56 protein-coding genes (2 of these 56 running past the window's edge) are annotated in these 57671 nt (G+C 42.3%); 28 read left to right on the plus strand and 28 right to left on the minus strand.

The features are described 5' to 3' along the window. Nucleotides 1–14, plus strand: partial view of a gamma-glutamylcyclotransferase family protein gene (locus DC094_RS14930; protein ID WP_116687925.1) — the 3' portion only. Its footprint begins 475 nt before the window's first position; only the last 14 of its 489 coding nucleotides appear in the window; the start codon falls outside the window, past its left edge; the stop codon is at nt 12–14. Nucleotides 15–27: 13 nt separating this feature from the next. Here DC094_RS14930 and DC094_RS14935 read toward each other — a convergent pair whose 3' ends face one another. Next, entirely contained in the window at nt 28–729 is a 702-nt protein-coding gene (locus tag DC094_RS14935) for a hypothetical protein (RefSeq protein WP_116687926.1), read from the minus strand. Between the two features lie 62 nt (nt 730–791). On the opposite strand from DC094_RS14935, the gene DC094_RS14940 reads away from it, so the two are divergent. Further along, entirely contained in the window at nt 792–1037 is a 246-nt protein-coding gene (locus DC094_RS14940; protein ID WP_116687927.1) for a hypothetical protein, read from the plus strand. A gap of 93 nt (nt 1038–1130) precedes the next feature. On the opposite strand, the gene DC094_RS14945 is transcribed toward DC094_RS14940, so the two are convergent. The 4 genes from DC094_RS14945 to DC094_RS14960 all read right to left on the minus strand — a co-directional run bounded on the left by DC094_RS14945 (nt 1131) and on the right by DC094_RS14960 (nt 6498). Continuing rightward, nucleotides 1131–2825, minus strand: a complete 1695-nt coding sequence (locus tag DC094_RS14945; RefSeq protein WP_116687928.1) for an NAD-dependent malic enzyme — start codon at nt 2823–2825, stop codon at nt 1131–1133. Between the two features lie 217 nt (nt 2826–3042). Further along, nucleotides 3043–4269, minus strand: coding sequence for a multifunctional CCA addition/repair protein (locus tag DC094_RS14950; protein ID WP_116687929.1), 1227 nt, complete (start codon nt 4267–4269; stop codon nt 3043–3045). A 102-nt stretch (nt 4270–4371) separates the two neighbouring features. Next, nucleotides 4372–5664, minus strand: a complete 1293-nt coding sequence (gene argA / locus DC094_RS14955) for an amino-acid N-acetyltransferase (protein ID WP_116687930.1) — start codon at nt 5662–5664, stop codon at nt 4372–4374. Between the two features lie 171 nt (nt 5665–5835). Beyond that, nucleotides 5836–6498: a TIGR04211 family SH3 domain-containing protein gene (locus tag DC094_RS14960; RefSeq protein ID WP_158527346.1), complete on the minus strand. Its 663-nt coding sequence runs from the start codon at nt 6496–6498 to the stop codon at nt 5836–5838. Between the two features lie 205 nt (nt 6499–6703). On the opposite strand from DC094_RS14960, the gene DC094_RS14965 reads away from it, so the two are divergent. Both DC094_RS14965 and DC094_RS14970 read left to right on the plus strand, forming a co-directional pair. Next, the gene (locus DC094_RS14965) at nt 6704–8317 is read left to right on the plus strand and encodes a CYTH domain-containing protein (RefSeq protein ID WP_116687932.1); all 1614 of its coding nucleotides are present in this window, start codon (nt 6704–6706) and stop codon (nt 8315–8317) included. Between the two features lie 256 nt (nt 8318–8573). Further along, entirely contained in the window at nt 8574–10115 is a 1542-nt protein-coding gene (locus tag DC094_RS14970; RefSeq protein ID WP_116687933.1) for an FMN-binding glutamate synthase family protein, read from the plus strand. A 79-nt stretch (nt 10116–10194) separates the two neighbouring features. Here DC094_RS14970 and DC094_RS14975 read toward each other — a convergent pair whose 3' ends face one another. The 8 genes from DC094_RS14975 to DC094_RS15010 form a co-directional block, all read right to left on the minus strand. Next, nucleotides 10195–11514, minus strand: coding sequence for a thioredoxin domain-containing protein (locus tag DC094_RS14975; RefSeq protein WP_116687934.1), 1320 nt, complete (start codon nt 11512–11514; stop codon nt 10195–10197). A gap of 132 nt (nt 11515–11646) precedes the next feature. Further along, nucleotides 11647–12468, minus strand: coding sequence for a YhjD/YihY/BrkB family envelope integrity protein (locus DC094_RS14980; RefSeq protein WP_158527347.1), 822 nt, complete (start codon nt 12466–12468; stop codon nt 11647–11649). Nucleotides 12469–12846: 378 nt separating this feature from the next. Then, complete coding sequence (locus DC094_RS14985; protein WP_116687936.1) at nt 12847–13686, minus strand: symmetrical bis(5'-nucleosyl)-tetraphosphatase; 840 nt, start codon at nt 13684–13686, stop codon at nt 12847–12849. Nucleotides 13687–13717: 31 nt separating this feature from the next. Next, a complete protein-coding gene (gene apaG / locus DC094_RS14990) occupies nt 13718–14095 on the minus strand; it encodes a Co2+/Mg2+ efflux facilitator ApaG/CorD (RefSeq protein WP_116687937.1) in 378 nt (125 codons plus the stop codon). A 132-nt stretch (nt 14096–14227) separates the two neighbouring features. Continuing rightward, on the minus strand, nt 14228–15043 hold the full coding sequence (rsmA, locus tag DC094_RS14995) for a 16S rRNA (adenine(1518)-N(6)/adenine(1519)-N(6))-dimethyltransferase RsmA (protein ID WP_116687938.1): 816 nt from the start codon (nt 15041–15043) through the stop codon (nt 14228–14230). Then, on the minus strand, nt 15036–16019 hold the full coding sequence (gene pdxA, locus DC094_RS15000; RefSeq protein WP_116687939.1) for a 4-hydroxythreonine-4-phosphate dehydrogenase PdxA: 984 nt from the start codon (nt 16017–16019) through the stop codon (nt 15036–15038). The genes rsmA and pdxA overlap by 8 nt, the downstream gene beginning before the upstream one ends. Nucleotides 16020–16042: 23 nt before the next feature. Then, nucleotides 16043–17350: a peptidylprolyl isomerase SurA gene (gene surA, locus DC094_RS15005; protein ID WP_116687940.1), complete on the minus strand. Its 1308-nt coding sequence runs from the start codon at nt 17348–17350 to the stop codon at nt 16043–16045. Next, a complete protein-coding gene (locus DC094_RS15010) occupies nt 17347–19566 on the minus strand; it encodes an LPS-assembly protein LptD (protein ID WP_116687941.1) in 2220 nt (739 codons plus the stop codon). The genes surA and DC094_RS15010 overlap by 4 nt, the downstream gene beginning before the upstream one ends. 229 nt (nt 19567–19795) lie before the next feature. On the opposite strand from DC094_RS15010, the gene DC094_RS15015 reads away from it, so the two are divergent. Beyond that, complete coding sequence (locus DC094_RS15015; protein WP_116687942.1) at nt 19796–20788, plus strand: aminoglycoside phosphotransferase family protein; 993 nt, start codon at nt 19796–19798, stop codon at nt 20786–20788. 7 nt (nt 20789–20795) lie between these two features. Continuing rightward, nucleotides 20796–21518: an N-acetylmuramate alpha-1-phosphate uridylyltransferase MurU gene (gene murU / locus DC094_RS15020; RefSeq protein WP_116687943.1), complete on the plus strand. Its 723-nt coding sequence runs from the start codon at nt 20796–20798 to the stop codon at nt 21516–21518. A 591-nt stretch (nt 21519–22109) separates the two neighbouring features. On the opposite strand, the gene DC094_RS15025 is transcribed toward murU, so the two are convergent. The 3 genes from DC094_RS15025 to crp all read right to left on the minus strand — a co-directional run bounded on the left by DC094_RS15025 (nt 22110) and on the right by crp (nt 25680). Beyond that, nucleotides 22110–22580: a pilin gene (locus DC094_RS15025; RefSeq protein ID WP_116687944.1), complete on the minus strand. Its 471-nt coding sequence runs from the start codon at nt 22578–22580 to the stop codon at nt 22110–22112. A 420-nt stretch (nt 22581–23000) separates the two neighbouring features. Further along, entirely contained in the window at nt 23001–24755 is a 1755-nt protein-coding gene (locus DC094_RS15030) for an OmpP1/FadL family transporter (protein WP_116687945.1), read from the minus strand. A 292-nt stretch (nt 24756–25047) separates the two neighbouring features. After that, on the minus strand, nt 25048–25680 hold the full coding sequence (gene crp / locus DC094_RS15035) for a cAMP-activated global transcriptional regulator CRP (protein ID WP_116687946.1): 633 nt from the start codon (nt 25678–25680) through the stop codon (nt 25048–25050). Between the two features lie 491 nt (nt 25681–26171). Between crp and DC094_RS15040 the strand changes: the two genes are divergently transcribed. Together DC094_RS15040 and speD are read left to right on the plus strand one after the other, a co-directional pair. Next, nucleotides 26172–26600, plus strand: a complete 429-nt coding sequence (locus DC094_RS15040; protein ID WP_116687947.1) for an OsmC family protein — start codon at nt 26172–26174, stop codon at nt 26598–26600. A 185-nt stretch (nt 26601–26785) separates the two neighbouring features. Then, the gene (speD, locus tag DC094_RS15045) at nt 26786–27595 is read left to right on the plus strand and encodes an adenosylmethionine decarboxylase (RefSeq protein WP_116687948.1); all 810 of its coding nucleotides are present in this window, start codon (nt 26786–26788) and stop codon (nt 27593–27595) included. A 45-nt stretch (nt 27596–27640) separates the two neighbouring features. Here speD and DC094_RS15050 read toward each other — a convergent pair whose 3' ends face one another. The 3 genes from DC094_RS15050 to DC094_RS15060 form a co-directional block, all read right to left on the minus strand. Next, nucleotides 27641–28036, minus strand: a complete 396-nt coding sequence (locus DC094_RS15050; RefSeq protein WP_116687949.1) for a hypothetical protein — start codon at nt 28034–28036, stop codon at nt 27641–27643. Nucleotides 28037–28186: 150 nt separating this feature from the next. Further along, nucleotides 28187–28585, minus strand: a complete 399-nt coding sequence (locus tag DC094_RS15055; protein ID WP_116687950.1) for a hypothetical protein — start codon at nt 28583–28585, stop codon at nt 28187–28189. Between the two features lie 43 nt (nt 28586–28628). Further along, on the minus strand, nt 28629–29297 hold the full coding sequence (locus tag DC094_RS15060) for a class I SAM-dependent methyltransferase (protein ID WP_116687951.1): 669 nt from the start codon (nt 29295–29297) through the stop codon (nt 28629–28631). Between the two features lie 124 nt (nt 29298–29421). On the opposite strand from DC094_RS15060, the gene DC094_RS15065 reads away from it, so the two are divergent. The 5 genes from DC094_RS15065 (at nt 29422) to yiaY (ending at nt 34484) form a co-directional block, all read left to right on the plus strand. Next, nucleotides 29422–30093 carry a DUF3047 domain-containing protein gene (locus tag DC094_RS15065; protein ID WP_116687952.1) on the plus strand — a complete coding sequence of 224 codons (672 nt, stop codon included), beginning with the start codon at nt 29422–29424 and terminating at the stop codon, nt 30091–30093. After that, nucleotides 30090–30476: a nucleotide pyrophosphohydrolase gene (locus tag DC094_RS15070; RefSeq protein ID WP_116687953.1), complete on the plus strand. Its 387-nt coding sequence runs from the start codon at nt 30090–30092 to the stop codon at nt 30474–30476. Before DC094_RS15065 ends, DC094_RS15070 begins: the two co-directional genes overlap by 4 nt. A 187-nt stretch (nt 30477–30663) precedes the next feature. Then, nucleotides 30664–32004: a 4Fe-4S dicluster domain-containing protein gene (locus DC094_RS15075; protein WP_116687954.1), complete on the plus strand. Its 1341-nt coding sequence runs from the start codon at nt 30664–30666 to the stop codon at nt 32002–32004. Between the two features lie 8 nt (nt 32005–32012). Beyond that, the gene (locus tag DC094_RS15080; protein ID WP_116687955.1) at nt 32013–32558 is read left to right on the plus strand and encodes a BMC domain-containing protein; all 546 of its coding nucleotides are present in this window, start codon (nt 32013–32015) and stop codon (nt 32556–32558) included. A 774-nt stretch (nt 32559–33332) separates the two neighbouring features. Next, nucleotides 33333–34484, plus strand: a complete 1152-nt coding sequence (gene yiaY / locus DC094_RS15085; RefSeq protein ID WP_116687956.1) for an L-threonine dehydrogenase — start codon at nt 33333–33335, stop codon at nt 34482–34484. Nucleotides 34485–34905: 421 nt separating this feature from the next. Here the strand turns inward: yiaY and DC094_RS15090 are convergent, their stop codons facing one another. The 3 genes from DC094_RS15090 to cbiB form a co-directional block, all read right to left on the minus strand. Then, nucleotides 34906–36279, minus strand: coding sequence for an iron-containing alcohol dehydrogenase (locus DC094_RS15090; RefSeq protein WP_241504064.1), 1374 nt, complete (start codon nt 36277–36279; stop codon nt 34906–34908). Between the two features lie 235 nt (nt 36280–36514). After that, the gene (gene cobD / locus DC094_RS15095; RefSeq protein ID WP_116687957.1) at nt 36515–37573 is read right to left on the minus strand and encodes a threonine-phosphate decarboxylase CobD; all 1059 of its coding nucleotides are present in this window, start codon (nt 37571–37573) and stop codon (nt 36515–36517) included. 50 nt (nt 37574–37623) lie between these two features. Beyond that, complete coding sequence (gene cbiB / locus DC094_RS15100) at nt 37624–38559, minus strand: adenosylcobinamide-phosphate synthase CbiB (RefSeq protein ID WP_116687958.1); 936 nt, start codon at nt 38557–38559, stop codon at nt 37624–37626. A gap of 371 nt (nt 38560–38930) precedes the next feature. On the opposite strand from cbiB, the gene DC094_RS15105 reads away from it, so the two are divergent. The 5 genes from DC094_RS15105 to DC094_RS15125 all read left to right on the plus strand — a co-directional run bounded on the left by DC094_RS15105 (nt 38931) and on the right by DC094_RS15125 (nt 41154). Beyond that, entirely contained in the window at nt 38931–39197 is a 267-nt protein-coding gene (locus tag DC094_RS15105; RefSeq protein WP_116687959.1) for a EutN/CcmL family microcompartment protein, read from the plus strand. Nucleotides 39198–39235: 38 nt separating this feature from the next. Then, nucleotides 39236–39574 (plus strand): hypothetical protein, encoded by a 339-nt coding sequence (locus DC094_RS15110; protein WP_116687960.1) that lies wholly within the window; start codon nt 39236–39238, stop codon nt 39572–39574. 186 nt (nt 39575–39760) lie between these two features. Then, nucleotides 39761–40228 (plus strand): EutQ-related cupin domain-containing protein, encoded by a 468-nt coding sequence (locus DC094_RS15115; RefSeq protein ID WP_206605668.1) that lies wholly within the window; start codon nt 39761–39763, stop codon nt 40226–40228. Between the two features lie 28 nt (nt 40229–40256). After that, nucleotides 40257–40601, plus strand: a complete 345-nt coding sequence (locus DC094_RS15120; RefSeq protein ID WP_116687961.1) for a BMC domain-containing protein — start codon at nt 40257–40259, stop codon at nt 40599–40601. 127 nt (nt 40602–40728) lie between these two features. Further along, a complete protein-coding gene (locus tag DC094_RS15125; protein ID WP_116687962.1) occupies nt 40729–41154 on the plus strand; it encodes a EutP/PduV family microcompartment system protein in 426 nt (141 codons plus the stop codon). Nucleotides 41155–41189: 35 nt separating this feature from the next. On the opposite strand, the gene DC094_RS15130 is transcribed toward DC094_RS15125, so the two are convergent. Continuing rightward, nucleotides 41190–41942, minus strand: coding sequence for a YopT-type cysteine protease domain-containing protein (locus DC094_RS15130; RefSeq protein WP_116687963.1), 753 nt, complete (start codon nt 41940–41942; stop codon nt 41190–41192). A gap of 127 nt (nt 41943–42069) precedes the next feature. Between DC094_RS15130 and DC094_RS15135 the strand changes: the two genes are divergently transcribed. After that, nucleotides 42070–42477, plus strand: a complete 408-nt coding sequence (locus tag DC094_RS15135; protein ID WP_116687964.1) for a EutP/PduV family microcompartment system protein — start codon at nt 42070–42072, stop codon at nt 42475–42477. A gap of 212 nt (nt 42478–42689) precedes the next feature. On the opposite strand, the gene DC094_RS15140 is transcribed toward DC094_RS15135, so the two are convergent. Beyond that, nucleotides 42690–43424 carry a restriction endonuclease subunit S domain-containing protein gene (locus tag DC094_RS15140; protein ID WP_116687965.1) on the minus strand — a complete coding sequence of 245 codons (735 nt, stop codon included), beginning with the start codon at nt 43422–43424 and terminating at the stop codon, nt 42690–42692. Nucleotides 43425–43603: 179 nt separating this feature from the next. On the opposite strand from DC094_RS15140, the gene DC094_RS15145 reads away from it, so the two are divergent. From DC094_RS15145 to DC094_RS15170, 6 genes are all read left to right on the plus strand, one after another. Then, nucleotides 43604–45091 carry a hypothetical protein gene (locus DC094_RS15145; RefSeq protein ID WP_116687966.1) on the plus strand — a complete coding sequence of 496 codons (1488 nt, stop codon included), beginning with the start codon at nt 43604–43606 and terminating at the stop codon, nt 45089–45091. 199 nt (nt 45092–45290) lie between these two features. After that, complete coding sequence (locus tag DC094_RS15150) at nt 45291–45980, plus strand: hypothetical protein (RefSeq protein ID WP_116687967.1); 690 nt, start codon at nt 45291–45293, stop codon at nt 45978–45980. 209 nt (nt 45981–46189) lie between these two features. After that, on the plus strand, nt 46190–47740 hold the full coding sequence (locus tag DC094_RS15155) for a hypothetical protein (RefSeq protein WP_116687968.1): 1551 nt from the start codon (nt 46190–46192) through the stop codon (nt 47738–47740). Nucleotides 47741–48046: 306 nt separating this feature from the next. Then, entirely contained in the window at nt 48047–48490 is a 444-nt protein-coding gene (locus DC094_RS15160) for a hypothetical protein (protein WP_116687969.1), read from the plus strand. A 275-nt stretch (nt 48491–48765) separates the two neighbouring features. After that, a complete protein-coding gene (locus DC094_RS15165; protein ID WP_116687970.1) occupies nt 48766–49179 on the plus strand; it encodes a hypothetical protein in 414 nt (137 codons plus the stop codon). A 117-nt stretch (nt 49180–49296) separates the two neighbouring features. Further along, nucleotides 49297–49782 (plus strand): hypothetical protein, encoded by a 486-nt coding sequence (locus DC094_RS15170; protein WP_116687971.1) that lies wholly within the window; start codon nt 49297–49299, stop codon nt 49780–49782. Here the strand turns inward: DC094_RS15170 and DC094_RS15175 are convergent. From DC094_RS15175 to DC094_RS15190, 4 genes are all read right to left on the minus strand, one after another. Then, on the minus strand, nt 49772–50767 hold the full coding sequence (locus DC094_RS15175) for an IS30 family transposase (protein WP_116687972.1): 996 nt from the start codon (nt 50765–50767) through the stop codon (nt 49772–49774). The two genes, DC094_RS15170 and DC094_RS15175, sit on opposite strands and share 11 nt — an antisense overlap. Before the next feature lie 412 nt (nt 50768–51179). Further along, complete coding sequence (locus tag DC094_RS15180; RefSeq protein ID WP_116687973.1) at nt 51180–52079, minus strand: PI-PLC domain-containing protein; 900 nt, start codon at nt 52077–52079, stop codon at nt 51180–51182. 462 nt (nt 52080–52541) lie between these two features. After that, the gene (tnpC, locus tag DC094_RS15185; RefSeq protein ID WP_206605669.1) at nt 52542–53849 is read right to left on the minus strand and encodes an IS66 family transposase; all 1308 of its coding nucleotides are present in this window, start codon (nt 53847–53849) and stop codon (nt 52542–52544) included. 357 nt (nt 53850–54206) lie between these two features. Beyond that, nucleotides 54207–54719: a GNAT family N-acetyltransferase gene (locus tag DC094_RS15190; RefSeq protein WP_116687975.1), complete on the minus strand. Its 513-nt coding sequence runs from the start codon at nt 54717–54719 to the stop codon at nt 54207–54209. Between the two features lie 208 nt (nt 54720–54927). Here DC094_RS15190 and DC094_RS15195 point away from each other — a divergent pair, with 208 nt between their 5' ends. The 3 genes from DC094_RS15195 to DC094_RS15205 form a co-directional block, all read left to right on the plus strand. Then, on the plus strand, nt 54928–56478 hold the full coding sequence (locus DC094_RS15195; RefSeq protein ID WP_116687976.1) for a hypothetical protein: 1551 nt from the start codon (nt 54928–54930) through the stop codon (nt 56476–56478). Nucleotides 56479–56918: 440 nt separating this feature from the next. After that, nucleotides 56919–57278, plus strand: coding sequence for a hypothetical protein (locus tag DC094_RS15200; protein WP_116687977.1), 360 nt, complete (start codon nt 56919–56921; stop codon nt 57276–57278). 117 nt (nt 57279–57395) lie between these two features. Beyond that, a protein-coding gene (locus tag DC094_RS15205; RefSeq protein WP_116687978.1) for a hypothetical protein crosses the window boundary here: on the plus strand, nt 57396–57671 show its beginning. The gene runs 336 nt beyond the window's last position; the window shows 276 of its 612 coding nt (coding positions 1–276); its start codon is at nt 57396–57398; its stop codon lies off the right edge, out of view.

A 57671-nucleotide genomic window follows, 5' to 3' on the forward strand; every position in this document is an offset into this window, starting at 1 on the left:
CATTATATTATTAATTTAATGGCTTTATTATTTATGTTTTTTGTGTGCGTATTTGTTCCAAATACCCACGTTTTTCAATTGAGGCGTGACTAAATTAGCAGCTGGGTCAATTAATGATTTATCTATATCTTTCCCGTCATTTTGCCTGTCTATCGCAATCCAATATTGTTCAAAGTTAGCATTTCTAGCTTTTTTTATGTCAAAGGGCACTGCAATTTCTTGCTCCGTATTCTTGCTCTTTACAAATCGATAGCCAAATGCCACAAGGCCTATTAACTCCCTTCCTGTAACAGTTAAAAATGAACCACTTGGATTGATGATGTTATCTCTATGGCGTGGTGAGGCTAAATGGAATTGTATTTGGGCGTGGATGCCACCTAGCAGCCAAGCATCGTTCAATAAAAAATGCCAACTGGTGTTGTAGTGTAAAACGCTGCCACATCCTGAAAAAGAAGCTCTAGGATCTCTAATTTCACAGCTGTGGTTGGTTGTACCAAGATTAGACAGCTCAATTTCTTCTATAGAACTGCCTCGAAACCTGTCACGACTAGTGTTTATTCTGGTTCTACCACAGACTAAAAAACCTAATTTAGATCTGCTAGCATTTTTATAGAGTTGGTAAGCGTCTTCTTCGTTATATTTTTCTAGCCATGAAAATTTATTTTCAAGATTTTTATATTTATCTGATACAATATTTAATTCTTTATTGAATAGATGTTGGTCAAACATTTACTGTTATCTTCTTTAGTTTGATTTGACGTATGGATCCAGTATTCTTGTTGGAATGCTGAATGCTATTTGTTTCTTTAAATAATGTTTTTTTTAAAGGATCACTATCTTTCACATATTGGATAATATTAACAGGCATATTTTCTGAAATAAATTTACCTTTGATATATCAAAGTACTGAAGGAGTGGCGCTGGTGAAAGCAAATGCTGAGTTGGCGAGTAGTGCAGCAACAAATGTTTTCATAGAAAAATCCTTTTTGCATCTAATGTTGCTACAGATTAGTTGCCAATTTTTGAATGGATTGTGATCTGACGGCCATTTCAAAAAAAAGCCGATGCTGAAAAATTCAGCATCGGCTTTTTTGTCCAGAAAATTTCTGGCATCGCATTGTTTACATGAACTAACTAGCGAGTGTTTTCTGGTATTTCGGGCGCCAGTAAATTGCTTCAATCGCTTGTTCAATTGCGGCATCTGAAGATTCTAATTTACTGTAACCATCCGCGATCGCTTGCTTAGCAACCGCTACAGCAATTTTGTGACTGACTACAGCGAGATCTTCCAGCGGTGGCAACAATGAATCGCCAGGAGAGAAATCGCCGTTACTAATTTGTGATAATTCCAAAGCCGCAGCTTGCAGCATATTCTCACTGATCCGCGAGGCTTTTGCAGCCAAAACACCTAAGCCAATACCAGGGAAAATATAAGTGTTATTGCACTGGGCAATCACGTGTTCAGTTTCACCGATTTTTACCGGATTAAACGGGCTGCCGGTTGCGACTAGCGCTTTGCCTTCAGTCCAATTTAAAACATCTTCAGGGATTGCCTCAGCACGAGCGGTCGGGTTAGACAGCGGCATAATGATTGGCTGGCTATGGTTCTTAGCCATTTGCTTCATGACTGCCTCAGTGAAAATACCTGGCTGACCACAAACACCGACGATGGCATGCGGCTTAGCATGTTCAACCACTTGCAATAAATCGGCCCGTTCACCGGTAGTGCCCCAAGTTTTGGTAATAGATACCGGATGCGCCAAAGCTTGCTGGAAGGGATATAAATCTGGCTGATTATCTAGCACTAACCCAAGGCGATCGACCATGAAGATTTGTGCTCTAGCATTGGCCTCGGTAGCACCTTGCGCAACCTTGGCTTGAATAATGGTTTCTGCAATACCAGAGCCTGCTGAGCCTGCACCGACAATCGTCACGCGCATATCTTTAAAAGGAACATTGGCTCGCTGAGCAGCAGCGAGAATAGTACCCAAGGTGACAGAGGCGGTGCCTTGAATATCATCATTAAAGCAGCACAACTGATCTTGATAGCGCGCCAATAGAGGGCTGGCATGGGTGATAGCAAAGTCTTCGAATTGTAGTAAAACTTTTGGCCAACGGCGCTTAACCGCGGCGATAAACGCATCGGTCATCTGGTAATAGCGCTCTTCATCAAGACGATTATAGCGATGGCCCAAATAGTTTGGATCATCGAGTAGCTCTTGGTTATTGGTACCGGCATCCAGTGTCACTGGCAAGGTGGTATAAGGGTCTATGCCACCAATGGCGGTATACAAAGATAATTTACCGATCGAAATACCAATACCGCCAATACCTAAATCACCCAGTCCTAAAATCCGCTCACCATCAGTGACCACAATCACTTTAATATCTTGTGGCACGTTGGCTAGCATTTGATCGATGGAATCAATTAGGTCGTGGGAGATAAATAATCCGCGTGGTTTGCGGTAAATCTCAGAAAATAACTGACATGCTTTTCCGACTGTAGGAGTGTAAATAATCGGTAGCACTGAAGTTAGATGCTGCTGTAAAAAAGCATAAAACAGTGTTTCATTGTTATCTTGCAGACTTCTTAAATAAACATGACGGCGCAAGTCGGTCGTCTGTTTGTTATAGGTAATCTTGGCTCGATCTAGCTGGTCTTGCATGGTTTCCACTCGACATGGCAGTAAGCCATCGAGTCGCAAGGTTGATCTTTCTTGAGCGGTAAATGCGGTGCCCTTATTTAATAATGGGGCTTCAAGTAATTCTGTGCCGCGAACTGAAGTTTCAATTACCGTTTGATCGAGCCGATTAAAAAGTCCCATTTACAATTGATCCACTGATTATCATTTTTTCAATCATAGACAGAAGCGCAATATTTTACGGGCGCTGTAGCACAGCCGGACAATTGAGGCTGCTATGAGGGGGATTCTGTGAGGTTAAGCCTGAGATGAAGGCGATCAAAACTGATTAAATGCAAATTATCTAATGATCGCTGACGGTTAAAATCAACGACCATTAAATAAAATGATAAATGTTCAGCTATTCGGAATTGGAAATAGCTTGGCGAATAGCATTGACTCGCGCTTGATGTAGATGCACGCCGACTTCGACACCAGTAATTCCCTTGGCAACTATTTCTCTAGCATTAATGGTTGCTGCCGCTTGCTGAGCTTTAATTAAATAATTCCGCTGGGGCCATGGATTGTTTTCCAGTCCGGTTCTGCCTTTGGCATCGGCTTCGCAGGCGATTAAAAATGCAACAAATCTAGCAGGGCGACGCAAAGCATCGGTTTGTTCCAGTAATTTCAAAATAGTGGCTGGGCGTAATTGTTGGCTGCGATGGGCATGGGTATGCCAAACCGAAGTAAGCACTGCCAGATCTCGATATCGATTGGGAATTTTTAATCGCTTACAAAAATGTTCGATAATCTCCCGACCTTTTTCTTCATGGCCGCGGTGACTAGGCCAGAATTTTCGAGGAGTAACCCCTTTACCAAAATCATGGGCCAAGGCGGCAAAGCGAGTTGGCCCATCAGCACCAAGAAGCACTGCTTGCTGCAGCACCATCATGGTATGAATGCCGGTATCGATTTCCGGGTGCCACTTTTCTGGGTTGGGAACGCCCCATAAGCGATCCAATTCGGGCATTAAATGTTTCAAAGCACCTGCCTGACGCAGCACTTCAAAAAACACTTCTGGTTGTTGTTCCATCAGTGCCCGTTCAGTTTCTTGCCAAACTCTTTCTGGCGTTAAATGCTCAAGCTCGCCAGATTGGCTGATTTGCTGCATTAGCAGCATGGTTTCATCGGCGACTTTAAAACCTAACGGCGCCAAACGAGCAGCAAAACGAGCGACTCGTAACAGGCGAAGCGGATCTTCAAGGAAAGCATCTGACACATGGCGCAACAAGCGATCTTCAAGGTCTTGTTGGCCATTGAATGGATCAACAATTTTACCGTCAGTAGCCTCTGCCATCGCATTGATGGTTAGATCCCGGCGAATTAAATCTTGTTCAAGAGTGACAGATGGGTCGGCAAAGAAGGTAAAGCCATGATAGCCGTGGCCCGACTTGCGTTCGGTTCTGGCCAGTGCAAACTCTTCATGGGTTTTTGGGTGGAGAAATACCGGGAAATCTTTGCCCACCGGTTGAAAACCGTCGGCAATCATCTGCTCAGGAGTGCTGCCGGTAATTACCCAGTCGCGATCCTTGATAGGTAGACCAAGTAGCCTGTCTCGCACAGCGCCACCTACCAGATAGATTTCCATAGTTTACTCCTGACTCAAATCGGCGGCTATTTTCACACTTGGTTAGACAGGCTTCCAGTCGATTCGGCAAGATTTATTCAACTATTGATGAATCTTTGCGATTTAACCTTGCAGCGTTTTGATCAAAATCTTAGATTTCCGCTGCAAGTTATATAGTTGCTGTCGATCACCGGGCAAATCAGAGACTGGCCTTTCGACAAAACCTTGCTCGACAAACCAGTGAGTGGTTCGAGTGGTCAGTACAATCAGCTGATTAATGCCTAAGCTATGTGCTTTTTGCTCAATCCGCATTAACAATTGTTCGCCACGATGGCCGCCACGGTAGTCATTGTGAACGGCCAAACATGCCAGTTCGCCAAAGCCATCGCTTAAAGGATGAAGTGCGGCGCAGCCGATTAATAAACCGTCACGATCGATCACTTGGAAGCGATCCACTTCAGTTTCCATTACTTCTCTGGAACGTCGAACCAAAATGCCTTCTTGTTCTAGCGGGGCAATTAAATCGAGTAAACCACCGACATCTTCGATGGTGGCTTGGCGCAGCTGTTCATAACGATCGCCATAAATCATGCAACCGGCACCGTCACGGGTGTAGAGCTCTTGTAGCAACACACCATCGTGATTGAAATTGAGTAAATGCGAGCGACTCACCCCGTTGCTGCAAGCATCAAGTGCGTATTTCATTTGGTAGAGCAGCGGATCTTGATCGGTTAATTGTTGGCAGAATTGTTCAGCCATTTGCAGATCCATCCAGGAGATCGGCTTGCCTTGTTGGTCTTTAACAAGATCTTGAGTGCTTAGTTGAATCAGTTTGTCAGCCTTGAGAGCGACCGCAGTTTTACAGGCCAATTGGTGACTATCAAGCAAGAACAATTCGCCAGTAGGTGATGCGGCAATTGATGGCAGTAATACTAAATGTTGGTTATCTAATAGTTGCTGAATCGGCTCAACACGTACTTTTCTAACTTCACCACCAAAGCAATGATCCTGCCCATTTCTAACCCCAACTGGCATTGCAGTAACAAAGTTACCAGAGCTGACCGATAACTCCGAGGCCATACCTTTGCGAGTCAGCATGGCTTCTAACCGACTGCGAAAATACCCATTAAGTGAAATGGCATGGCGCAAAGCAGCTTCATCAGCCAATGGATAGCCTTGATGATATTCGAGCTGGCCACCAGATTCAGCGATGATTTCTGGCAACTGCGGTGACATGCCAAAACAGATAACAATTCGCAGGCCGAGGTTATGCAGCAAGCTGATGTCTTGTGCCAGATTATGCAAATGACGATCTTTGAAAGCATCACCGGGAAGGTTGATAACCACTGTGCGACCACGGTGCTGCCCAATATAGGGCAAAGCATCGCGAAACGGATGGACAAATGAATCGTTCATACTGCAAACACTGCCTGATTATTTATGCTTGACTGTTTATGCAGAAAAGCTGGATATATTTTCAGTGTAATAATGCGATGTATCGGCTCAGCTGTCGAGTAATCAATAAATATTCGATTACAGTTCGCTGTTCAGCGGTCGTCTTGGGGCAACCGCTGTAGCAAATCTTGTTTACCAATGCTGCTTAGAACGACCCATTAAACGAGAGATAACAAACGTGACCATGGCACCAAAGAAGGCAATCAAAGCGCCCCATAACCATTGGTCAGTAGTGCTGTCGTTTTCCAGCATCTGGGTTTGCTGTTCTAGCGATTGCTTTTGTTTTTCCAACTGAACCAGGCGAGTACGCATCTGCTCGTTTTCTTGGTTGATGCCGACTACATCGCTGGTGGCTGACTTCAAACCGCTAAAGTTTTGCTGCAATTGAGACACTTGCTCGTTGAGCTTTTTATTGTCTGCGTCTAGCTGTTGTAACTCGGCCTGCAGGCGAGTGTTGTCTGCGTTAACTGCAGTCAATCGCTGTTTGGTTTTTTCCAATTCAGTAGTCACTGGCTTCAGCAGGTGTCTAGCAATTTTTTTATTGCTCATAAACCGGCTGGCGATAAAACCTTCTTCACCACGGGAATTCTTTACCTTGGTGTAACCGGTTTCTTCGTTTACTGAGAGCACCTCAAGAGATGATCCTGAAGACATATTCCTAATTATTCTATAGGCGGTGCTTTCACCAGAGCGCATAGGCACCCAAAGCTGGTCAATAATATAAAGAGTTTCTGCCTGGGCAATGCTGCTCAGGAATAAGAACAAAACTGCAAATGTGCGTATGATCGAAGGCATGGCAATTAGTATTTCGTAGCGGCTTTGGAGGCGAAGAGACAGCCACCTGAGCGGGTTTTTAGAAACTACCATTTTGTCGCGACCTGCCTATGAAGTGCAACCCCTTTGCTGTGATATACCCAAACCACTTCAAAATATCGGGCTCAGCTGAACGCACATATTGATGTGACTTGGGTATATATCGCTAACTTTTTAGGAGCGCCTGATGACTCGAGAAATAGAATTAAAGTTGGCCCTTGCTGAAGGCCAGGGCATCAAGTTGGTTGAAACTGCTTTGCTAGGCGGTTTTCGTGAAGGTCGTGCCGATCATGGAACAATCCGCGACAGCTACTTTGATACGGCGGAACAACACTTAATACAAAGAGGTGTTGGGATTCGAATCCGTGATCGAGATGACGGGCGAAGAATCCAAAGTGCCAAATCTTCCGGACAAGGATTTAGTGGTTTACACGATCGACAAGAGTGGGAATCACCTGTATCAGAACTAAGACCGGACCTGTCTTTACTACCCGATTGGCTATTTGAATCGACCCAACAACGCCAACAGATCGACCAACAATTAGCGCCAGTATTTACGATTGAATTTGAACGATATACGTGGCAAATCGAATATGCCGATGCCTCGATTGAAGCAGTGCTAGACCAAGGTAATATTCGTTCTGGTGAACTCCATGACACAATTAATGAAATCGAGCTTGAGCTGAAATCAGGTGACAGTGAAGCTTTGTTTGATTTAGCTGCGGACCTATCTGAAAAACTGCAGCTTCGATTTGAAAACCAAGACAAAGCTAGCCGGGGTTATCAATTGACCCAGCAAATCCGCCTTGAACCAGAGCCGTTACAGTTTCCTGCTTTACCAGAGCAAGGCAATTTGGAAGATTTTATTGAACTGATTTTTTCTGCGGTGCTGAATAATTGGCAGCACAATGAATTGTGTTGGCAGCGTGCTAGGCGTGCTGATGAGCGAGCGGCAGATCTGCAATTCATTAAACTAGAGCAAGCGCATTTAGCCCATTGGGATATTGATACAGCAACGCCAGGCCATGAGCAGCGACTGGCGTTATCGTTTATTCAAATGACCCGGGCACTCGAAACTTTGATGACTTTATTGCAAGTGATGAAAGAACCTATTGCCGAGCCATTAAGAGTTGAAATCAGCCGGCCATTAGGCAATTTATTACATGCCCTGCAGCCGCTATCTCGCTTGTTGCAAACCGAAATTCGCATTCAGGGAATGGGCCATCGTACGCCAGTCAGTTTGACGCCCGTTTTGAATTTACTGGAAAGTCGTAAATTCTCAGTATTACGCCAAGCAATGAGAGCGTTGAGCGATAACAGCCATAACCGTTTTGTACTCAAGCTTGGCAAGTTGTTACACCAGCGTCACTGGCGCGGTAGGCTGAATCAGATTCAACTTAAACCTTTGCTACAGCCTACTGCCGAATGGGCCAGCCAACAGCTAGATACCCATTGGAGTTTGTTATCCAAAGAAATGGAGCAGGCCGATGATTGCCATAGCTGGTTGATGCTGGATCATCGCATTCATGAATTATTGTTGCTGTGCCAAACCAGTGGCAGCCTATTAAGTGATGGCTGTAGTGATTTTATTGCGTCGGTTCAATTGCTGCAGGGGCATATGGATCAGCTACATTATTTGGAAATTATTTTAGCGGGGTATGAAGGATTAGATGCTAGTGAAGCACGCGCTGAAATTGGTGACTGGTTGTCTCATCAGCAAGGCGGCACCTTGCACGATTTAGTTACTTTGAAACAAAAGCTTTTCTCACGTAAACCCTTCTGGCAGCTGCCAATAGCTTAACAATCTCCGTTTGTCTGCTGCTCATGCCCTTGTGCCAGAGCGGCAGAATTCCTCATATTTACCTTGGTCAGATATTGATAATCTTTTCTGTTGCGGTTAGCAGGCAGAATTTGCCGAAACTGTTATCTGGCTAACCCTGCAGTATGGTTTCAGCCGACTAAGCTTTATCACAAGCGGTGGAGAGACTGCTTGTTTGCATTGGCCAATTTTTTAAAAAGCCGAGCAAACAAATCATCTTTTTTTGAGGAAAAATAAAATGGCGGATCAGCCTGTAGAGTTTTTATTGCAAGCGATGCAATTCATGGTTGCCCTGTTTATCTTTGTGGTGGGTGCCGGCGTACTTTATGTCGCTGTACTTTACATCATAGATAGAACACAAACAGAGCAAACCATTCGTAGAAATTACCCAGTTTTAGGTCGTTTTCGTTATGCTTTTGAGCATATGGGCGAATTCTTCCGCCAGTATTTCTTTGCTATGGATCGGGAAGAACTGCCATTTAACCGGGCAGACAGATCATGGTGTTATCGGGCAGCCAAAGGAGTCGATAGTACGGTTGCATTTGGTTCAACGCGGCCATTAAACCAAACCGGTGAAGTGATCTTTGTTAACTGTCCTTTTCCGACGCTGGCAGAAGATAGTGTTCCGGCCAGTGCAGTTACTATCGGCACGCATTGTGAAAAGCCTTATACCACCAGTTCATTGTTTAATATTTCTGGCATGAGCTTTGGCGCAATTTCTAAGCCCGCTGTTTTAGCTCTGAGCCAAGGAGCAAAAGCTGCTGGTTGCTGGATGAACACAGGTGAAGGTGGTTTGTCTCCGCATCACTTGTCTGGTGGTGCTGACATCGTTTATCAGATAGGTACTGCTAAATATGGCGTAAGAACTGAAGATGGCGCTTTAAGTGATGAAAAACTGCAGCAAGTTGCCGCTCACGAACAGGTAAAAATGTTCGAAATTAAAATGAGCCAAGGTGCCAAGCCCGGCAAAGGCGGCATTTTACCAGGCGGTAAAGTGACCGCAGAAATTGCTAAAATTCGTGGTATTAAAGAGGGCACCGACTCAATCAGCCCTAATGGCCACACCGATATTAGAAATGTGACTGATCTGCTAGACATGATTAATCATGTTCGAAAGGTGACTGGCAAGCCGGTAGGTTTCAAAGCAGTCATTGGTGCATGGGGCTATTTGGACACGATGTTTGCTGAAATATTACGTCGCGGGCCAGAGAGCGCACCGGACTTTATTACTATCGATAGTGCCGACGGCGGCACCGGTGCAGCACCGGCACCCTTAATGGATTACATGGGCATGACCATCAAAGAAAGTTTGCCGCTGGTGGTGGATAAACTGAATGAATATGGTTTGCGTGATCGAGTAAAAGTAATCACTTCCGGCAAGTTGGTGACGCCAGCAGGTGTTGCTTGGGCACTGAGCATGGGTGCTGACTTTATTACTTCAGCGCGTGGCTTTATGTTCGCACTGGGTTGCATTCAGGCGTTGCAGTGCAACAAAAACACCTGTCCAACCGGTATCACCACCCACAACAAAAATCTGCAAAAAGGTCTGGATCCAACTAACAAAGCGATTCGAGTAGCGGCTTACCAGAAAACTATGACTAAAGAAGTCGGTATTCTTGCTCACTCTTGCGGTGTACCAGAGCCAAGACAGCTTAAGCGGTTCCATGCACGAGTAGTGATGGAGAAAGGTTTATCTACGCCATTAGATGAATTGCATCCACCGGTGGCAACTAATCATCAGTTGGTGCAAAAAATCACTCTGGAGCAATCTGGCAAGTAACGATTGATTGTCAGTTAGAATAAAAAAGGCGGTGTAACTGCATCAGTTACACTGCCTTTTTTGTAGATTTTATTTAGAGCTAAAAAGCTTGTTCTTCAACTAATATGCCGGTGCGACTGGCGCGTTGGCTGGCCAACTGACGATTTCTTAGCAAGCGAACAATTTCAAATTCCAACAGCTGCAAGCGACCTTCACCCTGGGTAGAAAAACTACCAAAGCTAAATGCTGGTGCCCGCCATAAACCTAACTTGGCTAGCGCCTGGCAGCTCTTGTCTAGCTCTTGTCTAGAGTTGATCGACCCAGCAATATCAATTGCTTCAGGACCTAAACCACCATAGCGGCATAAGTTAAGCAGAGATTTTTTATTGCCAACTTTGTCTTTGCTATTAAATAAGTGAGTGCCGGTTGCTACCAAAAATTCTGGAAGGCGGTCCTGCTGACGCGCCAGTTGAGCCAATGCACACAATTGAGTGGTCAATGAATCACTAATTTCAGGAATTCGAAGAATATTGCTGCCGCGTCTTTGTGTTGCCAGCTTTAAACTGTGCATCAGTTGACGGGCTGCCGGACCTTTTGGATCAGGCGTCGATTCAATACTCTCGACCAGACGTATATCTAACCGTAAGCCATATTGTTCGGCAATTTGCAGCAATTCTCTAATTACCAAGAAACTCCACGGGCTGGAAATATCGTGATAACAAGTGAGTTGCGGCGCATCTGGATCTGGGTAAACGCTTTTTGAAAGTAAAATTTTCTTTTGCAATAACCGGGCAATATTGATTTCTTTCTGGGGGAACTGCTGGTTTAACTGATTGGCCAGAGACTCAATCTGGTCAACACCCCAATAAGCGTTGTCCTGCCATACCAGGCAGCTTGCTCGCTTCAAACCTAATTGCTGCAAACGCTTTTCATCGGTGGCCAACCGTTTTTCAACAACCGCGCCATCAATCGAAGGCAGCTGATCTTTTAGATCCAATAAGCTGTCTTCATTAGCATGCCAGTAGGCATATGCCAAACGAATTGCAGGGTCTACAAAACGACGGTCGTCAGGTAGCGCAGCTAGCATTGCAAGCAGATCGCTTTCATGTTTGCTATGAATTTGATTTCTTTGTGCATCTAGCTCACGGCATGCATCGGGAAACTGCAGGCCGTAGCATTGCATCATGTCGCGGCAATCGCGTACTGAAAAGAAACGAGCAGCCACTTCCGGCAACCCTTTTTCAGCTGGAACACTTTTGCAAATCCTGAACTTAATAGGCAAATCAAACTGACGCGCTAGCGGCGGTGCAATCTGTAACAGCAAATAGCTATACGGATCGTCCAGTTTGAAGAAGAACTCTAGGGGCTGTTTTTTCTTAGCTCCCAGTATGTTGCCTAATCCTTTTAAAAAGCCGGCCATAGTAGTTAATCATTCTAACTTCCCAAACTACAATTCTCCGGCAGTGGGGCAAATGCTACAAGAGGGTTGAGTCACGAACTGGACATTTGGTGGCGTGACTTACGTCAGGTGAAGCAAGGAAACATTCTTTCATTAAATGTCAAGCGACTTAGTAAACGACAAATATCGGCTCAAAATAACCCCAACCAAAAGCAAGAAAAACGAAGCATGCATCCATAATAAAAATAACGGAACGCTGGCAAATACACCGTAAATCAATTGGTAATTATTGCCCTGGAGTGCCAGTAGGGATACGCCCCACTGTAGTAATTTCAGCAAGCTGGAAATGATTAAGCCGCTGGCAATCGCATTGCGCCAACCTACTTTGCAGTTAGGCAGAATGAGATAAACCAAAGTTAATAACAGTCCAATCATTAGCCAAGATAACAAGCCGGTGCCGGGTAATTGAAACCCTACTTTGCTGGTTGCTGATTCGACCAACGGTAAGCCTAATGAAGCAAATACCAGCGCACTTCCTGCTAGCAATGGGCCGAGAGTTAATAATGTCCAAAACAGGGTGAACCGAGCCACGATTGGCCGCTTAGAGGGTGCATCCCACAGTGCATTGAAGTGTCCCTCCAGTGAATAGACTAAAGCTAGCGCAGTCACTGCTAAAATTGCCATGCCGGGTAACGCTAAGTTTTGTGCGTGGTCAGCAAAACTTTTCAGCTTATCTAAAACCTGGCTGGCGCTAGCGGGTAGTAAATGATCTCGCAGATATTGGTCGAGAATCTGCTCGACACCGGCTAATTGCGGCAAACTACCTAAAATACCAAAGCCAACTGTGATCAAAGGAACCAAAGCAAACATCGCCGTCCAGCTTAATGCCGCAGCTCGGAGCGTTAGTTGTTTTTCTCCGGCTTCGGTAATAAATGATTTTGCGCCATAAAACAATTTATTGAATGCTTTTTTCACTGCAAATTCCATGGTGATGAATGAGGCTACACTTGCTGGTGTTTAAGCTTAATATAATGTCATATTCCGACAAAGCCAGCAGCAATTTATACAAAGCTATTCAATCTTATAAAGCAGCAATGCTTTGAAAAATAATGAAAATTGATCATGCTGAATGTATTGTATTGTTTTGGATTATTAAAACGCCCGTTTTTTAAATAAATGAGCACTGTTAGAAATGAATCGGATGTTAGAAATTCGATACTGTGATTTGGGTAAGGCAGACTGGAACTCTCAAGGGAAAGGAAGATAAATGAGCTGCATTTGACCGCGTAGCAGTAGATGGCGTCGAAAGTGATCTAGTAATTTTCGAGAGGCTTGTCACTTGCATCGGTAGGATTAAACTGACTGCAAACTCACCTGATGGAAAAGCTTGCCGTCCTCTAATCGCATGGCGGTCATCCAGCCGCCCCAGACACAACCGGTGTCTAGCGCATGTAGATTTTTAACGCCGGTCTTGCCTTGTAATGCCGCCCAGTGACCGAACAAAATTTGCTGGTCTAGGTTCTTTTGACGAGGAATTTCAAACCAGGGAACACAGCCTTTTGGTGGCTGGTCAGTATTGCCTTTGGTTTCAAACTCCAGACTGCCATCGAGGTGGCAAAAGCGCATGCGGGTTAAATGATTAATAATGCAGCGATAACGATCGGCACCGATTAAGTCATCACTCCAGCTAGCGGGTTGGTCGCCGTACATATTTTTAATTAAATCTTGCCAGTAATCACCGCGCAGCATGACTTCTATTTCTTTGGCTCGGCGCAAGGCTTGTTTTACCGACCAGCTTGCCGGTAAGCCTGCATGGGACATTAAAAAGCGTCGTTCTGGCTGATCTTCTCTTTCAGGGATAACAATTTGCTCGGCCAAAGATTGGAAGCGCAGCCATTCAATCAGTTCATGGCAATCATCGGCATCGAGAATGGGTTGTAGGGTTTTATGGACTTTTTTCTTACCAGGGAAGCTGGCTAGATATATTAAGTGCAGGTCATGATTGCCTAAAACGGTGATCGCAGATTCACCGAGATTTTTTATGAAACGCAAGCTATCGAGCGAGCGTGGTCCACGGCAAACCAGATCACCAACAAACAGCAAGGTGTCCTTTTTAGGGCGGAAATTAATTTGCTCAAGCAGCGCTTCTAACTCGCTCTGGCAACCCTGAATATCACCTATGGCGTAATGCACGAAAAATACCTGCTTAAACAGTGAAAATTAATTAATGCAGCTTTCCTGGCATTTGCAGAGAAAATGCCGGAATTTCTGCCTGAAACAATTGTTTTTCAGCATCAATCATTTCGTAGCTACCCTGCATGGTGCCTACGGGCGTGTCCAAATGGGTGCCGCTGCTGTATTGAAAACTTTTACCTGGCTCAATCACTGGCTGCTCACCGACTACGCCTGCACCCTGAACTTCCATGGTTTCGCCATTGCCATCGGTAATGATCCAATGACGATTTAACAGCTGCACTGGCTGTTGACCAAGGTTACGAATCGTAATCTGGTAGGCAAAAACATACAGCCCGGTTTCAGGCTCAGATTGCTCTTGTAGATAATAAGATAGAACTTCAATGTCTATTTGTGGTGTTGGGTTCATAGTTTTCTGTCCTATCTGTCCAGTAAATACCTGAATTGAATTTTGGCAGGTTTAGTAAGCCAGAGGCGCAATCAGACATTTCTTTGTTGTCTGATTACGCTAAAGAGGCCCATCAAATCTACATGATTCAACCTACGACTGTTCTGCAGCAGGCCGTTCAAATATATAGTTAGCGATATTGACGAAGGTTTCCACTGACAGCGTTTCGGCACGGGCTGTTGGGTTAATGCCAAGGCTTTCTATTTCTTCTGCGCTGATGATTTTTTTCAGACAATTGCGCAAAGTTTTACGTCGCATGCCAAATGCGGTAGTTACTACCGTTTGCAGTATTTTTAAATCCTTAGCCGGGAATGGCAGGGTTTCATACGGCGTTAATCGTACAATGGCTGACTCGACTTTTGGTGGTGGATTAAATGAACCCGGACCAACTAAAAATAACGGTTCAACTTTACAGAAATAAGCGGTCATTACACTTAAGCGACCGTAATTATTTTCTTTTTCATGTGCAGCCATCCGATCGACTACTTCTTTTTGCAGCATAAAGTGCATATCGCGCACCACTTTATGATTTTCTAGTAGATGGAAAATCAGTGGTGTCGAAATGTTATACGGTAAATTACCGATAACTCGCAGACTATGGTCACCATCGGCTAGCTGTGAAAAATCAAATTTCAAAGCGTCAGATTGGTGAACTGTCAGAGTACCCTTGCCATCGCAAATAAATTCTAGTTTTGGAATTAAATCTCGGTCCAGCTCGACGACATGCATCGATTGCGCCAGTGGTAAAACTTCGCTGGTAATTGCGCCAAGTCCTGGGCCAATTTCTACAATATTTTGGTCAGGTTTTGGATTAATTGAGGCGACAATTTTGCTGATCACATTTTGATCGTGCAGAAAATTCTGGCCAAAACGTTTACGGGCCTTGTGGCCGTGGAGGGCTTTACTCATAAGATGCTTCAATCATTTCTAGTGCACTGCTAATCGCTGCTTGTAAGCTACCTTGATCTGCTTTGCCGGTGGCGGCTAGATCCAGTGCGGTTCCATGGTCTACCGAAGTGCGAATAATCGGTAGTCCCAGCGTAATATTTACTGCGTTGCCAAAACCCTTGTGCTTAAGCACTGGCAGGCCTTGGTCGTGGTACATCGCTAAAACAGCATCAGCCTGCTCTAAATGACGTGGTGTAAATAAGGTATCGGCAGGTAATGGGCCGATTAAATTCATTCCTTGCTGATTTAATTTTTCCAGCACTGGAATAATAATATCGATTTCTTCCATGCCTAAGTGGCCGCCTTCACCGGCATGTGGATTTAATCCACACACTAGAATTTTCGGCTGAGCAATACCAAATTTATTTTGTAAATCTGCCTGCAAAATACCAATCACTGATTCAAGTAATTCAGCGGTAATTGCATCAGCAATATCGCGTAACGGTAAATGGGTGGTTGCCAAGGCAACGCGTAAGCCAGGGCAGGCTAGCATCATAACGACTTGGTCAGTGCTGGTTTTTTCAGCTAAAAACTCGGTGTGACCAGAAAACGCCACACCGGCATCATTAATAATACCTTTGTGCACAGGCGCGGTAACTAATGCTTGCCCCTGTTTTTTCTGAATCAGTTCAACGGCCAGGGCTAATGTTTCTAAAACATATAAACCGTTAGCAGCGTTTAGCTCGCCAGCGACTTCCTGTTGATTTAATTGCACAGGAATCACCGGCAATACGCCGGGCTGGTGAGCTTTAACCGATTCAGCAGGATCGATCACTAAAATGTCAACGTCCAGCCCTATTTGCTGCGCCCGGCGTTGTAATAACGCTGGGTCAGCAATTGCAACCAACTGAGCAGCAGCCGGTTGCATGGCAGCCATTAAGCTCAAATCTGGGCCGATACCGGCAGGTTCGCCGGGGGTAATTAATAATCGATGCATTGTTAGCTCGGGTCTTTTTTCAATTATTCGGTGGTTGTATTTGCTGCTTTGCCAATGATCTGCACATAGGCATTGTCACGAATTTCGCGTAACCAAGTATTTAATTCTTCGTCAAACTTACGACGATAAATTAACTGGCGCGCTTGGTTTTTCTTCACTTCTTCAGAAGAATCTTGTTGGCGACGGTCGACCAATTGCATCATGTGCCAGCCAAACTGACTCTTGAAAGGTTGGCTGATTTCATTTGGTTTCAAGCGGTTCATGGTTTGCTCAAATTCTGGAACAAATTGTCCAGGCTTGGCCCAACCGAGATCTCCACCATTAATGGCACTGCCAGCATCTTGGGAATAACTGCTTGCTAGATCTGCAAAGGATTCACCTTGTGCTAAACGTTTTTTCAGCTTGAGCAGTTGTAATTTGGCTTGTTGGTCAGAAACCACTGCGGTGGTTTTGATCAAAATATGGCGGGCATTAGTTTCGGTCACCATAACTCTAGCTTCGCCGCGGCGATCGTTAACCTGAAAAATATGGTAACCGCTAGCACTACGAATTAACTGGCTATGTTGGCCGGGCTTGACCTTTTCGACTGCTGAAGCAAACAAGCCAGGTAACTGGTTGAGTTTTCTCCAACCAAAGGCACCGCCTTCTAATGCGCGTTGGCCATCAGAACTGCTGACCGCCATTTGGGCAAAGTCTTTGCCATTATCTAGCAGCTTGATAATGCCTTCAGCTTCAGCTTTTGCTGCCTGAATTTGATCCGGTGTCGCTTCTGATGGGAAGGCAACCAAAATGTGTGACAGATTGAGCTCAGTATTATTTTGCTGCTGACCGGCGCTGGATTTGAGCAGGTTTTCAACTTCCTGTTCGCTGATTTGAATCCGGCGACCTACCGTGCTCTGACGCAAGCGTGAAATAGCCAATTCTTGACGAATATCTTCGCGGAATTGACTGTAATCCATGCCTTGGCCTTCTAGCTGGACTTTCAACTGAGGCAGGCTGATTTTATTGGCGCTAGCGGTGCGTAATAATGCATCGTTAAGGGTTTTGTCATCAATTTGCACGCTGGCACGAGTGGCCATTTGCAGCTGAATTGAATCAACAATTAAACGATCTAACACCTGCTGCTTTAAAACATCGGCTGGCGGTAATTGTGTACCGGTTTGTCTGAGTCGGGCACTAATACTTTCGATCCGTCGATCCAGTTCACTTTGCAGTACAACTGAGTCATCAACCACTACAACAACGCTGTCGAGTGCTTGTTCTTTTGCCTGAGCGCCCTGAATGCCCAGTGCCATCATCAGGGCCAGTAGTGTTCCTTGAACCGGTCTCATGGATTTTCTCCAGTTAAATTTTGGTCAGAAAAATCTGGCATCCAGCGCTCCAGCAATTGCTGGGAATTATCGCCAAAGCCGGCCAGACCTTTCAGTTGTAAGCGTAAAAGCAGACCTTCTTGCCAGGTTTCTGGCAAATCACTGCTGCTGTCGAGGTAGCGTCGGTAGCCTACTTGCACCGACCAGCAACAATCGGAATATTCTAAACCCGCCAGCGTTTCTTGGCTAAGATGGTTATCGAAATCGTATTGCCAGCCACCAAAGGCAGACCAGCGATCATTAATCTTGTTCCAAAAGCCAACGCCTGCTTGAAGTACTGCATCTTCGCGGCGTCTCAAACGTAGGCGATAGCGATCTCGCTGGTTTTTCCATACCAACGCCAAATCGGCTAGCTCAATTTTATCGCGCGCCGATACTGACAGACTTAAGCTGAGCGGATCATCTGGCAGTAAGTTTAAATAGGCTGCTAGTGGTGTAGTCGCTAAACCATCATCTATCTGTAGATTTCGGTCGAGGTAATAACCACGGGCAATCCCTATTTCTGCTAGTGCGCGACCGCTATCAGAGAACCATTCTGCTTCTACACCGAGTGATAATCGATCGGCTGCGGCAACTTGGTCGTAGCCACTATAGCGCCATGGGCTGAATAAGCGATCGTAGCTGAAATCCAGTAAGCGAGTATCAAAGTTAGGGATGTCGCTTTGATCTTTTTCACTGATATTCAAATAGTAAATTCTTGGTGTCAGATTGATTGTGCTATCTGAACGATTATTTTCCAGAAACAACTTACCACCTAATGTGGTGATTGACTGACTGAGAGAATTTCGTTGTTGTCCTTTGAGATAATATTGACGATGAAGTGCGCCTAAACTGACATCTAACTGCCAAGCTTGACTATTTTTTTGCCATTGCAAGGTCGGGTTAATAACTAGTCGATTACCCGAATCTACCACTGAATTTTGTCTGCTATATCTAGCGGCTTGACTGTATAAATCCAACCGGAAATCAGACGCATGTAACAGCTTCCCTGACCATTCAAGAGACGGTTCTACTCGCCATAATGCAGTGTTGTCAGATAATGGTTGGTAATCGAGCCATTCGGCACGAGCCATCCAGCTTTCAGCTTCACGAGTCAGTGTCCAATGGCGTTCTAGGCGATCATCGGTGGTATTGGAAAATGAATTACCCAAATCATTGAAGTAATTTCTATCGCTGACTTCCTGATATAAAAAATCAGATTGCCAGTTAGCAAAAGTGGCTTGATGATCCAACTTCAAACTGAAGCGATTATCCTCAGTTCTGCCATCTTTGACCGCCTGATTATCGCCCGGTAACAATGAGTAATTAATCTGATATTGCTGTTTTTGTCCCAGATAGCGGAACTCACCGCCTAGCAATAAACCCCGGTTATAGATATAACGCGGCGTCAACGTCAGGTCGTAATTAGGCGCTAGGTTAATGTAATAGGGCTGGCTATAGTCGATGGACTTGCCACTACCACCAGACAAATTCAGTGTCAGATCTGGATATAGCAAACCGGTTTTGCGGCGGTCATCCAGCGGGAAGTTAATCGTAGGGATCCACAGTACCGGCACATCTGAGATACGTAGAACGGCGTTATCCATTGAGCCCCAGCCCTGCTCACGATCGAGCTCAATGGTCTGGGCTTGCAGTTTCCAAAATGGCTCCGGCTGAGGGCAGCGGCTATACCAAGCATTTTTCAACTCAAGCTTTTTATCTGGCTGTTCAGTGAGTGTTTGCGCGCCTCCCTGAATGCCTTGCTGGCCCAGTTTGAAGCTAGCGTCTTTTAAACTGGAGCCACCGTTAGCAAGGTCGAGCTTGGCATCGTTGCCGGTAAAAATTTCATAACTGCGGGTAATTTGTACTTCGCCATCAATGACAACTTTTTCACCAGCAGCATCCACTCGAGCTGCATCAGTCTTTAGATAAAGACCATTCTTGCGCAGAGTGACATTGCCTTTTAAAAGCGCGCCAGACTGTTGATCAAATTCGATCTTATCTGCTTCACCCTGGACACGCTCATCCAAGAGGGATTCCAACTGGCCGGGAGTGCCGTATAAACGGCATTCTTCACTATCCGGAACTGGATTTTCGATGGGGCCAGTGAAGCTTGGTAGGTCGTTGAGGTCCTGACTGGTAGCTGCGTTACTGATCGACAGCAGCGAAACCAACCCCAGCGTTGTCACCTTGTTCATCAAACCTGTATCACCCCTGTCAAAACCTATAAGATGGCCGAGCCGAGCATACTAACCTAGGGTCTGGTAACACTAAAGTAATCTGGTCTGCTCATGATCACTTTTGTACATTTATATGTGTATTTGTTTAGATGTTGAAGTGAGCAAAAGCAGCAAAAGCAACCAAAGCTCCAGTACCCTGATATATCATATCGAAAGCCTATAGCATTGAACGCTAGTAAAGAGACTCATGGATCAACGACAGCAACAATTATCCCATTGGATTGGCGAACATTTTAATATTCAGCCTCCGCAGCTTACCACTGTTAGCGGCGACGCCAGCTTCCGTCGATATTTCCGATTTGAACTGCAAGGCAAGCCACTGATTGTGGTTGATGCACCGCCGCCGCAGGAAGATTGCCACTCATTCGTTGCGATTGCCCGATATTGGCATAGCCAAGGAATTCACACCCCAGAAGTATTAGCAGTGGACTTTGAACTGGGATTTATGTGTCTAGAAGACTTTGGTGACCAGTTATTGCGGCCACTGCTGGATGATAAAAAAGCAGCTAGCCAATATTATCAACAGGCGTTAACTGACCTAGTTGCGGTGCAGAAATTATCGAATACTAGCCAATTGCCCCGCTATGACGATGCACTGTTAATGCGTGAGCAAATGTTGCTGAAAGACTGGCTGATAGGTGAGCACTTACAGCTGCAATTATCTTCAGATGAAGCACAGCTATTAGATGATACTTTTCATCTGCTGAGTGAAAGCGCACAACAACAATTGCAAGTCACAGTGCATCGTGATTACCACAGCCGCAACCTGATGCTATTGCCAAACCAGAATATCGGCATGATTGATTTTCAAGATGCCGTGTTTGGTCCAGTGACTTACGACGTGGTTTCATTATTAAAAGATTGTTATATCGCTTGGCCGCGACAGCAGCAGTTGCAATGGCTCGAACATTGGGCGCAGCAAGCAAAGTCGGCGGGCCTTGAATTACCAGAGCAAAAGCAATTAATTCGAGATTTTGATTTAATCGGCATGCAGCGCCATTTTAAAGCGGCGGGTATCTTTGCTCGATTGAATCATCGAGATGGCAAGCCGGGTTATATGGCCGACATTCCAAGAACTCTTGGTTATGCGATAGAAGTTTGTCAGCTTTACCCTGAATTTGAAAAGCTCGGTGAATTTTTACAGCAACGGGTAATGAAACCTTTAATTTCGGCACAGTAAATTAATCATGAAAAAACCAGCTGATCAACCTCTTCGGCCAATCACTACTGCAATGTTGCTGGCGGCAGGCCGTGGTGAGCGAATGCGCCCGTTAACGGACCATACGCCTAAGCCGTTATTACAGGCAGGCGATAAACCATTAATTGAACATCATCTACAGAAGTTAGCAGCTGCTGGCTTTAAAAAAGTGGTGATTAATTTAGCCTGGCTCGGCCAGAAAATAGAAGATTATTTAGGCGATGGTAATCAGTTTGGTTTGCAGATTGTTTATTCTCACGAAGTTCAAGCGCTTGAGACAGGCGGTGGTATTTTTCAGGCTTTGCCATTATTAAAAAATAATAAAGGTGAGGCTGAACCATTCGCCCTGGTAAATGGTGATGTGTTTAGTGAGCTAGATTATCAAAAGCTAACAGCACTACCTGCTGGTTCATTGGCGCATTTGTTTTTGGTAGATAACCCGACACACAACCCTCAGGGAGATTTTATTCTTGAAGCTGGTTGGGTTTATGACAGAAACCAACCGCAACAAGCTGCAGGCTTAACCTTTTCAGGTTGCTCTATATTAGACCCAAGTATTTTTTTAGATCAGAGTGCAGGGAAGTTTCCTTTAGCACCGATTCTTCGTAACTTTATGCTGCAAGAAAAAGTGACAGGAGAAAAACAAACTGATTTTTGGCTAGACGTGGGAACGCCTGAACGGTTAGATTATTTAAATAATAAACTTGGGTAAGAACCTATAAGCGTTTATGGGACTGACTACGGATTTTCAGGGTAATCAATAAAAAAGACTTTAGGTCATAGTGCCTAGTGCAATTTTGTGGTGCATATTCTTTAATAATAATTAACTGGTGCTAATTTGAACCAGAGATAAACCTCCTGTTGATATATGATGACTTACAATGCCATTCTGTGTGGCCTGAGAGTTTACGGCTTCCTGCTTTTGCAGTGTAATAAAATATATAGTTTCCTCTTGCCTTTGACTGATGGATGACATCAACTCGATACTCTCCAGAGCCAACGATATGCACTTTTGTTTCAACTCTGATTGTTCCGATCTGTTTCTTATATGGTTTTTAAATTTCAAACAATGTAGGGCGGTAAAAATTCTTGGATTATTTAATGAGGTTGTTGAATTGACGTACAGGTCAACAAGTCATTTAAGATCGTATAAAAATGATAACTAATGGTTGAATTAGTTATCATTTATCTTTGTTGGGAATTTTTTATTAGTAAAGTGGCTACCATGGAAAAAAGCCTACAAAAAATTGTAGGCTCGGTTGTTGATGCGTTTTTATAGAAGAGATGCTTTTAAATAATTGGCTTATCTGCAGCCAGCTGGAGCATATAGTGGCTTAACTTTATCGCCGTTCTTTTTTGCATTGGATTCACATGACCAAGAAACTGCCCCAGGGTGTTCTTGGTTATCCATTTTTGCAATATAATTAACATATTCAGTGTGGTTTCCAAGTTGCAACCAAGCACTAATTTGATAGCTATGATACCGACCAATATATTCATTTCCTGCCAAGCTAGTGTAAATAAGCCCAGTGCTTCCTTGAATTGTGATTGGATCCCAATATCTTTTTTCAGCATTTGTTGGGAAGCGCAGTTTCATAGCAGCAAATTCTTCTATTTCACCTTGTCTTTCGGCAATTCCACCAAGTATTTCTGTAAATTGAGCACGTTGGATATGCTCTTTATATAGGGGAAGTGCTAATGCCGTTAAAATTCCAAGGGCAGCCATCATGATCATAATTTCAATCAGAGTAAATCCAGAGTTAAGTTTTTTCATTGAGCACCTCAGTGATGAAAATTCCTGAATCCTTTCATGAAATTATCGAATTGATATATAAGTAAATGACCCAGTTAAGATCGGATATAAATGAAAACTAATATTTGAATTGGTTCTCATTTATTACCTGCGAACGGTTTTTTTAGGTGCTTAAAGGGAATTGGGTCGCGAAATGTTCAGATCTACGGTAAAGAAAAAGGAACTAGTCGACATAGTGCCTAGCTAATAAATTAAAAGCAGAGTTTTACTTTGAATATAAAAGAGTAAAAAAGGCGGGATGGATCATTGAAGCCAACGCTGTAAGAGATCGCTAGAAGTGAAAATGGAGGGGCTGAACCGGAGATCGCTAGCTTGCTATTCCTTCAGCAAGCCAGCAAATGAAAAGGGGGGAATCAGCCGGTCAGCCCCATAAACCGGAGATTAGAATCGGCGGTTATATTGAATGCCTACCAAGTAGGCGGTGGACTTAAATGTGCCGCTCGTGGTGTGGTTGTTAGTAGTCGTAGTAGGAACAAGACCAACGCCTTGGTAATCACTTACGTCAAGACCTAGGTCTGCTACGATATCCGATACAGCCAATACTGGTGCAGGTAAGTCATTTCCACCATAGTCGTTGTAATCAACTCGAGAATCTTCAAAAGCGATCCATGAGAAGCCAAAGTCGATGGTTTCGTTTTTACCGAGCATGTAATTAGCACCGAAAGAGAAAACCTGGCGATCTGAATCGGGTAAGCCTGGGTTGCGCTTTCCTTTGGGCGAAGGTGACTGGTCGATGGCATAGCCTGCTCTGAGGCTTAAGCGAGGCGTATATTGAAATTCGCCACCTAGGGAAAAACGCCATACATCTTCAAATGCAAGTACGGCAACACCATCTTTAAGTTGATTATCAAAATTGATTTGCAGATTTTGTACCGCAGACCATTGTGTCCAGGTTAAGTCAGACATTAATGATAAGCGATCATTTAATTGATGATAAGTATGAAAGGATGCAACGGCAGGCGTGGTAAATTCTAAATCAGCTTCACCGTCAGTAAATAGTTGATCAGAAAGGAGTGTGTTAACAATTTCTGCCACTTGTAACCCGTTTACTACAAGGTTAACTGCATCATTTCCTAGAAAAACACCGTCTTTGTCTTCGAGAGCTTTTTGATGGGCTTTTTCGTTAACAGTCCAGTCGGTTTCTACCGTTAATTCATGAACAATTTTTGAACGATAACTTAGACCAAAACGTTGTCCGATCCATGGCTCATACATCATGCCCATATTGAAACCAAAGGCGACATCGATACCTTCGATATCTAGCCGACTATCATTTTCATAGTTATTGGTTTCAACTAAGGGTGACAGAGCGTCATTAACCTTGGAGGTCAAACCATCTATCGCATTGATTGCAAATCCCAGTTGATCTTTTGCACCTGAATTTGCACATGCTGCATCAAACGTGAAACCTTCATTATTTAATGCCAAAGGATTAAAATCGTTTGATAATGCGCAGCTGGTGCTTTCAGAAATTCGGTTAGCGAAGATTGCTTTTAAATCCCGACCTGCTGTATTTACCGTGCCAGTAACACCGGCGATTAAATCAGTGGCGCGAGTCATTTTAACTGACATCACTTCAGCAGTGGCACCAAAACCAAAAGAAAGCTGGCGGTTAAATTTCCAAGCAATAGAAGGGTTAAAATTCAGTGCTGCAATTTGAGATTCGGTACCGTCATATCGGCCAATCCAGTTATCGTTGAAATCACCTTGAATGGCGTAGGGTGCATCTATAGCCAAACCGAAAAATAGATCATCACTAAATTGATAACTGACATAGGTCTGCGGAATCGGTGTTGGTTTTACTGGGTCTCCCGCATCGCCACCCTCAATAGGTGTGCCGCCCTGATCATGGTTATAAACAGTAGTTGAGCCATCATTCTCAAAATCGATGCTGGCATCTGCCACCAACATTGCACCGGCAACTTGCAAGCCTGTGAAACGGGTTAAACTGGCAGGGTTAGCATATTGCGCACTTGGGTCATGAATTGCTGCGGCGTTTGAGTTGGCAGTACCTAGCGCACTAACGCTCATTGATGGTGTGGCGATACCTGCGGCATGGGCAACTTGAGTTTGTAACAGGACCAGTGAAATAGCACCGGCAATAGAAGATAAAGAATAACGTACAACTGATTTCATAAGTTGCGCCCCCCCAGGCTACAACCCACCTCTATATTGAGGCAGAGCTTTATTGTTATGGTTTTTGCTGTGGCAGTTGAAAAGCTTTCCGTGCTTTGTGAACCATGCTACGTGTCGAATCTGAGGGGGGGTAGCGAAAACACTAGTATGTCTGGCAGATATAAGGAGCATGTTGTTACAGCACGGAACAAACAGAAAGGTTGGTCAGGTAGACCTGTAATGTAGATGTTGTGGCGCATCTTTAATGGGGAAGCAAGCCGACAATCATTGAAGGCTTGCTAAAATCAATGGTTTAGCGAGTCCCGTAAACCACCATGGTTTTTCCCTTGGCAGTAATTAGGCCCCGGTCTTCCAGTTCTCGAATCACTCGACCAACCATTTCGCGAGAACAACCCACAATACGACCTAGTTCCTGGCGAGTGACTTTGATTTGCATGCCTTCGGGATGTGTCATGGCATCGGGCTCTTTGCAAAGCTCCATTAAGGTTGCTGCAACACGACCGGTGACATCAACAAAGGCTAGATCAGAAACTTTCTGACTGGTTTTCTTTAAGCGCAATGCCATTTGTGATGATAAGCGGAACAAAATAGAGGGATCTTCGTTTACTAACTGGCGAAACCGGGTATAGCTAATCTCAGCCACTAAACACTCTGTTCGGGCTTTGATCCAAGCGCTTCGGCCATCTGAGCTTTCAAAGAAACCCATTTCACCAAAAAAGTTACCTTGGCTTAAATAGGTGAGAATAATTTCTCGGCCATCGTTTTCTTCCATCATTACCGAAACTGAACCGCGAATGATGTAGTAAAGCGTATCGGGTTCGTCTCCAGCACAAATAATCGTAGTCTTTGGCGGGTATTGCTTTCGATGACAGTTCTTTAGGAACTTCTCGATTGTTTCATCTGGTGCAGGGGGTTGAAAAAGCATATCTGAGTCCTAAAGTGCCTGAAAATTCCTTCTACCAAAGCGTAGAGCAGAGCTGACTAAGCTGCTGATTGATCGTCAATCTTTGGCTATTGGTCACACAATGATTAATCGGATTAAGAGGGTAGTACTGATAATTTTAACGCCTGACTACTTTACAACAAATAGCAGCAGGTTGGACTTAATATGATGGATAAAGTTGCGGTAGGCTGTGAGTTGATTTATAAAAAACATTTTTAGCTAATAAAGGGTCTGTATTCATGCTTAAACGCGCGTGAATACCTATAAACTATAAATACGACAGATTGTTTTGTTGGTGAATGTTTTTTAATAAATAATTTATCTGTGATATTTATCTTGAGATTAAACTTAATGGCTCGGGTATAACCCTGCATCTTGAGCTGAACGGGGTATATGTTACATTGCGAGCCTATTCCAGAGATAGGTTTTCAATAACAAACTGGAAGCAACTTGCTGTAATCAGAGGTAGATCTATGAATGTAAAAGTCGATTGGTCTGGGAATATGACCTTTACCGCAACATCCGGTAGCGGACACCAAGTGTTAATGGATGGCCCGCCAGCAGCTGGCGGAGAAAACAAAGGTCCGCGGCCGATGGAAATGATGCTGATGGGCATGGGAGGCTGCACCTCATTTGATGTTAAAGCAATGCTCAACAAGTCTCGTCAAGATGTCACTGGCTGTGAGGTAGAGTTGCAAGCGGAGCGTGCTGATGCAGTGCCGGCGGTTTTTACTAAAATTCATTGCCATTTCAAAGTAACCGGCCGCAATTTGAAAGAAGCGCTGGTTAAAAGAGCGGTGGCCCTGAGTGCTGAAAAATATTGTTCCGCTTCGATCATGTTTAATGATGCAGGCGTGGAAATCAGTCATAGCTATGAAATTCATCAGCAAGATCTAGCTTGATTGGGTAGCTGATCACTGGCAGTAAAAAAACGCGATTTTTTGCAAGGCCGGTGATAAGATTCGCGCCATGCCTGTCAGTGCGTTGGATGGTGCCCAGTCTGACTGCAGGAACTCACTAATTTTATTGTCAAATTCAAACATGTTGCCCGGCTCAAGCACCAGAGTTTTGGGCAGGAGAAGTAGCCTTGGCAAGCGGTAAAAAAGTGCAGCTGCTGGGTTTTAATAACCTAACTAAAAGTCTCAGCTTTAATATTTACGATATCTGTTATGCACAATCTCGTGCCCATCGACAGGAATACATCGAGTATATTGATGAAGTCTATAATGCTGAGCGATTAACCCAGATATTGACCGAAGTAACCGATATTATCGGTGCCAATGTTTTAAATATTGCTCGCCAAGATTACGAGCCCCAAGGTGCCAGCGTTACTATGCTGATTTCTGAAGGGCCAGTTGATGCCAAACCATTTGCCGATGAAAAGCCAGGCCCGTTGCCTGACTCTGTTGTTGCGCACTTGGATAAATCACATATTACGGTTCATACCTATCCAGAAACCCACCCTGATAATGGTATTTGTACTTTCCGTGCCGATATTGATGTATCTACTTGTGGTGTTATTTCGCCCTTGAAGGCATTGAATTATTTAATTCATTCCTTTGATTCAGATATCGTAACCACCGATTATCGAGTACGTGGCTTTACTCGAGATGTCGAAGGGAACAAGCATTATATCGACCATGAAATAAATTCAATTCAGAACTTTATTGCTGAAGATACCCGCGATAAATATCAAATGATAGATGTAAATGTTTTCCAAGAAAATATCTTTCATACCAAAATGTTGTTAAATGAATTTGATTTAAACAATTATTTATTTGGTAGTGGCGCTGATGAATTCACGCCTAAGCAGCGCGATCGAATTCGCCAACTGTTAAGGCATGAAATGCTCGAAATTTTCTATTCTAGAAATATGCCGCTAAATAGTAGCTTGTGATTTTTTATTGTGACTTTAAAAAAGGCGAGAATTTTCTCGCCTTTTTTATTTCTGAATCGGTTTCAATAATAATGCAGAAAAATAGCTGACGCTAAGCGCTAAGATAGGATTGGTGATTGAAACCAGCATCCAAAGCCACACCCGTCTATTAAGCTTGTGGATAATAATTGCCAGCACAACATAGTAAGAGATAACAGAGAATCCAAACAAGATCATAAGATAGATTCTGGGAAATTTTTCGATAACTGAAGTATCAAAAACAACAAGCGCTGGCATGGCAACTATTAACAATAAAATTAATGTTAATAAAACTCTTCCTAACAACAAACCTTCTATATGAGGTTGCTGCTGTTGGTTAATAAGGCTGGCTGGAGAAATGCTATTTAAAATGGCTGGTGAAGTATTGAAAATAGAAGGCTCGATACGCATGGGTTTATTCATGGCGGTTTATACCTCTAGTTTAACTTATCAGAAATATTAGCCTTTTTTGAGTATATTTAACAATTTTTAGTCAGAATGACTACACTTTTGCTGATGATTTTCAGCGTTGTATCAAGTTGGTTAGTTAACTATTTAAAAGCTTCTTTGTTATTAAGATTTTTTCTGTGCTAACGGTTTTAAAAGTAATGCACATATAAAAGATATAGTGTAACCAGCAAAAGGAATGCCGATTGATATAAGCATCCACAGCCAGACGCGTCGGTTTAGTTTTTGAAATATAATGCCTAATAGTGAAAAGAATATTACTGAAGAAATAATAACGAGTGAATATAGATAGAGTTCAGGTAGTCGCTCTGTCAGTGGGTAACCCTTAAAAAGCAAAGCCGCAACGGCAAGCGGGAATGCCCAACATAATATAAGCAAAAGTTTGGCGGTAAAAAGACCTTCCAACTGAGGTTGAGCGCTATTGAGACTGCTGGGAGCAGAATATAGTGACTTTTGATTTTCAGGAGCGAGTTTTTCTTTGTAAAAAGTTGGCTCGATACGCATTTATTAATTCCCAATGATATTTATGATATTACTAAGTTTATTTTTAAGGCTTGCGTAGAATAACGACATCATTGCCAATAATTTCTAACCCAGCCCCCAATTTTTTTGCCAGCCATTCAAAAGTCTCTCTGCTGTAAAAACAAATATGAGTCGGGTCAAGAATGTAATGCCAGCGGCTAAAGGCTTGCTGATCTGTTGCTAGCTTGGTCATTAAGGCTAGTTGGCCGCCAGCTTCTAATAATGACCATAATTGTTTAACAACCTGCTCCGGTTGTGCCAGATGTTCAATCACTTCTGTTGCGGTAATAAATCGGTACTGCTGTTGTAACGGGTCGACTAGTTGGCTGTCCGGAAAATAATATAAATCATATAACGAAATATTATGCCCAGCTTGTTCAAGCATTTTGGCCAATGCAGGCCCGGGGCCGCAACCAAACTCAAGACCCTTAGAATTGGGTTCTAGCTGGGCTAGCAAAGGATCTGATAGCCGAGAAAGAAATTTACGATACCCTAGGTCGAAAGGGTCGTTTTGATGCAAATCATAGAGAGCTTTTTCTTGCTGACTATTTAGATGAAATTTACTAGGTACAAATATTAAGCTGCATTGTGAGCAGTGAAGATATTCTCTGAGTTGCTCGGGCAATGGGCCGGGATGAAGGTCGGTATGAAACAGCGAAGATTCTGTACAATGGCATAATGGACAGCTATTCAAGGTCGCTCCAGACGGTGGTCAGAAAAGAATCTATTCTATACTCAAGCCGCTTCAAGGTGTGATGCTGTCTTGGTATTCAATCGGTTGGTTGTTTAGTTAATCTGCAACATATAAAGGCAGCAATATGAATCTGCGGTATACCTTAAAAATATCAGCTTGTGCATTAGGGCTTTGTTGGAGTTTGCTAAGTGTTAGCGCTACTGCCGAAGTCCTGTTAGATCCGATGCAAATGCAAAATTGGGAAGTTCATGAATTTGTTGAGGGCACCCGATATATTGCCCGTCAAGAAGATCAGCAATCGATGTTAATGGCCAATACCAAACATGGTGCCGGCGGCTATGGGCTGGAAAGATCGCTCAATATTCGTAAAACGCCATGGTTGGTCTGGCGTTGGAAGGCCGATAAATTTCCACAGGTTGATGATGAGCGCGTTAAAGCTGGAGATGATTTTGTTGCCAGGGTCTATGTGATTAAAAAAGGGCTGTTTGGAATTTTTGGCACCAAGGTTATCAACTATGTATTTTCTGCCAAGCAACCCACTGGCAGCCAATGGATAAACCCGTTTACCTCACGCGCAGTCATGATTGCTGCTAGTGGCAATGACTCGCCTAAAGGTGAGTGGATCGAGGTGCGGCGAAATTTAATGCAAGACTGGCAAAAAGTGTGGGGCGAACAGCCAAAATCGCTGGATGCTATTGCCATTATGACCGATGCCGATAACAGCAAAAGCGCCGCAAGAGCTGTTTATGGCCCTATAATGCTGACCTCTCAAGTTGCTAACGGAGTACAGAAGTGAGCAGTCATCAGCATGATTTAAAACGACTACAGCAGCAATTGACCGAATTTCGAGACGATCGAGATTGGCGGCAATTCCATACGCCGAAAAACTTAACTGCAGCATTGGCGATTGAAGCTGGTGAACTACAGCAAGAATTATTGTGGTTAAATGATGCACAAGTAGAACAGACCTTGCTAGAGCCAGAAAAACGAGAAGCGATAGCCGATGAAATGGCAGACGTTCTCGCGTATCTTCTTTTATTATCAGATGTTACCGGTATTGAATTATCTGCAGCATTGGATAAAAAAATCATTAAAAATGCACAAAAATATCCAGCTGACAAATGTCATGGCAGTAGTGAAAAATATCATGCCTACAAAAATCTCAAACCAAAAAAATAACCTTACAAATAAAATGCCGCGATTAGTTTATTTGAAATGAATCTTTCGCGGCGTACTTTCCCTTGACCGGCATCAATCTCACCCCTGTGATAATTCTCTCATGCCTAATTAGTTGATCTATTCCATTGCCGGTAAGTCTGGTGAGGGAGACCCTTGCGCTAATAAATTGAGAATTGGGTCAGGGCAGATGAATCTGATTGAGCAAGTCAGGGATGCAGGTGTTGTCGGTGCCGGCGGTGCAGGCTTTCCTACTCATGTCAAACTCAACGCTAAAGCCGAGTATTTGATCGTCAATGCAGCAGAATGTGAGCCGCTATTGGAAACTGACAAGTTTCTAATGCGCCAGAATGCTGATGAGATGATTGCTGGTGTATTGCTGGCAAAGCAGCAAGTACAGGCTTCTAAAGCGGTTGTAGCACTGAAGGCAAAATATAAAACTGAAATTGCGGTTCTTGAAGAATCGATCGCTCGATTAAATGCCGATGTAGAGATTTTCGGTATGGATAATTATTATCCAGCGGGCGATGAACAAACCATGGTTTATGACGTCACTGGAAGAACCGTTCCGCCTGCAGGTATTCCGTTGCAAGTGGGCTGTGTGGTTTCCAATGTCGGTACATTAATCAATGTGTTCCGTGCTAGCCAGGGAAAATCAGTTACTCGTAAAATTATTACAGTGGTTGGTGAAGTTAAACAGCCTCGGCTGATTGAAGCACCTTTAGGTATGACGCTGGCTGAATGTATTGAAGCAGCAGGCGGCTCAAAACTGGAAGATTACGCGGTGATTCGCGGCGGCCCTATGATGGGACCGATTCTCTATAAAGACCAGCTAGCAGAGTTAACCGTCACCAAAGCTGACGGTGGTTTGATCGTTCTACCGCGTGATCATTATTTGGTTTTGCGTAGCGAAAGAACGCCACAACGTATTCTTAAAGAAACCTTGTCGGCATGTATCCAGTGCGGTTTTTGTACTGAGCAGTGCCCGCGTTTCCAGATTGGCCATGATCTGCATCCACATAAAATGATGCGGGTATTAGGCCGAGTTGAGGAGTATACCCAGGAACATCAGGAAGCTTTATTGTGCTGTGCTTGCGGCATTTGTGAGCTGACGGCATGTCCTATGGATATTTCACCTCGTCAGGTCAATCTGATTATTGCTGACGAATTACGCAAAAAGGGTATTCGTTATCAAGCGCCAGAAACAGACAAGCCAATAACCGGTCGTGAAGGTCGTGATTTTAAGAAAATCCCACCAGAGCGTTTAATTGCACGTATCGGTTTAAGTCCTTATTACCATCAGAAATTGGCCGATTATCTGCCGCTGTATAGTCAGTCGGTAGAAATTTCACTGAGTCAGCATATTGGTGCGCCATGCCAAGCTGTTGTCGCTGTCGGTGATCAGGTTACTGAAGGTCAAATGATTGGACAGGTACCCGCAGAAAAGCTGGGTGCACCGGTTCATGCAAGTATTAGTGGACGTGTGACCGCCATTGAAAATGGTGCAGTTCGTATTTCCGCGGAGGCATAGGAAATAGTATGAAATCCTTAGCTATGATCGAATTTAATAGCATCGCCAAGGGCATGGAATCAGCAGATACTATGACCAAAGCGGCAGAAGTTCGCCTAGAAGAAGCAAAAACGATTTGCCCAGGTAAGTACATTTCTCTGGTATCAGGTGATGTTGCTGCGGTTCAGGCTTCTTTGGAGGCAGGTGTTGCTATAGGTGGGCACCATATTGTCGATCAGTTGTTAATTCCTAATGTTCATCCTCAGGTATTAAACGGCTTACGCGGTATGACACCGCCAACCAAACCTAATGCAGTTGGCGTGCTGGAATTTTTTAGCGTAGCGACTTCAGTATTAGCTTGTGATGCTTCAGCAAAAGCAGCTGATGTAGAAATTATTGAACTGCGGTTGGCCATGGCCATCGGTGGAAAGTCTTTCTACACCATTACTGGTGATGTTTCGGCAGTTCAGGCAGCAGTTGATGCCGGTGCAGCAATCGGCCAAGAAAATGGTCTGTTAATTCATAAGGCGGTTATCCCATCGCCAACGGATGAATTCTTTAACACTTTGTTGTAAAAAATTCGTTTGATAAAAACCGGTGGCTTATTCGTAAGCCACCGGTTTTTATTTACAAGGACGTAATGTATTCCGCAAAGAAGCAGGATGCTGGTGCGGTTATTTACAAGGACGTAATGTATGTCGCTGGACCATGGTGCAATTTATTCCAACGGTTGATGTTTGAATTTATCGAGTGGTAACTGACCTATTGTTTGCCCGGTATTTGTTGAACGCACCGAACGTTGCAGGTCGCGCTTACGGCTGCTCCGTGCAACCTACGTGGGCAAATAAAAAAATATGAGTGTTGGAAGACTGTGACTTCCTCGCCATTTCTCATACCCGAATATCAAAAAACCATTTCAGCTTGTTGCGCTTGAGCTTAAATATTCATCTGCTGCCGCCACAAAACCATTAAAGATACTTTTAATACTCCGTCTTTTATCCGTTGTATATTCAGCAAACCAATCAAGAAAATGGCCAACCCCTGCTTAAATTTCTCATGTTCACTTATAAAAAATGAGCTTTGCTAGTTCGTATTCGAAAAAACAAAAGACTTTATTTTCAAATGGTTATACCAATTAAAAACAGCCTTAACTGCTAGTTTATTTATTAAATTCAAGTAATTAAAGTGGTAATACCGATTTGTCAGTCATTGTTGCTTAGTTTGATATGAGTTCGCTACCTCCGATGACATAGGTCAAAAGCGAAATTCTGATTCGGAGTAGTTTCTATATCAGGAAATTTTGTCACGTTATTAATTTTATATTTTAACTATTTGATAGGTGAATAATTATGGCTGCTTATAAGTTTTTCATGCCTGCTGTTAATTTGATGGGTGAAGGATGTCTAAAAGAGGCAGTAGCCGATATTAAAAGTCTGGGTTTCTCCAAAGCATTGATCGTTACCGACAAGCCATTAGTGGAAATCGGTCTGGTAAGCAAGGTTGTAGAAGATCTCGGCGCTGCAGATATTACGAGTTTGGTATTTGACGGTACTCAGCCAAACCCAACCGTAGGTAATGTAGATGCTGGCTTGGAAATGCTAAAGGCATCTGATTGTGATTTTATTATTTCTTTAGGCGGTGGATCTCCACACGATTGCGCCAAAGGTATTGCGTTAGTTGCAGCAAATGGCGGCAGCATTAAAGATTATGAAGGTGTTGACCAGTCTGCCAAGCCGCAAATGCCGCTAGTAGCGATTAATACCACTGCAGGTACCGCATCAGAAATTACTCGTTTCTGCATTATTACTGATGAAGAGCGTCACGTAAAAATGGCGATCGTAGATAAAAACACTACGCCAATTTTATCAGTCAATGATCCTGCATTAATGAAAGATATGCCAAAAAGCCTGACTGCGGCGACCGGTATGGATGCACTGACTCACGCGGTTGAAGCTTATGTTTCAATTATCGCCACACCAGTGACTGACGCCAGCGCATTAATGGCGATTGAATTGGTCGAAAAGTATTTACGCGCAGCGGTTGCCGATGGCGACAACATGCAAGCCCGTGAAAAAATGGCCTACGCACAGCTATTAGCGGGCATGGCATTCAACAACGCAAGCTTGGGTTATGTACATGCGATGGCGCACCAGTTGGGTGGCTTCTACGACTTGCCGCATGGGGTTTGTAACGCAATTCTGTTGCCACATGTTCAGGAATATAACGCGCAGGTTTCTGCTGCTCGCCTGAAAGATGTCGCACGCGCAATGGGCATTAATGTTATGGGGATGTCTGACGACGAAGGCGCGAAAGCCGCATTGGTCGCTATTCGTAAATTAAGTGCTGATATTGGAATTCCTGCAGGCTTGGCAGAATTGGGGGCTAAGGAAGAAGACTTTGCCACTTTGGCAGACAATGCCTTGAAAGATGCTTGTGGCTTCACTAACCCTAAGCAGCCTACCCACGAAGAAGTGTGTGAGATTTACAAAAAAGCCATGTAATTTACATGTGCTAAAAAATTCGTTCTCCGAGTTTTTTAAGTAACTAAAACGCTCTGCCATGGATTGGTGGGGCGTTTTTTTTTGATTTTATGAGATAAATAATTGCTGTCTGGTATTTGGTGAATACTCCGTAGGTTGCACGGAGCGCTAAGCGCGACCTGCAACTTGACCATGGTGCAATTTATTCCAACGGTTGATGTTTGAATTTATAAGGTGGTAACCGACCTATTTGTTTGCCCGGTATTTGTTGAACGCACCGAACGTTGCAGGTCGCGCCTACAGCTGCTCCGTGCAACTTACGTAACATAGAATTAGGTGTCTCAGGATGCGGAGTGTTTATTTATCCACCCTGCTACTCCACTATTATTTCACCTATAAAAAAGCCCCGACATAAGTCGAGGCCTTGTAAAGATTTAAAGCATCAAAGCGCGGCTTTAAAAATTCTTTCAATTGCTTGCTGGTCAACTTCCCGAGGGTTGGTTGAGATACAAGAATCTTTAATTGCATTAGCAGCCATTTCGGCGAGATCTTTTTCCAGTACGCCCAATTCACTTAAATTGGCAGGAATACCCACTTGCATGTTCAAACGAACAATACTTTCAATGGTTTTAATTGCGCATTGGCGAGGATTGTTTAAATCCGTATCGGCAACAATGCCTTTATGGCGGCCAATTGCTGCTAACCGATCTTCAATCACCGGCATATTATAAGCAGACACATGGGGTAGCAGCACCGCATTACAAACGCCGTGTGGTAAATCGTAAAAGCCACCTAACTGATGTGCCATGGCGTGTACCAAACCAAGGCCTGCATTATTAAATGCCATGCCAGCCAAAAATTCGGCATAGGCCATCATTTCGCGAGCTTCCATGTCTTCGCCATTATCTACCGCTCTGGGCAGATAATTTACAATCAGCTCAATCGCTTTACTGGCGCAAGCATCGGTAATCGGGGTTGCCTGGGTAGAAACATAAGCTTCCATGGCATGAGTTAATGCATCCATGCCGGTAGCGGCGGTTAAACCTTTTGGCATGCCGGTCATTAATTCAGGGTCATTTACCGAAATCATCGGTGTGACATGATGATCAACCAAAGCCATTTTTACATGGTTCTTTGGGTTGGTGATGATACAAAAGCGCGTCATTTCTGATGCAGTGCCAGCAGTAGTGTTAATTGCCGCCAGTGGCATTGCTGCTTTGCGAACCTTATCCATACCTTCAAAGTTGCAAACACGACCACCGTTAGTTGCAATTAATGCAATCGCTTTGGCGCAGTCATGCGGTGAGCCGCCACCTAATGAAATGACTAAGTCACATTCATGTTTTTGCAGTAACTTAACGCCGTCATAAACATTGGTAGTGGTCGGGTTCGGCTGGGTGCCATCATAGATAATGGTGTCAATCCCATAACCGTATTCCAGCATGCCCGTGACTTTATCAACCAAGCCGGTAGTGCGAAGTACTTTATCGGTAACCAACAGCGCCTTTTTAAAACCCATTTCCTTGAGTTTGGTACCCAAGCGTTTTAGGCAGCCACGGCCTTGCAAGTTAAGTGGTGGCATATAAAAATCAGGGCCAGCATTTTCTGCTGCCTCGCTGTGGTAACCAATATGTGGCGATTTCTCTTTACTGCTTTTTTGCAGAGGTTCTTCGTGCTCACCAAATGCTAGATGGATTTTTTTTGCAGAGGCTGCATCGCGAGCACCAGGGGTTAAAATCTGGCCCGGACCGATATTTAAAGTCGTTCCACTTGCAAGCTTTTCCACATGATCCTGAGTGATAAGTTGCCTTGCCAAAACACTGCTCCTGGAGGTAAGTAATTAGACGATCTTTACGATGATCTAAGCATACCGAAGCATAAAGATGACTTACTGATAGGTATCAATCGAGATGGTCAAACCAATTTAAAGTTTTAGCTTTTTCAGACTTTGATCACTAAAAATAGCCAGTAATTATTGCTATCGAATGATGCTGTGAATGATGCTGTGAATGATGTTGTAGCTGTATTTAAAATATATGTTTTAAGTGCTGTTAGATATCTAACCGATTTAGCGCATTCGCCAGCCGGTCGAATTGTTCAATATTTGCCGGTAAGCCAAAACGTAGTGCATGTTGTTCGTCGGTTAAACGAGTAAGAATGCCTTGCTGGCAGAGTGCTAAATGCAGCTCAGATGCATTATTAATCACCACGGTTTTGAATAAATCCGGGCCGTGAATTTCGCAGCTGAAATATTGTTGCAGTAATTGCTGCAACTGTTCGCCTAATGCGATGAGCTTTTGCCGGTTTTGTTGCTGCCAGTTTTGGTCAGATAACGCTTGTGTGGCGACTTCTCGTGCTGGCCCGCTAATGCTCCATGGGCCAAGGTAACTTTCTAATGCAGTTAATAAACCAGGGCAACCGAGTACAAAGCCAACTCGGGCGCCGGCCAAGCCAAAGAATTTTCCCAGCGAGCGTAAAACGATCAAACCTTGTTGGCCGGTTTGTGCAGCAATGCTCTGATCTGGCGCGGTGTCGATAAAAGCTTCATCGACAATCAACCAGCCGCCTTTTTGTGCTAGCTGTTGGTGCCATTCCATAAGTTGTTCGGTTGAATAACACCAGCCAGCAGGGTTATTGGGGTTAATTACCAACAACACGTCAGCGGCATCAATTTGCTGTTGCGTGGGTGTTTGCTGATAAAGCTCGATAGAAAATCCAGCATTAAACCAAGCTTTAAAATGTTCTTTATAACCCAGTTCAGGGAGTAATATTTTTATTTGCCCTTGTGAATCAAAGCCATGGGGCGATGATAAATTTACCGTCAGATTAATATTGGCCAACCTAAGTTGTGGCAGCGCCATAATCGCAGCCTGACTACCGGCTACCGGCAATAAATGTTGGCACTGATAATAATTAGCTGCAGCTTGTTCTAGCCCATCATTTGTTTGGGGTAAGCGGTTCCAAGCTTCAAATGAAATATTTTGAGCCGGGTAGCAATCGGGATTAACGCCAGTGGATAAATCTAGCCAGTCAGTCACCGGAATCTGAAATTTTTCAGCGGCGGCGATTAATCCACCGCCATGTTGTAGGTTTTTTTGTTTATTTATCATAAGGCCGTAGGAAATAGAGTCGTAGGGAATAGAAGGCTGAATAGATATAATCAGCTAAACATCAGAGTGAGCACAAATAAACTACTCACCCAGATCCACGGCCCTTTTTCTATTAAGGCAATTGCACGTTCAATATCTTCAGCTTGTGCAGTCTTTCCACAACCTAATTCTGGCCGTTGGTGAACTTCACCATGATAAACCGCAGGGCCACCTAACTGAATTTCCAATGCACCAGCACCGGCTGCCATTACCACACCGGCATTTGGGCTATCCCACTGAGGTGCTTGGCGCTGCCAGCATTGGCGGGCAGTTTTCCATTCGCCTTGAATTGCATAGGTATAAGCAGTTAAGCGCGCCGGAATATAATTGATTAGGTCGTCGAAGCGAGCAGCCGCCCAGCCAAACCAAATAAAGCGATCATTTCGATAACCCCACATTGCATCTAATGTGTTGGCTAACCGATAGAGCACAACCCCGGGCGCACCAGCAATTACAAACCAAAAAATAGCGCCAAAAATAGCATCGCTGCCATTTTCTAGAACCGATTCTGTGGTGGCTTTTACTACACCGTTTTCATCCAACGTGGCGCAATTACGGCTAACAATCATTTGGGTTTTATCCCGCGCTGCCGGTAAATTCTGATAATGCAGTGCGGTCGATACTTGCCGGGCATGGTGCGCCAGACTATTGCCGCCAATTGCCAGCCATAACAGTATTACGCCAACCCACCAGCCAACCAGCGGTAACTTACTTAATAACAAGGCAATAATGACTGGGAATGCCACAGCACAAACCAGTGCAATCACCCCCTGTTTTTTCTGTGCGCTTGGCATAGCGGCTTCGCCGGGATGAAACCAGCGTTCAAGGTGATTGGCTAACTTGCCAAATAAAACCAGCGGATGGTGGTGTGATGGTTCACCAAATGCCCGATCAAGAATCAGCGCTAAAGCGACCTGAAGTGCAACCGAGGTCAGCAGATCCCACATGTAAACATTGCTCCAGAAATTGATGATTTATTCTGTTTTCGCCACAAAAGATAGAAGTGGCATTCCAATAAAATTTGGTTAGGTCCAAATAGTCCGAACCTACATATTAAGACCAACTTATAGTGCAATGATAATCCATGATCACTGAGTATTTGTTCAGTAAAGCGGGAATTTTGATCTGTGAGCAAGCAAAGACGACTGAAGGTCATCGCCGATTTAAGTAAAACCAATCAAATCTTGATTCAACGACAGGTTAGCAAGAAGTTGTCATGACAGATATCAACATGCTGCAGAATGCAAAGTATTAGCGTAAGCATAATTTAGTTTTACTTTCGGCCGCGTCTGCGGCAAATGATTTCGGAGAGGCATCAGTGTTAATTGGCAAGGTAACCGGCAATGTCTGGGCAACGCGCAAGCACGACGGTTTGCGTGGTCAGAAACTGATGGTGGTGGAAATTATTGAACATGGAAAAGATGTTTCATCCAGTTCAATGGTTTGTGCCGATATTATTGGCGCAGGTATCGGTGAAACTGTTTTGATTGCTCGCGGTGGCGCAGCACGCAAAGCTTTACTTCCAAATGAAGCGCCTATAGATGCCTGCATTATTGGCATCATTGATGATGTCGAAGTTCAATAATTCGGCCAATATTTTGAGGCTGCTTGGGAGAGATTTAAGTGGGTAAGCTTCTGATTAACGATAGAAATTGCCAGGAATACTTGCGTGATGGCGCTTTAGTTGTCCCCAAGGGCGCTATGGTTGCACCTTCTGCAAGAGATGCCGCATCTAAAGCCGGCCTAAAAATTATCTGGGAATCAGATTTAAATCGAAGCTCTGATGCAAGACCGGCAAAATCAGGTCAGAAAAAACCAGTCGAGCAAAAGCTTGTCGAGAATAAGCCATGCCCTGGGGAAATTAAATCCGACATAAAGAGAATTCTACGTGAATCTTTTGGTGTTGAAAAATCAGAGCACATTTCTCAGCTAACCGCTGAAGTAATGAAAAAGATTAAATAGATAGTCGATATTCATCTTTTGCCGTAACTGCAATGTTTAATAGTTGAATTGTCGGCAAATTATAATTTTCCTTGTCCAGAAATACTCGGGCCTGATGATATTAAGCAGGGTAGCTTGCTACCAAAACTGTCTAATTGACTGTTTGGTCATAAAGAAAAGTCTGGATCAAAATTGAGAGTAACCATCATGGCAGAAATGACTCCTGAACTACTTGAACAGGTTATCCGTAAGGTTGTAGCAGAGCAGCTTGGCAAAACAGCCGCTAAGCCAGCCTGTAATTTCGACAAGCATGTTGATCCAAGCGGTGTTTCAGTCGTTCGTGGTAAGAGTGTTCGCCCTCAAAAGTTCGATACAGGCAAGCCAGGTGACCATGTATATCTGATCGATCTGTTTGATCTGGATGAAAGCCCACGTCTTGGCGCTGGCATCATGGAAATGAAAGAAAGTGCATTCGATTGGACCTTGAACTACGACGAAGTTGATTACATCATCGAAGGTACTTTGGAAATCATCATCGATGGCCGTAAAGTAATTGGCCATGCGGGTGATATTATTCTGATTCCTAAAGGCTCAAACATTCAGTTCAGCTCACCAGGTTTCTCCCGCTTTATGTATGTAGTTTACCCAGCAAACTGGGAAGCAACCTGCAAGTAATTCAACACGCGCAATATGCGGAGTTTTAATGGACCAAGAAAAGCAACGAGTGATACAGGAATATGTTCCTGGAAAACAGGTGACTTTAGCGCACCTGATTGCTCATCCGCAAAAAGATATTTATACCAAGCTAGGTTTAAATGGTGATGATATTAATGCGATTGGTATTATGACAATTACCCCAGCTGAAGCCTCGATTATTGCAGCAGATGTTGCAACCAAAGCGGCCGGTGTTAATGTTGGTTTTTTAGATAGATTTACCGGCTGCCTGGTTGTATCTGGTGATGTATCGAGTGTTGAAGAAGGCTTAACCGCGGTGCTCGAATTATTAGTGAGCATGGGTTTTGCGCCGAGTAAACTGACGCGATCTTAAGCATTAGTGAATCGGTTTCAAGCGAACTTTAAGTTGTTAGTTTTAAGTTGGCCCATGGCAAATGCTGTGGGCCAACTTATATCTGCTAGATATAAATGATACATAAAAATGCGAAGTGAAAAGTACTATGAAAAAATTTATGTTAATTGGCGCAACATCGGCAGGTAAAACTACCTTAATTCAAGCAATGCATAATCAACCGCTGCAATATAGAAAAACCCAGGCGATGGATTATTTGAAAGAAGTGCTCGACACCCCCGGTGAATATCTGGAAAACCCACGTTTTTATAGTGCGCTGATGACTGCCGGAATGGATTATCAAGTTATTTGCCTGGTGCATGATGCATCGCGTGATGACACGCATTTTCCTCCAGGGTTTGCCTCAATGTTTGGCGATCGGGAAATTATTGGCATCGTCACCAAGTGCGATATGGAAAATGCCAACCCTCAATACTCGATTGATACGCTAGTTCAGGCTGGTGCAAGTAAAGTGTTTCAGGTGAGTGCAACGTCGGGGGAAGGGCTGACAGAATTATGGGATTTTATAGCTTAAACTTAATTTATTTATCTTAAATGATCCTTAATGTTTCATACTTCTGTTTCTATTACAGAACCTGAAGCTGTATGATTCAACCTATTGTTTTCAAGATTTATAATTTTAAAGCTTGAAATATAAAAATATTTGTTTCCAAAGTGAAAATAATGCGTTGCAAAAAAACAAGCTGCGTAGCTGGGGTTCAAATTTTCAAATGCGATTTCACCGTAGTTAGGATCAAACAATATCATTCGATTTTGAGTGGTTATTATGTTGATAGTATGTCCCTGATCGACGTTGCTCTTGTCTTTTCCAAACCGCAATGTTAATAAATAGTCTCCTGGAGCAGACATAGCATAAAAAAGATAGAAAATTTTAGTATGCATTCCATTTTCAGATTCCACTTCTGCTCTTTGTGTAAAAGGTACACCAAAGATCTCTACGCGTGATATTGTTTTGATAATAAGCTTAAAGCTTGGAATTGTACCTTCCATACCCTTTTTTTGTTCAAAATCATTAAAAAAAACATTAAGAATTTGGTTGTATTTAATTAGCTTTTTTGCGTTATTTGGATCTAAAATAAAGCGCTTAAGTGCTGGTAGGTTATGTAATTTTTTCACCCAAAGAATTGATAATGCAAAGCAAACTCCTTTGTGATTCTTTAATTCTTTATACTCAGATGAACTAGGTAGGTTGTTAATAAAATCATGCTGATTGAATGTATCTGTTAATTGGGTTTTTGAATCTTTCAACATTCTTTCAGCAGATTTACGTAGTGCTTCAGGTGTTTGTTTTTTTAGAGGCATGAGTAAAATAGTTGATCGCGATTAACTGTATTCAATAGCCAGCGGCATGTTGTTTGTCAATAATTTTAAGGCTTATGACCTTTGCGCTGTTCGATAGCTTATGTGTACTGCTAAGCACAGCCTACCAATGATTGTTCTCTATGTAGGTAAAGCCACCCTGATTCAAACGATGCATAACCAATCGCTGCAATATAGAAAAACTCAGGCGATGGATTATTTGAAAGAAGTGCTCGACACCCCCGGTGAATATCTGGAAAACCCACGTTTTTATAGTGCGCTGATGACTGCCGGAATGGATTATCAAGTGTTTTTCCTGGTGCATGATGCACCACGTGATGACACGCATTTTCCTCCAGAGTTTGCCTCAATGTTTGGCGATCGGGAAATTATTGGCATCGTCACCAAGTGCGACATGGAAAATGCCAACCCTCAATACTCGATTGATACGCTAACTCAAGCTGGTGCAAGTAAAGTGTTTCAGGTGAGTGCAACGTCGGGGGGAAGGCTGATAGAATTATGGGATTTTATAACTTAAAGGTCGAGGAATATAATAAATACTCTGTTTCCCGAAGTGCCGAACCTTATATTGCGTGTTTGATAAGCAGAGCAATCAGACACTTTTGGAGTGTACCGCCAGATTTCTGATTTCGTTAACACGCGTCAAACCTACAGCGTCCGGGACAAGTTTAAATTTCTGAACCCTCAAATTTTATTGAGTTGTATTTGTTTTAAATAAGCATCACTGCCTCACATTTCTGCTTCTATTGGAATAGAAATGTCAACAATTTTATAGCTTGAAATTGAACAATGCCCTTTGCCAAGTTTAAGAAATTTTTTGTTATGAAAAAAGTACGTATGCGTAAAAAAACAAGCTAGATAGCCAGGGTTTAATTTTTCAAATGTTATTTCACCGATATTGGAGTCAAATAACATCATCTTCTCTTCAGTTATATGTATGTTGAAAACGTGACCTGGGTTAGTGCTACTCTCGTTTTCTCCAAAACGATACGTTACTAGATAGTCTCCTGGAGCAGAAATTTCATGGAAAAAAAAGAAAATTTTACTATGTAGCCCACCGTTAGATTCTGCTTCTTTTGTATAAGGTATTTCAGAAATATCTAGGTTTGATATTTTTTTAACAAGAAATTCATTTTTGAAAAGCATGGTGTGATGTTTTTTGTTTATTTCAAAATTAAAAAAATAATTGCTGTAGGCTGCATTAAGTCCGTATAATTCTGTTATGTTTTCTGGATCTGAAACGAAAAGTTTTAAGCATTGAAGGTCGTGTTGTTCTCTTATCCAAATTAACGATAGTATTGTGCATAATCCTCCATACAAACTTAATGGACTAACTTCACCTGAATCAGAACGGTATTTAAAAAAAACACACTGTTCAAATATAAGTGTTTTTTTTGCTAGATGTGCCACTGTTCTTTTTGATAGTTCTTCTAAAGTGTCAAACATACGTTTTTTAAAAGGCATTAATAAGAAGGTCGATAGCGTTAAGTTATGTTGTAATAGTCAACTGTCTATTGTTTTTCAATAAATTAAAGTTTCTATGGTTTTTATACCACCTATAGCATTATATGTGCGGTTAAGCACAATATGACCGTGTATTTTTACTATCTTCTATGCAGGAAAACCATGCAAAGGACTTGCAAATGTTCACAGCTCGAAATTTTATTTATAGCGCAGTTGCTCTATCAGTCATTTCTTGTGGCGGTAGCAGCAGCAGTGATAATAGCAATGATTTAGAACTACCGAGTTTTGTTAGCTTGATTCAAGAGCAGCAAACAGCGTCACCCAGTAAAAATTTCTCAGCTAAGTCTGCTTTATCACAAGTAGTACCTCTGGCAGTTGCAGACCCGCTTCCAGGAGCTGGTACCGACTTTGATAATTTCACCACTACAAATTTAGGTGTTGATGAACACCCAGGTGGTGCAATTTTTAAAGTAGTTAACGGTGCATTGTGTTTTGTTGGCCAAACGAATCCGCAAGCCAATGTTGGCGCTCTGCCTTATCGCTCATTAGTCGATGAGGGAAAATGCTTTGAAGAAGACAATACCAGTTATAAAGATGTAATTTCTCAAGTAACGGAATTGGCTAGTGGCTATCAGATAGATCTCTGGTGGACTACCTCTAGAGGCGGTGATAATTTTAACGTGACAGTGCGTTTTTTAATCAATGAAAGCATCAGTGACGCCAACCCATATGGTCGCTTTGAATATTTCAAGCTAGATAAAAACTCAAATGACAATATTAGTGTCAAGCAGCACTTGGTTGTTGATGTTGATTCAAGTGCAGCTGAGCCATACCACGTATTTAAAGTCACTAATGATGGTGTTGGCGAGCTATCTTCTAAACTTGTCGCTAAGACTGCTATTAATGGTAGTGCTGGTGGTGCAGTAATTCGAGATCGCGGTAATGAAGCAGACGTAATTTTTAATAGTGATTTCATTCAGCATAACCAAGTCAATCCAGAGGTTGATGTTTGTTTTGATAGAGCTGATCCTATCGAGAAAGTTTATGGCTATGCGCTGTTTAATCTTGACGGTAGTGCATTTAATTTAGAGTCGGGGTTTGGTTTTAGTTATAGCATCGGTGAAAGTACGACTAATGGTATCGTTGATAAATATGGTGTTTGGCCGGAAGATTTGTTTACAGTTGCTGGCACATATACCGTGACGCGCCACAGTAATAACGAAACTTATACACTAACAGTTGATGGGTCGGGTAATGCGGCTGTGAAGGATTCAGGTAATAACACGGTAGAATTTGGTGACCCAATTGAATTTACGGGTATTGAAATAGGAACAGTTGATCTAAGAAATGATGAAAGTGAGCCAGCCGATCAAACGATGACTTACTACGGTCGCGGTTCTATGGGGAATTCTTCTGTTTATAATCTTGTTGATGGTTATATTTTAGGTACTTACCTAGTCAAGGCTACAGATATTTCTTTGAGTGCCGAAGAATCCGAAAACCAAGAAAGCTGTGACATTTTAGATGATTATCCAACCTACACTGCAGAATTTGATTCTTTAGCAGTGGGCGATGACAGTTCATATAACACAGCAGCAGCACCTACAATAACAGCTGCGCCAAAATACGTTGCTGGCGAAGCTGTAGTAGTTCCAACAGATTTGTAGTGTAAAAGTAAATAACAGAATCGGTATTCTGAATTTATGAAAAACAGATGATACTTCTGATGATAAAAGCCGAGCTATTTCATAGCTCGGCTTCTTTATTAATAATTGGTTTAAATTTATTAATGATTGGTTTAAATTTATTAATGATGATGTTTAATGAAAGCATCTGTTGCATTAAATGCATAAATAAAGAGTTGTTATGGATGATTTAAGATCTGGATCTGATTCAATTAACCCTGAAAAATTAATGTTGGATAGCAATTATTCACTTTTTCATGCTTTAGGAGAAAAGTCGTTGAATAATTATTGGTCTGTTGGATATAATCCAAAAGATAAAGTCTTGGTTCAAGACAGCGGAGCAACTTGCGGCATTATGTTAGCGTCTGGTTGTGATGTAGATAAATACAAAAAAGTGGTATCGAAAATAGCAACGAATAAAGATTTTTTTGATCGCGCTTTATCATATAAGCAGTGGTATACGGAAGAAAAATCTTTAACAGAAGTCCCGTCTGAATTTCATAAAGGCTACAAGAGAGTTGTGGTTTCAATAGGGCTAATTACATCTTTTATAGATGTTTTTGATTCGAGTAGTTATTCAGATGTCAGCGTGGCTTTATTAAAAGTAGTTTCAAATGGGGTTTGTCGATTTTTTATTTTTTCAAAAACAAAACATAAAATATTATTCTTCGACCCTTTGATGGGAATTATATCAACAGATGGGCACGATGATGATGATAAAAGCTGTAGGATTCGGTATTCGTATGCTTTTATAACGACTATCTTTTCTGATTACTTATATCATGACGCTGTTTTAGGTAGAGACAGTCGATATTCTGCACTATTGCTTCGGAGAGATGACGCGGAAAGCGCTAATAAATTCATGCCATAAATTTTGTAAATAAAAAAATAATTAATAGATTAGTGTATGAATTAACTCATGTTATGTGCAGATTTTAATAGTCAAAAGAGCTTTTCAGTAAACTGCAGTGAGTTTTTCTGGCGAAAAAAAAGCGATTTTCAAAACACTAGTCAGCGCACAGCTTATTGTCTTAAATTTTGCTAATTTAAAATATGGAGCACTTTAAGCAGGTTTTTCGCATGGCACGGAAGCATTTAAGTAAATTGGCACTTATTTCTACTTATGTTTTAAGTAGTGGATTAATTATTTCTTGTGGCGGGTCGTCAAGTCAATTGCAGCCTGAATTGCCCAGCTTTGTTAGTCTGATCCAAAATCAGCCAGTCGAGAGTTCAGCTCAAAATAATCTGGCAACGCCGGTTGCTGATAACCAGTTTCTGTTTAATACCTCTGCTGCACAAATCACCTACGACAGCTACCAAAATACTACCTACAACATAGGCAACCCAGGCGACCAACCGCTGCAATATGCCAATCGCTTATTGTGCCTAGCGAACCAGTTGCAGCCACAACAAAATGTCGACGGTGTAGCCTATCGAGGGTTGGTCGACTTTGGCCGTTGCTATGGCGAGGGGAGCTACCAGGATTATCAGCCAGTGGTTGCCAAGGTGTCGCAGCAATCAAGCGGTTTGCAAATCGATTTATGGTGGGATGAAACCGACAGTACCCAGAGCCGAGCCCGTTTCTTGATCGAGCAGTCGTCTTCAGTGAATAATCCCTATGGCCAGTTTCAATTATTTCATCGACGAACCAGCGATTTTTCTAGTTTACCTTCCAGCAGCGCGACCGATAAAAAAACCTGGCTTTCAGTTTCGCTTGACCCAAGAAATAGTCAGCAATATGTAATGAAACTGCTGACGTTTGATGGCAGCCTCGCGTCAGCGAATCAATTAAATAAAGCGATTTACCTAGCAGCGCTTAATGGCCTGTCAGGTCAGTATCATATTGATGCTGAAGTCGATGAAAAAACTGCTTTTGATTCGGCGTTCATTCATTCTGAAAAATCGGGTGATGCCCGCTGTTACGACCTAGCTCAAATGCGCTGCGATATGATGGGCTATGCATTGTTTTACGACCAAGATGCCATTGATGGCAGCTTTGCCCAAGGCGACATGGTTGCCATGCAGCCGGGCTTTGCCTTTACCTATACGGCTAATGCACAGCTGCTTACCGGTTATGTTGATGGCGCAGGTGTTTGGACCGACCAGCCGTTAGCCGGTGGTGTAGCAATTACCATTACCGATCAAAATCAGCAAAATTATTATTTAACCCCATCCAATAATGCCAGCCAAGCAACAGTAGAAAAAATTCTGCCAGATAGCACCACTCAAACTATTTCATTAAGCCAGCCGATTGAATTTAGCTACACCTATGATGCGAATGATATGGGCAGTAGTGCTGGCAGTATGCCGGGCACGCATTCACTCAGTTATTTTGGTGATGGCACTATGGGGTTTTTCGATACCAATGGTGATGCATTGAATTTTAATAATGGCACTCAGCTAACCGCCAATAATATTAACTACAAAATAAGGTCATCGCAGGTATTACAAAATGCAGTTCAAATTACCAGCAGCTTACCTGCAGCCTGTGAGGCATTGGATCTACCCGACTTTGGCGTGTTGCTAGACAGTTTAAGTTTTAGCGCTGACTTAGATGCATCATTTATTTCACAGCCAATGCCAGAAGTGACGGAGATGGTGAAGTATGTGGCGGGTGTAGGGGCTGAATAAAGTGGTAGGAATATTAATTAGATATAGAAAAGATTTTTGAAGGCCTTGTTGATGATAAATCCTTAATTAAAATCCATGGCAGTTTTGTTGCTAAAACTTCAACTATATCAGGCGAAAATAATGGTTATTGCAATCTGGCATTATTGTGGTTAGTGTTTGCACCCAATGCTACTATTCGCTAGCAAGTTCAAGCGATACGCCTTGTATTAATGTCACTCGATATTTTATTGCTGAAGAGGGTAAGAAAAAAACAATTGACTCATTGATGAGAACTAAAATTTAAACCAATGCTTAGGTGTAAAATTAATGCGTGATTTAAATAATAGTGACGTGTACTGTGGCTTGAGAGTCCATGCGTTGGAAGAAGGTGGGAGAGTAATGACAGCTGGTAATTACTGGATGAACCTTAGTAAAGGACAGATAATGATATGGCGTGCTAGCATGCCGTGCCAAGTGAGCTGGCAGTTGGATTGCTGTGGTTTTGCACTAAATACATGGAAGAGATTTTGTTATTCAGTTTATCTTGATTATGTTCAAATTGTTTTAGATGAAGAGTTTTTTGTTATTGAAAATAAAGAAGAAGTAAGGGCAATGGATTTGATGGTTTTTTACCAAATAAAATCTATTTTTGAACCATGTCACCTGGCAAGAGTTACTCAACCTAGTATAAGTGAAAATTCGATAGAGATTATAGATAAATTTGGAACTGGGCCTGTAAAAAAATGCTTGGTATCTGATGTGATTAAATAGTATGAAACAAAAAAAACAGGCAAGCTAGAAATTAAGTTTTACAGAGAAAAAAATTTATCTCAGCAGCCAACGATAATAGATTTGCTCGAAGTAAAAAACATAGTAAATTTAAATGTTGGTGTAGCGGATAGTGTAGGTTGTTGCACTATTTTATAGTTAAAAAAATGTCTAAATAATAGTGTGGATAAATGAGAGACTTACTACCGCATGAAACGCCCTCTTTAACCAGAGTATCGGGATGGGATGGGATGGTGGCCAGAAGATAATAGAAAGCTATGTTGCTGTTGAAATGTACCCAGGAAAGCGGCTCGCAGTCTGGTATACCATCTATCAATTGGCTGTTTGATTGCTCGGTATTAGAGCAGGAGTTCAATGAAATTGATGATGTAAATTCGATTCGAGTAATGGATTTACTGGTTCTATTTTATAAACATAAGCCTGAAAGTCCAGCGCATTTAGCGCGTGTTTTTATGCCACAACAAAATATAGAATCAATGCAAGTGATCAACAAAAATGGCACCATGCTTATTCATATAGAAACGATTAAGAAAATGTTAAAGATTTATAATAAGGTAGAAAAAAGTAAGTTCAATATTAAATTTTATCGAGAAAAATATATTATAGATCAACCTAAGATTGCTGACTTATTAGAGCTTAAGGATAAGGTTGCTACCAATGCAAGTATATAAATAGGTAGTATTGCCTGTAATAATTGAAATTTGATTGAGCAATTAATAATGGTCAATATTATGAAATGTAAAATATGCGGGCTAGATAAACCGTTAAAATAATCTGGAATTAACAATATGCGACCTTTACTTGAATCGGATCGTGATCTTGGGCAATATACAGACAGTGCTTTATCTATATTGGAAATAATTGCAAATCGAAGAAAATGGAGGATGATAGTTTATAAAGGAAAATCTATCGATGTTTGGCAGCCTATACAGCCATGTGTTTTGTGTTTGAGGTTTGACTGTTCAGGGTTTGCGCTTAATACATGGAAACGTTTTGGCTATTCAGTTTATATTGATTATATAGATGATATTATCAAAGAAGAATTTCAAGAAATTACGGATGTTGCAAATGTTTTTCCGATGGATTTCGTAGTGCTCTATAAAAATCAAGAAGGGCAAGAAAATAGTGAATTATTGCATGTGGCGCGAGTTTTTTCAGTGACCGATTCGATAGACAAGTTTAAAATGATAGGAAAGTATGGTGTTGGTCCAATAAAAGTTGATTTTTTTCATGAAATGTTTGATCGTTATAATAAGCCTGAATTCAAATCTTAAGTGCATAACCCAGTAATTGTTTTCTACTGATCTTGGTTTCTGCTTCAAATGCTTCGTATGCAGTTTGGTAATTCAAACATTTTCTTGGGCGACTATTCAATCGATCAACCGCTTCTATCACTTCTTGGTTTTTAACATTTTTCAAAGACATTGTCTTTGGGAAGTAACGTCGTAACAATCCATTGGCATTTTCATTCTGCCCCCTTTCCCAAGAGCTATAAGGTTTTGCAAAATAATTGTCGCACTTAATTTTTTTGCTTAAGTTTTGATGGCTAGCGAACTCTCTTCCATTATCAAATGTTATTGTTTTAACATGCTTTTTAAGCGGCAGTAGTAAGCTAATCAGCGCCCCGACAACATTTTCTGTTGTTTTTTTCTGAACCGGCATTGCCAGACGAAGCTTGCTCTTTCGCTCATCAATCGTTGCAATCGCACCTTGGTGACCTTTTCCAATAATGGTATCAGCTTCCCAGTCTCCAATACGTGCTCTGGTGTCAACAATGGTTGGGCGATCTTCTATTCCTATCCGCCCTGGAATACCTTTGCACGAGCCACCGGAACTACCGTATTTCTTTCGATAAGGTTTTAATTTCCTGGGCAAGTAGCGATACAGTAACCCGCCTAATCTTTTGTCTTTACGAATAAAATTATAAATCGTCTGATGGTGCATCTTAAACAAACCATCTTTGCCTGCGCGCCCCGCAATTTGTTCCGGACTCCAATTTTCCTTTAATCCATAGCAAATATAATCGACAGTAGCGCCAGTAATCTTTCTCTGTTTAGGCTTGTCTTCAAGGCGTTTCTGGGCAAATGCTTGAGCTTGTTTATGGCGATAGCCTCGTAATCCTGTGTTGCGTTTCATTTCTCTGGAAAGTGTACTCTGGTTGCGCTGAAGGCTGCTGGCGATAGTGTTAAGCGAGTCACCCATTTTCAAGCGTGTCTCAATATAGTATCTTTCTTCGGAGCTCAGATGTTTGTAGCCCATAGTGGCCTCTGTTTGGTTTGGTCGCCAACAGAGAAAATATCTGAGCTCTTCTTTTAGCTCAACCTCTGTTAGCGAACAGAGGTTATGCACTTATGATACGAATCCGCGTTTAATTAATCACTGCGGGTGAGTGGTGAATCGACTTGTAATCGAAAGGCTGCATTTGGCAAAGCAAAAGCTTCTGCGAAACAAATTGCCCTTAATCTGTGTAATCTGCTGATTCGTTTGGTTGAATAGCACTATTGCGTGTGTTTTAGTATTGAACTATCAGTTTTTGTTAGACCATAAGAGCTACTACAGGTTATCGAAATTGTCTTTGAATCAGGTGAAATAAATATTAAATATTGGCTAACGTGATATACGGAATTAAATATGTGGCACTAATATAGTGTCAATAAAGATGCTTTAATAGCTAAGGTACATAATAGCTTTTTCCCTTGTAATTTAAAGCTATTATCTCTAAAAGAAGAATAGTTTTACCCGTATCGCCACCAACATTATCCATGCTAACGACACCGCGGATTTGAGAGGTGCTTTCCATCTTTTCTTCAGTATTTTGCCTCTGTAGAGTTCCTTTAAGAATAACCCGAGTAGTTTCGATATAACCTTGAGTTACTTGGCGAGATTCAGGTTTTTGGTCATGCTCTAGAACTGACAAAAATCGGTCAGAACCTGACCCAACCAATGCTGGTTGATTAGTCTGTACTACTTTTAATTTTGCAATATTTTCTGTAGGGTCAAAACGACTGCTTTCAATTTTTGATGTCAACTTTTGAGAATCTCGAGTTTTTCCCCATCCGCCAAAAGTGTTAGCTTCATAGTCCATGCAATACTCGGTTTCGCCATAGCCATTCTTTACTAGCAATGCGATATTTTTATTATTTGCAATTAACCATTTAATCGACAGGGTACGAAAATCACTAGGAGTTATCGTTCTGTTTAAAATGTCGGACATGAAATTTCGCTCAAACAAATCATAACTTGAGGTGTTGTCAAAGTGTAACTTTAAAATTACTACTTCATTGCTAAGGAGGACAGTGCTGAAAAAAGATGCAAGCTCACTTGAAGCTGAGCGTACATCGCTAGAAATAATGCCATGGAAAAAAACTAACCCTTCACCCTTCTGTTTTAATCTGATGTCGAAATATCTGACACCCATTAAAAATTGCTCGCGTAAAGTTTTTGTCTGCGTTACTGAAAAACTCTTCATGCTATTTAATGTATAGGTTGCGGAATCATGGCTTCCAGGCATTACGATATCAATTAATCGTTTGCTTGCAAAACCAGGGGCGTGGATCAGTAATTGTTGCATCCAATTACCAGCTGATATGGCTATAGGCACTAAATACCTCGGGTAACTATAAATATGAATTGTTTAAAAGATAAAAATTTATAAGTGCTAGAGTTTCAAATGAAAAATTACAGAGTTATGCTCGGTATCTGTGCATTAATTCTAGTTGTCTAGAAATTTCAGTGAAGCAATTTAGAGGCGGAAAATCACCCTATTGTCTAGTAACTTTTCTATCAATTTAAATTGTTTTTAAGGGCTTTTTATAAAGGCAGGCGGCTTGTTAAGAAGGGGTGTTGGGAACGGGTTAGAAATGAGGAAAAGTATTGTGAGCTACCAAGATTATCAGTTTACTGTTTTACTAATTGCATTGGTTTTATTTTGATTTGTTGGGGTTTTCATGTAGAAGTTAATGGGCAGGGAATAGTATGCTTTCATAATTTATAAGATAATGTTTTATTGTAACCATTCAGCTCAATAAGCCAATTACCGCAGATGTTGCTTAATAAATTCAGGCCACTCATTTCTCGCCAGCAAATTAATACCTTCAGATGCAGACACGCCATGCTTTAAACAACTGCTTAAATACGATCTAAATAAACAATAATTTTCTGCGTTCCCCGCCGACCGGAAACAACCCGATATTTTTTGCTGAACCTTAAGCATTCGAATCTCTCGCTCCCCTTGGTTATTGGTGAACGGAACTTTTGCATCGGTCATAAAACGTAACGTATCGTCTTCATAAATACGTAACCGATCCAGAAGATTTCTTGCTTTACTTTGCTTGGGGCGACCTCGCTTGCCCGCTTCACTTGGACTTACCGGGCTTTCTTTCTCACCCCGCGTAATCAAGCTACGGTAGCGCTTTCGATACCCTTTGATGGCAGATTCTGAGAGTTCTCCACCCGCATCTGTGACTGCTTGATTGATTTTAAGTAGCAGCGCATGCATCAGTTTTGCCCATCGACAATCATCTTGCTCATGGGCACGAATCAATTCTCTAAGATAATGAGCATTGCAATACTGATGCTGACATTCAAATTGCAAATAAGCACTCCAATGGTCATGCACCAATACACCTTTGAAGCGAGGTAACACGCCAATATCCTTCATTGCCTGCACGCCTCTCTGTTTATGGGGTGTTAATAGCGCCCAATGCGTACTGGAGATGCCGTGAACCCAGTGGCGGGATGCATTGATATTGACGCCCGTCTCATCAGCACACGCCACATCCGCTAAAGCAATTTGCTCAATTGCTAATGGCTTAAAAACACGATGTAAGCGCTGAGCAAGCTGCTGATTAAAGTTAACCAACGTGCCCATACTCAGATCAATACCAAACATATCTTGAAATTGATTTTGTAATCGTTCGTAAGGAATCAATTGATACATCGATAGATACACTGCATGTGCAATGACTGAATGCCCATATTGAATCGGTCGCTTTGCATCAGCAGGAAAGGTCGCCGTTCGTTGTTGACCTCGCTGATTTCTCATAATCTGAGCTTGATACTCAACCACCTTACGCTGGATATGGAGCTCGATTACTTGCCGAGCTTCGTAACCCACCGATTCCCAGCACTCCCCTTTAGGCAAGCTGCGCTTGTCTAAAGGCAGCGTAACCACTTCATCAGGATGATCAACCGGCTCAAGCGTGCTTCCAATATGGCCGGGTTGTCCGCCTGGTTTTTTACCGGTGACTGTGCGTTTGCTTGTAGCGGGCTTTTTGCGATTGATATCTTGAGAGGGAGGAATGCTGCTATTGCGACTGTTAAGTCCTAATTTATTTGCCATCAACTCAACCACCAACAACATGATTTGAAAGACGGCGCGGGTCGACGCTGAGATCAACTGATCTTGCTTTAGCGCCAGCCTGTGTGATGTTAATCTTATCGATGGTCAAAATGAGGTGTCAGCGCTGTAAAACTGAAGATCGCTATCTTGCAATAAAAACAATAAAGATGCCGTATTTATAATGTCGAGTAAGTCACGGAAACAAAATGGTAAATTAGCGTAAGCCATATGATCTATGCTGAATGGTTACGTTTTATTTAAAATAAAGTTAACTCTAGGAGTAGGTTTTTATGGGTAAATTATTTTAGTTGGTTAGCTAATTTTGCAAAGGATTTTTAAGAAAGTAAAATTAATTTTTTAGTCTTTAGCTATTTTTTTTGTTGGAGTGTTTTCGCAATGAATGCCGGCGATCTGAGGGTATTTAATGAAAAGCGATCGATAGTTTTGTGGTTTCAATCCATGGTCTAATGCAAGTATATGAATTTCAACTTCTTTGTAAAATCCAATTTTTTCATAATATTCTTCAAGCTGACCTGTGCTTTTTGCAGTAATGTTAGGGTATTGCTCTTGTCTAGAAATGTTTATAGTTGCAGCCAGTAAAATTCTTGAAAGACCTTGTCCGCGAAGTGAACGAAAAACATACATATATCTAATAAATAGAGATAGTTTCCCTACAGGGAAATTTGGTGAATGCTCAAGTTCGATATATCCAATTAACGTGTTGGATTTTAAATATTCTAAGGTCAGAACACAATTGATCTGACCCTGTCCGGATTGAAGGAAGCTTTCAGGACGAGTTAATATAGCCTGGCGAAGTTCGGGGGTAATATCTTCGGGATCTTCATCTTGAGTAATACACAGCTGCCTAATAAGGTGGACGTGTGAGGTAGGGTAGACTCTGAAGCATGAATTAACTCATATTATGTACGGATTTCAGTAGTCAAAAGAGCTTTTCAGTAAACTGCAGTGAGTTTTTCTGGCGAAAAAAAAGCGATTTTCAAAACACTAGTCAGCGCACAACTTTTCGTCTTAAATTTTGCTAATTTAAAATATGGAGCACTTTAAGCAGGTTTTTCGCATGGCACGGAAGCATTTAAGTAAATTGGCACTTATTTCTACTTATGTTTTAAGTAGTGGATTAATTATTTCTTGTGGCGGGTCGTCAAGTCAATTGCAGCCTGAATTGCCCAGCTTTGTTAGTCTGATCCAAAATCAGCCAGTCGAGAGTTCAGCTCAAAATAATCTGGCAACGCCGGTTGCTGATAACCAGTTTCTGTTTAATACCTCTGCTGCACAAATCACCTACGACAGCTACCAAAATACTACCTACAACATAGGCAACCCAGGCGACCAACCGCTGCAATATGCCAATCGCTTATTGTGCCTAGCGAACCAGTTGCAGCCACAACAAAATGTCGACGGTGTAGCCTATCGAGGGTTGGTCGACTTTGGCCGTTGCTATGGCGAGGGGAGTTACCAGGATTATCAGCCAGTAATTGCCAAGGTGTCGCAGCAATCAAGCGGTTTGCAAATCGATTTATGGTGGGATGAAACCGACAGTACCCAGAGCCGAGCCCGTTTCTTGATCGAGCAGTCGTCTTCAGTGAATAATCCCTATGGCCAGTTTCAATTATTTCATCGACGAACCAGCGATTTTTCTAGTTTACCTTCCAGCAGCGCGACCGATAAAAAAACCTGGCTTTCAGTTTCGCTTGACCCAAGAAATAGTCAGCAATATGTAATGAAACTGCTGACGTTTGATGGCAGCCTCGCGTCAGCGAATCAATTAAATAAAGCGATTTACCTAGCAGCGCTTAATGGCCAGTCAGGTCAGTATCATATTGATGCTGAAGTCGATGAAAAAACTGCCTTTGATTCGGCGTTTATTCATTCTGAAAAATCGGGTGATGCCCGCTGTTACGACCTAGCGCAAATGCGCTGCGATATGATGGGCTATGCATTGTTTTACGACCAAGATGCCAGTGATGGCAGCTTTGCCCAAGGCGACATGGTTGCCATACAGCCGGGCTTTGCCTTTACCTACACAGCCAATGCACAGCAGCTTACCGGTTATATTGATGGCGCAGGTGTTTGGAGTGACCAACCATTAACCGATGACGTAGCAATCACCATTACCGATCAAAATCAGCAAAATTATTATTTAACCCCATCCAATAATGCCAGCCAAGCAACGGTAGAAAAAATCCTACCAGATAGCACCACTCAAACTATTTCATTAAGCCAGCCAATTGAATTTAGCTACACCTATGATGCTAATGACATGAGCAGCAGTGCTGGCACCATGCCGGGTACGCATTCACTCAGTTATTTTGGCGATGGCACCATGGGATTTTTTGATACTAATGGCGATGCATTAAATTTTAATAATGGCACTCAGCTAACCGCCAATAATATTAACTATAAAGTAAGGTCATCGCAGGTATTACAAAATGCAGTTCAAATTACTAGCAGCTTACCCCCAGCGTGTGAAGCATTGGAACTACCTGACTTTAGCGTGTTGTTAGATAGTTTAACTTTTAGTGCCGACTTAGATGCATCGTTTATTTCACAGCCAATGCCAGAGGTGACAGAGATGGTGAAGTATGTGGCGGGTGTGGGAGCGATTTAACAAGGCTTTTATATGAGAGCATTAGAAAAATTTATCAGAAAACCATAACGGGTGTTCTTAAAGTGTGTTTTTATAGAGAAAAGTTTTTGCCGGATAGGCCTAAATTAGTTGGTTTGCTTGATACTCAAAATTTAGTATCAGTAAATATGTCTTCATAAATTGATGAAGCATTCTAATATTTAATTTAGCCATACTACAAAGATGGTTCTGGATAACAGAATTGGTAGCTTAAATAAATGAGAGACTTACTACCAAATAAAGCCGCCCGCTTTAACTAGAGTATCGGAATGGGATGGGATGGTGGCCAGAAGATAATAGAAAGCTATGTTGCTGTTGAAATGTACTCAGGAAAGCGGCTCGCAGTCTGGTATACCATCTATCAATTGGCTGTTTGATTGCTCTGGTTTTGCCTTAGACAGCTGGAGAAGGACGGCTATTCGGTGAGTGCTTGTGATGCGCCAGTGGTATTAGAGCAGGAGTTCAATAAAATTGATGATGTAAATTCGATTCGAGTAATGGATTTACTGGTTCTATTTTATAAACATAAGCCTGAAAGTCCAGCGCATTTAGCGCGTGTTTTTATGCCACAACAAAATATAGAATCAATGCAAGTGATCAACAAAAATGGCACCATGCTTATTCATATAGAAACGATTAAGAAAATGTTAAAGATTTATAATAAGGTAGAAAAAAGTAAGTTCAATATTAAATTTTATCGAGAAAAATATATTATAGATCAACCTAAGATTGCTGACTTATTAGAGCTTAAGGATAAGGTTGCTACCAATGCAAGTATATAAATAGGTAGTATTGCCTGTAATAATTGAAATTTGATTGAGCAATTAATAATGGTCAATATTATGAAATGTAAAATATGCGGGCTAGATAAACCGTTAAAATAATCTGGAATTAACAATATGCGACCTTTACTTGAATCGGATCGTGATCTTGGGCAATATACAGACAGTGCTTTATCTATATTGGAAATAATTGCAAATCGAAGAAAATGGAGGATGATAGTTTATAAAGGAAAATCTATCGATGTTTGGCAGCCTATACAGCCATGTGTTTTGTGTTTGAGGTTTGACTGTTCAGGGTTTGCGCTTAATACATGGAAACGTTTTGGCTATTCAGTTTATATTGATTATATAGATGATATTATCAAAGAAGAATTTCAAGAAATTACGGATGTT

The organism is Pelagibaculum spongiae (assembly GCF_003097315.1).
Taxonomy (GTDB): domain Bacteria; phylum Pseudomonadota; class Gammaproteobacteria; order Enterobacterales; family Pelagibaculaceae; genus Pelagibaculum; species Pelagibaculum spongiae.

Excerpts from the sequence above, each read along its gene's own strand:
- pdxA (WP_116687939.1), bottom strand. The coding sequence starts at position 16,019 with ATGCATCGATTATTAATTACCCCCGGCGAACCTGCCGGTATCGGCCCA.
- DC094_RS15195 (WP_116687976.1), top strand. The coding sequence starts at position 54,928 with ATGGCACGGAAGCATTTAAGTAAATTGGCACTTATTTCTACTTATGTT.
- DC094_RS15135 (WP_116687964.1), top strand. The coding sequence starts at position 42,070 with ATGATTGTTCTCTATGTAGGTAAAGCCACCCTGATTCAAACGATGCAT.
- DC094_RS14935 (WP_116687926.1), bottom strand. The coding sequence starts at position 729 with ATGTTTGACCAACATCTATTCAATAAAGAATTAAATATTGTATCAGAT.
- DC094_RS15115 (WP_206605668.1), top strand. The coding sequence starts at position 39,761 with ATGGCAGAAATGACTCCTGAACTACTTGAACAGGTTATCCGTAAGGTT.
- DC094_RS15170 (WP_116687971.1), top strand. The coding sequence starts at position 49,297 with ATGCGACCTTTACTTGAATCGGATCGTGATCTTGGGCAATATACAGAC.
- tnpC (WP_206605669.1), bottom strand. The coding sequence starts at position 53,849 with ATGGCAAATAAATTAGGACTTAACAGTCGCAATAGCAGCATTCCTCCC.
- DC094_RS15010 (WP_116687941.1), bottom strand. The coding sequence starts at position 19,566 with ATGAACAAGGTGACAACGCTGGGGTTGGTTTCGCTGCTGTCGATCAGT.
- argA (WP_116687930.1), bottom strand. The coding sequence starts at position 5,664 with ATGAACGATTCATTTGTCCATCCGTTTCGCGATGCTTTGCCCTATATT.
- DC094_RS15015 (WP_116687942.1), top strand. The coding sequence starts at position 19,796 with ATGGATCAACGACAGCAACAATTATCCCATTGGATTGGCGAACATTTT.
- cobD (WP_116687957.1), bottom strand. The coding sequence starts at position 37,573 with ATGATAAATAAACAAAAAAACCTACAACATGGCGGTGGATTAATCGCC.
- DC094_RS15065 (WP_116687952.1), top strand. The coding sequence starts at position 29,422 with ATGAATCTGCGGTATACCTTAAAAATATCAGCTTGTGCATTAGGGCTT.
- DC094_RS15155 (WP_116687968.1), top strand. The coding sequence starts at position 46,190 with ATGGCACGGAAGCATTTAAGTAAATTGGCACTTATTTCTACTTATGTT.
- DC094_RS14945 (WP_116687928.1), bottom strand. The coding sequence starts at position 2,825 with ATGGGACTTTTTAATCGGCTCGATCAAACGGTAATTGAAACTTCAGTT.
- crp (WP_116687946.1), bottom strand. The coding sequence starts at position 25,680 with ATGCTTTTTCAACCCCCTGCACCAGATGAAACAATCGAGAAGTTCCTA.
- DC094_RS15025 (WP_116687944.1), bottom strand. The coding sequence starts at position 22,580 with ATGAAAAAACTTAACTCTGGATTTACTCTGATTGAAATTATGATCATG.
- DC094_RS15055 (WP_116687950.1), bottom strand. The coding sequence starts at position 28,585 with ATGCGTATCGAGCCAACTTTTTACAAAGAAAAACTCGCTCCTGAAAAT.
- yiaY (WP_116687956.1), top strand. The coding sequence starts at position 33,333 with ATGGCTGCTTATAAGTTTTTCATGCCTGCTGTTAATTTGATGGGTGAA.
- DC094_RS15075 (WP_116687954.1), top strand. The coding sequence starts at position 30,664 with ATGAATCTGATTGAGCAAGTCAGGGATGCAGGTGTTGTCGGTGCCGGC.
- murU (WP_116687943.1), top strand. The coding sequence starts at position 20,796 with ATGAAAAAACCAGCTGATCAACCTCTTCGGCCAATCACTACTGCAATG.
- DC094_RS14975 (WP_116687934.1), bottom strand. The coding sequence starts at position 11,514 with ATGGCCGGCTTTTTAAAAGGATTAGGCAACATACTGGGAGCTAAGAAA.
- DC094_RS15150 (WP_116687967.1), top strand. The coding sequence starts at position 45,291 with ATGGATGATTTAAGATCTGGATCTGATTCAATTAACCCTGAAAAATTA.
- DC094_RS15175 (WP_116687972.1), bottom strand. The coding sequence starts at position 50,767 with ATGGGCTACAAACATCTGAGCTCCGAAGAAAGATACTATATTGAGACA.
- DC094_RS15040 (WP_116687947.1), top strand. The coding sequence starts at position 26,172 with ATGAATGTAAAAGTCGATTGGTCTGGGAATATGACCTTTACCGCAACA.
- surA (WP_116687940.1), bottom strand. The coding sequence starts at position 17,350 with ATGAGACCGGTTCAAGGAACACTACTGGCCCTGATGATGGCACTGGGC.
- DC094_RS15050 (WP_116687949.1), bottom strand. The coding sequence starts at position 28,036 with ATGAATAAACCCATGCGTATCGAGCCTTCTATTTTCAATACTTCACCA.
- DC094_RS14970 (WP_116687933.1), top strand. The coding sequence starts at position 8,574 with ATGGCGGATCAGCCTGTAGAGTTTTTATTGCAAGCGATGCAATTCATG.
- DC094_RS15130 (WP_116687963.1), bottom strand. The coding sequence starts at position 41,942 with ATGCCTCTAAAAAAACAAACACCTGAAGCACTACGTAAATCTGCTGAA.
- DC094_RS14950 (WP_116687929.1), bottom strand. The coding sequence starts at position 4,269 with ATGGAAATCTATCTGGTAGGTGGCGCTGTGCGAGACAGGCTACTTGGT.
- rsmA (WP_116687938.1), bottom strand. The coding sequence starts at position 15,043 with ATGAGTAAAGCCCTCCACGGCCACAAGGCCCGTAAACGTTTTGGCCAG.
- DC094_RS15120 (WP_116687961.1), top strand. The coding sequence starts at position 40,257 with ATGGACCAAGAAAAGCAACGAGTGATACAGGAATATGTTCCTGGAAAA.
- DC094_RS15180 (WP_116687973.1), bottom strand. The coding sequence starts at position 52,079 with ATGCAACAATTACTGATCCACGCCCCTGGTTTTGCAAGCAAACGATTA.
- DC094_RS15160 (WP_116687969.1), top strand. The coding sequence starts at position 48,047 with ATGCGTGATTTAAATAATAGTGACGTGTACTGTGGCTTGAGAGTCCAT.
- cbiB (WP_116687958.1), bottom strand. The coding sequence starts at position 38,559 with ATGTGGGATCTGCTGACCTCGGTTGCACTTCAGGTCGCTTTAGCGCTG.
- DC094_RS15165 (WP_116687970.1), top strand. The coding sequence starts at position 48,766 with ATGTTGCTGTTGAAATGTACCCAGGAAAGCGGCTCGCAGTCTGGTATA.
- DC094_RS15140 (WP_116687965.1), bottom strand. The coding sequence starts at position 43,424 with ATGCCTTTTAAAAAACGTATGTTTGACACTTTAGAAGAACTATCAAAA.
- DC094_RS15145 (WP_116687966.1), top strand. The coding sequence starts at position 43,604 with ATGTTCACAGCTCGAAATTTTATTTATAGCGCAGTTGCTCTATCAGTC.
- DC094_RS15125 (WP_116687962.1), top strand. The coding sequence starts at position 40,729 with ATGAAAAAATTTATGTTAATTGGCGCAACATCGGCAGGTAAAACTACC.
- DC094_RS14965 (WP_116687932.1), top strand. The coding sequence starts at position 6,704 with ATGACTCGAGAAATAGAATTAAAGTTGGCCCTTGCTGAAGGCCAGGGC.
- DC094_RS14960 (WP_158527346.1), bottom strand. The coding sequence starts at position 6,498 with ATGCCTTCGATCATACGCACATTTGCAGTTTTGTTCTTATTCCTGAGC.
- DC094_RS15080 (WP_116687955.1), top strand. The coding sequence starts at position 32,013 with ATGAAATCCTTAGCTATGATCGAATTTAATAGCATCGCCAAGGGCATG.
- DC094_RS14940 (WP_116687927.1), top strand. The coding sequence starts at position 792 with ATGCTATTTGTTTCTTTAAATAATGTTTTTTTTAAAGGATCACTATCT.
- apaG (WP_116687937.1), bottom strand. The coding sequence starts at position 14,095 with ATGAACCCAACACCACAAATAGACATTGAAGTTCTATCTTATTATCTA.
- DC094_RS15030 (WP_116687945.1), bottom strand. The coding sequence starts at position 24,755 with ATGAAATCAGTTGTACGTTATTCTTTATCTTCTATTGCCGGTGCTATT.